Here is a 57,031-nt window from a genome sequence, read left to right on the forward strand (position 1 = left end):
GGCTGGAAGGATGCATCACTTTGTTCTGTCGTGGTTGCACAACTTTCTTCGGTTCCGCGACCGGAATTGGGGCGATTGGCGCAGCAGCCGGCTGGGGCGGCATCTCCGGTTCTGGCTCGATTTCGAACTCAGATAGGGCAGGGTCATCCAATTCTTCGGCCACCACATCAAGTGCCGGTTCTGGCTGCGGCGCAATAGGCTGACCGCTGGACAGTGGAGGCTCCGCACGCAAACCGGCAATTGCCACCGCCACTTCTGGCTCCGGTGGTGCAACAAAGGTCGGCTGTTCGACATCCAGAACCAAAGGATCAGGCCCGCAACCGCGTCCCTTGGTCAATGGCTTGTCTTTGTGCAATTCAGGCGGCGCAACAGGCGCACCGCGTCGCGCACGAGAGCGCATAACATCAGCGATTTTTGCACTAATCCGCGCCTCTTCCGGACGCTCATCGAAATCCTCAGCGAAAAGGTTCTCGACCAACTCCGGTTCTGGCATCTCTTCATGCGCTGGTTCCGCCCGCTTGATCAATGTCGGCAAACGCAGGCGAGGCTTTGGCTTTTCTGCCACAAGCTCTTCATTGAAGGCTTCAGTGTCATCGAGAACAGCGTCCTGCCAATCCGGTTCTGCGGCAAATGCGTCAGACTGTGCGGCCAGCTCGCGGCGTTCGTTCCGACGCTCTTGCGCAGCTTTGGCGGCCTGTACAGCACCCGTTGCGCTGCGCCCGAGCAAGCGCATGAACGCATCGTAGGCAAGCACCAGACCAACCACCAGAGCGCGCGCCAGCCGGTTGAGTTCTGATCGTGTGAAACCCAGCACAAACCCACCGACAAAAACAAATGCGAGCCCAGTCAAAAGTGACATGAATTTGACGCCAGCCTGCGCTCCGATCGGCAAAATTGTCAGAAGAGCACCCATGACCGTGTCGCCAAACAAACCACCAAGCCCGAAGGCATGGATCCAATTGCTCCCTGGCGTCAGAGTCGAAGCATAGATTGCGCCCAGCGCAAGCATGATGGGTGCAAAGATAGCGCGGCTTTGCACCCGTTCTTCGCCAATGTGCAATGCAAAACGCACACCCCATGCGCCAAAGATCAAAGACAGCCCCAGACTTCCCCAGCCCACAATGATGAACAACGGTGCCGCAACAGAAGCACCCATGCGGCCAAGCATGTTTTGAACAGGGGCGTCCGTAACAGACAACCAACTTGGATCTGAGGGAGAGTAAGACAGGATCATCGCAGCTGACATCACCGCCAGTCCCAACAAAACGATCCCAATCAGTTCCTTACCGCGCTTTTCAACCGCCGCCTGAGTGTTGCTATCCAACAAAGGTCCGCGTCCTCTTGCCTGATATGCCATACTCCACCTCTTTACGCTTGTCCGTAGATGCAGCTGCGCAGCTTCGTCAGCGCCTCTGCCACTTCAGACTTTGGAGCCACCAACGCAGCTCTGATATACCCTTTACCCGGATTTAGCCCGTCAACATCGCGACTGAGATATGCTCCCGGCAACACACGTACCCCGGTTTCTGTCCAGAGTTTTATTGCAGCCTCTTCCCCATCGTCGACGGGCAACCACAGAAAAAAGCCTGCATCTGGGCTTTGATAGCCTTCGATGTCTGCGAAAATTTTATCAGCAAGGTCGAACTTTTCGCTGTAAAGACGACGATTTTCGATCACATGCGCTTCATCCTGCCAGACTTTGATCGACGCCATTTGCAGAGGTAGCGGCAGCGGCGCTCCAGAGTAGGAACGCAACTGTTTGATCCTGCGAATGCTCTCAGCGCCTCCGGCAACAAACCCGGAGCGCAGCCCAGCAAGGTTGCTGCGCTTGCTCAACGAATGGAAAATCAAAGCCCGGTCAGGATCCGCACCCATTTCTGTGGCGACCTGAAGCGCACCAGTTGGCGCTGCGTTGCGGTAGATTTCGGAATAGCATTCATCTGCAAAGATCTTGAAATCGTACTTTTCGGCCAGGCCAATCAGGTGTTTCCAATAGGCGCGGTCAGCAACGGCGCCTTGCGGGTTCGCGGGGGAACAGATGTAGGCAATGGCCACGCGCTCAAGCTGAGCTTCCGACAACTTCGAGAAATCAGGCAGGTGCCCACTCTCTTCTGTCGCAGGCACAAACAAGGCTTCTGCACCAACAGCTTGTGCGGCGACGGCATACACTTGGTAAAACGGATTTGGCGTCAAGATTAGAGGCTGTGCACCGTTTTTGGTTTCCGGGCAAAGCGCCATTGCAGCGTTGTAAAGCCCTTCACGCGTCCCATTCAACGCCATCACCTGAGTTTCGGCATCCACTCTCACCTCGTAACGACGCTCAATCCACTCGGCGATCGCGGCAAGTAGCTCTGGTGCGCCTTCATTTGGCGGATAGCGATTGAACGTCGCAGAATGTGCAACAATTTCATCGGTGACCCAATCTGGGAACGCGTGTTTGGGTTCGCCAATCGTCATATGAACCACGGGGCCACCTGGCTCGAGATGGTCCAATAGCGCACGCAGACGCGGGAATGCATAAGCCGGAAGGTTCGAAAACCGCTCGGGGAAAATCATATTCAACTGCCTCAAGTTCGGGATCATTGCGCCCCGTTTGGGCCCAAACTAGCCAAAGCCTGACGGTGCGTCCACTAAAATGCCGGAGACATTCCCCCTTGTGACCTTCGCGCAACCCCGCGCTTAGACCCACGTGTCCGACAGGATGGACACTGCCACAAAGCCGCGCTATGCCACGCGTGTTATGGCCAAAAAGCAAAAGAACTCTGATCCGAACTACAAGGTGATCGCCGAGAATCGGCGGGCACGTTTTGACTACGCCATCGATGATGACATCGAGGTTGGCATTGTCTTGTCAGGATCTGAGGTGAAATCCCTGCGTAAAAAATCCGGCAACATCGCAGAAAGCTATGCTGCGGTGGAAGATGGCGAACTGTGGTTGGTGAACTCCTATATCGCACCGTATGAACGCGCTATGTTCCCACACCTAGAGCGGCGCAAGCGCAAGCTTCTGGTCAGCAAGAAACAGCTTTCTGACCTGTGGAGCGCGACCCAGCGCAAAGGTATGACCTTGGTTCCAATGGTGATGTACTTCAATCACAAAGGCTTTGTGAAAATGAAGATCGGCATCGCCAAAGGTAAGAAAAACCACGACAAACGGGCAACAGAAGCAAAACGTGACTGGGGCCGGCAGAAACAACGCCTGCTGCGTCACGGCGATTGAGTCCGCCTGAAGAGCTCCAGCCAACGCCTGTCTATTGCGGCAAGCTCTTTGGGATCGATCTGATCTAGAATTTCCCAATACCGCCCACTAGGCGCGCTGTACCCAAGGGCTGTTTCGGCATCTCGCAGCGCCTCGACATCGGATTGTGCCGCTGCAATGTTCACGCGTGTCTCTCCCAGATCCTTGACGTCTGCCCGTGGAAATACCAATCGGCTCTCCGCTGATGACAGGTTCACACAGGCACAGCCTACTTGCGCCGCCAGCAGGGCTAGGCGCGCGGATTTTCCTTCCAGATTTTGCAAAGACACATCATCGCGCAGAGGGTCCGCCGCCCCTGTTCCATAAAAATGGGTGTGCCCCTGTTTTGGATAGACCATGTCACAGCCAATGAACGCCAAAACGTCAGGCTGCAGTGCGCCAAGCGCCCAATACCCAGCCGTAAATGCCATTGTACCGCCAGCGAACAGAACGCCCCCAAAAGCATTGTTTTGCGGCACATACTCTGTATAGCGGATCACAGACTGCCCAGATGTCATTACCGGCGGATGCCGATCTTCGGGGAAATCCTCAGGGTAAATCACATGGCTCCAGTCGGGGCGAACCCGCCATGCATTGTTGATCACAACAATGTGGTCAAACAGCTTGGCGTCCCAATCCTTCGCCACTGGGGCGTTCGGACCACTACCGATCACCAGAACAGTACCCGCCATTTTGCAACGCTCCCAAGCTGACTTTTGTTTCAAGATAAACCGAGGACAGATACGACATTCAACCAAAAGTGGTTCACTCATCGAATTTAGATTTGCGACCGACTTTTAGACGCCGGTATGGCCCAACGTTGCCCCGCCACTTGCCTCTTGCGGATGCGAGATGTAGGCAGTGTTTCTAGTGTTACTGGAAAGGGATGAGATGAGCGACGATCCCAAGACATTGGTGTCCACGGAATGGCTGGCCGCCCACCTGAAAGACCCAGATCTCCGCATACTGGACGGATCCATGTCACCGATTGGCATGGAAAACACCGCAGGCGCTGAATATCTGGAGCGCCACATCCCGGGCGCGCGCTATTTTGATATCGACGATATCTCGGACGGGCGCAGCAACCTCCCTCACATGGTACCGCCTGTCGAAAAATTCATGTCACGTCTGCGCGCTATGGGGGTCGGAGACGGTCACCAAGTGGTGGTCTATGACAGCGCTGGCCTATTCTCGGCAGCACGCGTTTGGTGGCTTTTCAAACTAATGGGCCAAAACAACATCGCGGTGCTGGACGGCGGGCTTCCAAAATGGATCGCCGAGGGCCGCCCCACAGAAGACCTGCCACCGATCATTCGCGATCGACACATGACTGTGCGCCGTCAAAACCACATGGTGCGCGACGTAACCCAAGTGTCACATGCCGCAAAACTTGGCGACCACGAAATCATTGACGCACGCGCCGCGGCACGCTTCCGTGGAGAGGCACCCGAACCGCGCGAGGGTCTGCGATCAGGTCATATTCCCGGTTCAAAGAACGTGCCTTTCACGTCGCTCCTCAATGAAAATGGCACGCTCAAAACTCCTGAAACGCTGCAATCCGTCTTCGAAAACGCAGGCGTCGATCTGAGCAAACCAGCCATTACAACCTGCGGCTCTGGCGTCACTGCAGCTGTCCTGTGCCTTGCAATGGAACGGTTCGGGAAAACCGATCACTCCCTTTATGATGGATCATGGGCCGAATGGGGGGCGTTCCCCACAGTGCCCGTAGCAACCGGAGAAGCCTGATGCTCACCAATCTGAAAGAGCAGCCCAAAGACAAAATTCTCGGCCTCATGGCCATGTATCGCGAAGACCCAAGACCCACCAAAGTGGATCTGGGTGTTGGCGTGTACAAAAACGCCGAGGGGGTGACCCCCGTGATGCGCGCCGTGAAAGCAGCGGAGCGTAAGATTGTCGAAGAGCAGATCACCAAGGCGTATACCGGCTTGGCGGGGGATCCAGCTTATGCGGACGCGATGATTGACATGCTGCTGGCTGGCAGCGTGGAACGCGACCGACTGGCGGCTGTGGCAACCCCAGGCGGCACTGGCGCCATTCGCCAAGCGTTCGAATTGATCAAGGTCGCCAACCCCAAGGCCCGTGTCTTTGTCTCTGATCCTACATGGCCCAACCATGTGAGCATCCTGAACTACCTCGGCATCGAAATGGTGAAGTACCGCTATTTTGACGCGGAGACCCGTGGGGTGAATTTTGACGGCATGATGGAAGATCTGGCAGATGTGACCAGCAACGATGTCGTGTTGCTCCATGGCTGCTGTCACAACCCAACCGGCGCCAACCTCAATCTGACGCAATGGCAAACAGTGATCGACCTGATCACCGAAAAAGGCTGCACGCCGATGATCGACATTGCCTATCAAGGCTTTGGCGATGGTCTGGAAGAAGATGCCGCCGCCACCCGCCTTGTGGCGCAGTCGGTGCCAGAGCTGCTGATCGCAGCGTCGTGCTCCAAGAACTTCGGCATCTATCGCGAACGCACCGGTCTGCTGATCGCAATGAGCGAAAAAGCCGAACAAACTGCCGTCGCGCAGGGCAACCTGAACCACCTCAACCGCCAGAATTTCTCCTTCCCGCCCGACCATGGCGCACGGGTTGTGACCACGATTCTGACGGATCCGGAGCTCAAAGCAGACTGGATGGCAGAGCTGGAAGAAACCCGCCTCGGCATGCTCGCATTGCGCGAACAACTGGCAAGCGAACTGCAGCGCCTTTCAGGTTCCGATCGCTTCGGTTTCCTTGCGCAGCACCGCGGCATGTTCAGTCAGGTGGGTACAACGCCGGACATGGTTGAAAAACTACGCGTCGACAACGCCATCTATATGGTTGGCGACAGCCGCATGAATATCGCTGGCCTGAACACCAATTCTGTTCCGGTTCTGGCCAAAGCCATCATCGACGCCGGCATCTAAAATCACACCACAACCGCGCCTTGGCATATCGCACAGGCGCGGTTTCTTTTTGGAAAACACCCATGTCTATCGACCACACATCACTCGCAGCCACCATCGCTTCACTGACTGAGGGGGAAACCGACACCGTATCACTGATGGCCACAGTGACATGCGAAGTCCACCACGCAGACGATCGCTTTGACTGGACAGGTTTCTACCGCGTCGTCGCACCCGAACTTCTGAAAATCGGCCCCTATCAGGGCGGACACGGCTGTCTGGTGATCCCTTTCTCGCGTGGCGTCTGCGGCGCGGCGGCGCGTACCGGCGAAACCCAACTTGTCCCAGACGTGGATGCCTTCCCCGGCCACATCGCATGCGCAAGCAGCACGCGCTCTGAGTTGGTCTTGCCCGTTTGGAATGGCAAAGGCGATCTGCTCGGGGTGTTTGACATCGACAGCAATCAACCCGACGCCTTCACTCAGGAAGACGCGGATCAGCTGACGGCCATTCTCGCTGCCGCGTTTAAGAACGCAGCCTAAGTTTCAGAAGGGCGCTTTGGCGCGAAACGCCATGCCTTTCCCACTCTCAGGATGGCTGATCCGCAGCTCTTCTGAGTGCAGCATCAGTCGGGGGAACGCCAAGGCCTCCCCCTCCGCATAGAGCGGATCTCCCAGGATCACATGTCCAAGCGCCAGCATATGTACCCGCAACTGATGGCTGCGTCCGGTTTTGGGGCTCAGCCGCACGCGCGTCTCGCTCTCGCTCACCTTGAGGGCCCGCCAATCGGTGATCGCAGGTTTACCGTTCTCATGGTCCACCATCTGTCGCGGGCGATTGGGCCAGTCCACGATCAGCGGCAAGTCCACCGTGCCTGACTTCTCCGCCATCTTTCCCCAGACCCGCGCCACATAAGTCTTCTTGGTTTTGCGCTTTTCAAACTGCATAGACAGATTCCGCTGCGCGTGCGGCGTCAGCGCAAACACCATCACACCGGATGTATCTCGATCCAAACGATGCACAAGCAAGGCAGTCGGAAACGCCGCCTGCACCCGGCTGATCAGGCAATCAGAAAGATGATCCCCGCGCCCTGGCACCGACAGCAAGCCAGAGGGTTTATCGACCACAAGGATATCGCTGTCCTCATGTAAGATCACCAGAGGGTCTTGGGGCGGATCGTATGGCGTAATTTCTGTCATAGCGCCGGACATAGGGGTTTGACGCAACGTGGGCAACCCAACGTCAGCCTTGAGTTGCCCTGACAGATGCGCAGGCTACACGGGAAAGAGTAAGGGAGGACCACAAATGCACCCCACAATCACCCGCATGCAAGAGGTTGTCGCCAAGGGCCATGAAGAGGACATAAAGGCGCTTTTGGCTGAAGATGTCACATTTCAGCCCCCCACATATTGGGCCACTTGGACTGGGCGCGACGCCGTCGCCGCCGTGCTTGGGCACGTGGGGCAGGTGTTTGGCGCGTTTCGATATCGTCGCGTTATGGGAAATGAAAATGACTGGGCCTTGGAATTCCAGTGCAAAGTTGGCGACTTGGACTGTGTCGGCGTTGATCTGATCACACTTAATGAAGCAGGCGAAATTCAACATTTTGAAGTGGTGATGCGCCCATATAAGACCATCGGCGCCCTACGTGACGCTATGAACAAACGCGTGATGACCGATGCACGCTTTCTAAAATTCAAAGACGCGTTGAGCTGACCGCATGCGACCTGCCGCCGACCAGATCTTGCGGATCCCCTTAGCCCCGCTGCTTGCAGCGCAAGGATTGGGCGTGCGTCGACGCGCAAACACACTGCCCGAACCGCCCGGTGCTCGGCAGGGGCAAGCGGGCAAAGGCGCACCATTGCGTTTGTTGATTGTTGGCGACAGCTCCGCTGCTGGCGTTGGCGCGCGCTCCCAAGACACGGCCTTGTCTGGCCAAGTTGTAAAAAACCTCGCACAAGACTTTGATGTATCCTGGAAACTGATTGGCGAGAGCAGCATCACGACAACCGGCATGCTCAAACGCTTGGCGACTGTCCCACCAAGCGCGTTTGATGTGGCGATCACTGCGCTTGGTGTGAACGACGTGACCCGCGCGAGCAGCCGTGCCAAATGGGTGAAACGCCAGACCGAACTTGCAGAAGTGCTTTCTTCAAAATTCGCAGTGCAAACGATTGTCGCCTCTGGGCTGCCCCCAATGGGCGCTTACCCGGAACTCCCTCAACCGCTGCGGTGGGTCTTGGGCGCGCACGCCAAACGTCTTGACGATGCGTTGGCTGACCTTGCGGCGACGCATCGCCAGCTCACCCACCTCCCGCTGAACTTGCCATTCGAACCACGGTACCAGGCATCAGATGGCTATCACCCTTCAGAGGAAGCCTATACCATTTGGGCGGCAATGTTTGCAGATCACATCCGCGCACAACTGCCCCTTTCTTAGCCACGCTTACCTCTCAGATCACGCAGCATTGGAATAGAGTACACAATCAGCGCCAACCAGATCATCGGGAATGCGATCATCCGCGCCTGACCAAAAGGCTCTCCAAACAGGAACACCGCCACCAAGAAAATCATCGTTGGCGCGATGTACTGCATGATCCCAATTGTCGAAAGACGCATGAGTTTTGCACCATTGGCGTAAAACAGCAACGGCACCGCTGTCACAATCCCGCAACCCAGAAGAAGCCACGTGTCTTGTGCCGACATCGCAAAGTGCCCCTGCCCCGTCGCCGTAAGCCAGCCCAGAAACCCAATGGCTGGCACTGAGAGGATCAAAACCTCAAGCAAGAAACCTTGATTTGGTCCGACAGGAAGTGACTTTTTGAAAAAGGCGTAAAACCCCCAGGATACGGTCAGCGCCAACGCGGGCCATGGCAGCGTACCAGCATCCGCCCAAAGCACCACAACAGCCCCAGCAGCCAGAGCCACGGCAATCCATTGCAGCCGTGACAAACGTTCGCCAAGTAAAAGGGCCGCGAGACCAACGCTGAAGAGTGGATTGATGTAGTACCCAAGTGCCGCATCCAACGCGCGATCATTGGCAATCGACCAGACGTAAATGCCCCAATTGACGGTAATCAGCGCCGCCGTGAGACACCCCATCGCCAAGGTACGCGGGTTGCGCAGTGCCGCAACAAGATCACTGGTGCGCCTGAGAAGGATCAACACCAAGCCAGCAACGGGAACGGACCAAATGACCCGATGGGCCACAATCTCAAGCGCGGGCATATGCGCAAGCAGCTTCATGTAAAGCGGCAGGAATCCCCAGAGCAGATAGGCTCCCATAGCAAAGGCAAACCCTTTTGGGGTATCCACATTTTCAGGCGTATTGCTGACGACCGCCATGAGTGCCTCCTTTGACCGCGACGCATCTTGATAGCGCCGGGCCCAAGGGAAGGAAATGCGCGATTTTGTGACGGGGGCCATCACCATTCTTGATGGCGCTCCCGCCGTTTCTCAGACTTTGACTCGTTCCGATTTCGGATCGTACATAGGTTTCAGTGAGGCTTCAGCCCGTACTCTGCTACCCATCACATCGATTTCGTAAGTCGACGCCAAAACATCAGCCGCCTTTTCCCCCTCACATGGCACATACCCCAACCCAACTGCCGCCCCTAAGGTGTGGCCGTAGTTGCCAGAGCTCAGGTACCCGACATATTCGCCGTCCCGCAGAATCGGCTCATTGTGAAACAGCAAGGGCTCAGACTCTGCGAGCTTGAATTGCACAAGTCGGCTCTTGGGCCCGCTTTCCTTGCGTGCGAGCACCGCCTCTTTGCCGATAAAGTCTGCTTTGTCCGTCTTCACAGCGAAGCTGAGCCCCGCATCGACCACGTGATCTTCGCAGGTGATATCATGCCCAAAATGGCGAAAGCCTTTTTCGATCCGGCAGCTGTCCATCATATGCATACCGCAAAGTTTCAGCCCCATATCTTGGCCTGCATCCCAGAGCGTTTCAAAGGCATGCCCTGCCATGTCTGAGGACACATAAATTTCCCAGCCAAGCTCGCCCACATAGGTCACGCGATGGGCCCGCGCCAGCCCCATGCCCAACTCAATCTCTTGCGCTGTACCAAACGGGTTGGTCGCGTTGGAGAAATTCGCTGGGGACACTTTCTCAAGCAGCTTGCGCGCGTTTGGCCCCATGATCGCCAGAACACCCTCACCTGCTGTGACATCGGTGATCACCACGTTGAAGCTACCCTTGTGACGCTGCATCCATGTCTGATCCGCGAGCCGCGTCGCGGCTGGCGTGACCACAAGATAGGCGGTTTCCGTCAGCCGTGTCACGGTCACATCCGCCTCAATACCGCCACTGCGGTTGAGAAATTGTGTGTAGACGATCTTGCCATTTGGCACCGAATAATCGCCGCCGCCCACATAGTTCAAGAAGGCCTCCGCATCCGGCCCTTCCACACGGATTTTGCCGAATGATGACATGTCATACATGCCGACATTTTCGCGCACGGCGCGATGTTCGGCGGCGGAGTTCTCAAACCAATTCTGGCGTTTCCAGGTGTACTGGTATTCGCGCTCCTGGCCTTCATGCGCAAACCAATTGGCCCGCTCCCAGCCTGCGAGTTCGCCAAAAACCGCACCTTGTTCTTTGAGGTGACAATGGAACGGTGTGCGCCGCACGCCGCGCGCGGTGGCCTTTTGGCGATAGGGGAAGTGATCCGCATAAAGCAGCCCCAGCGTTTCTTTGGAGCGTTCAAACAGATAGGTTTTGTTGCCCTGAAATGGCTGCATGCGGCTGATATCCACATCCCCAAGATCAAAAGGCCTGTCGCCATCATTCATCCATTGCGCCAGCGCCATGCCGGCGCCGCCCGCAGACTGAATGCCAATCGAGTTGAAGCCAGCCGCCACCCAGACATTGTCCATTTCTGGTGCCAGCCCAAGGTGATAAGCATCATCCGGAGTGAAGCTTTCCGGCCCGTTGAAGAAGGTGTGAATACCCGCCTCAGCCAGCATGGGCAGACGGTTGCAAGCCGCTTCTAGGATCGGCTCAAAGTGGTCAAAATCTTCTGGCAGCTGGTCAAACTCAAAGCTGTCGGGAATGCCGTTCATGCCCCAAGGTTTGGCGTTGGGTTCAAAAGCGCCGAGCAGGATTTTTCCTGCGTCTTCCTTGTAGTAGGCGCATTCATCGGGAACGCGCAGTACCGGCATCTGGGTCAAACCCTGAATACCCTCTGTCACGATATAAAAGTGCTCACAGGCGTGCAGCGGCACATTCACGCCCGCCATACGCCCCACTTCATGGCCCCACATCCCTGCGCAATTCACGATCATATCGCAGGCTATATGGCCTTGTTCAGCACCGTCATCGGACTCCCAATCCACGCCGGTCACCTTACGGCCGGATTTCGCGATACTCGTGACTTTGATCCGCTCTTTGACGATGGCACCGCCCTGCCGCGCGCCTTTGGCCAAAGCCAACGCAATATTGGCCGGATCGCCCTGACCGTCCAGCGGCAACCAGACGCCAGCTTTCACATCCTCAATATTGAGATGCTCATACCGCGCTTTCACCTCGGTAGGCGAAATCTCTTCGACCTCAACCCCAAAGGCCCGCGCCATGGCCGCTTGGCGGTAGATTTCTTCCTTACGCTCTTCGGTCAAAGCCACAGTGATCGAGCCGCTCCGCTTAAAGCCTGTGGCCACGCCAGTTTCAGCTTCAAGATTGCCGTAAAGCTCTTGGGAGTATTTTGCGAGCTTCGTCATATTCGCCGTGGCGCGAAGCTGTGCAATCAGCCCTGCCGCATGCCATGTGGTGCCCGAAGTCAGCTGCTTGCGCTCCAAAAGCACAACTTCTTTCCAGCCCAATTTGGTCAGGTGGTACGCCACAGAACAGCCAACCACGCCGCCGCCAATGATCACCACACGTGCTTTATTTGGAAGATCAGCCATTATGATGTCCTTTCAGGTGCTTATCGGGCGTACGCCCGCAACCAATCGAGGCTCGCCCCCGATCCCTAGAGTGTATTCAGCAGAATCCGGTCAAGCCCCGACCAGCTCATAACCTGCCTCATTCAAGCGATTGGCCAGTGCCGCGATATGGTCTGGGCCAACTTCACAACAGCCACCAACAAAGCGCGCGCCCTCGGCGATCCATTGCATGGCAAAATCCACGTAGCGTTTTGGCGTCACATCATCGCGTGCGCGCAACTCATCTACAGTGCCGCCAATTTCCAAAGCATCAATGCCCGTGAACCCATTGGCATAGGCGCCTGTTGGTCGCCCTTCTGCGAGAACCGAGTGAAGGCTGTCAGACACAACTTCAGGCTTGGAACAGTTCAATCCGATACCTGCAACCTCAAAATCCGCAAGCGCTTCCAGCGCAGCGGAGAGAGCTTCTCCAGAACGCAGCTCTGCGCTGTTGTCATCCTTCAGCGTGACAAACACCCAAGTCGGCTTGCCTGTTTCAACACCTGCCTGTGCAGCCGCCGTCGCCTCGGCAACGCTTGAAAGCGTTTCACACAGCATCACGTCGCAAGCCGCAGCCTGAGCTTCCGCAATCTCCTGATACGCGGGTAGCAAATCTGCGTGAGTGCGTGACATGTCGGGCCGATAAGACCCGTGCAAAGGTGGCAGACAAGCGGCCAGCTTTACACCCTCAGCGCCTACTTCATCGCGGGCGGCACTTGCGAGATCGATCGCCCGCTGCTGGAGCGCCTCAAACATATCGCCGACACCTTCACGAGTCAGCCGCTCTGGCGTCGCAGAATAGGTGTTGAGCGTGATCAGACGCGCGCCAGCCCGGATGAAATCCGCATGTACCGCCTGCACGATCTCCGGCTCTTCCATCATCACTTTGGTGGACCAAAGCGGATGCGCTGGCATAGATGATCGCGCCAGCAATTCCTGCCCTGATCCACCATCTTTCAAGATGATCTTCGTCATGCGCGCAGACGTTCGTTGGCCGGATCCCAGAGCGGCTGATCCTCTTGCACCACGGCGCGGTATTTCTTGCCGTAAATCTCAACCTCAAGCTCTGTGCCGGGTTTCGCCAGATCTGCCTGCACCATGCCCAGCGCGATAGAGGCATTCACACGATGCCCCCAGCCGCCAGATGTGGTTTCGCCTACAATCTGATCGCCATGCCAGATACAAGACATATAAGGCGCATCTGCGTCACCGGCCTCTACAACCAAGGTCACAAAGGATTTTTTGACGCCCTGTTGCAGCTCGCTCTGGATCGCGGCTTTGCCCGGGAACGCCTGTGGCTTGTCCAGTTTGACAAAGCGGCCAAGGCCACCTTCGAGCAGAGAATAATCTGTGGAGAGATCGCCTTTCCAAGCGCGGTAGCCTTTCTCAAGGCGCAGCGAGTTCAGCGCATACATGCCAAATGGCGTTGCGCCCGCGGCAAGGATCGCATCGTAGATCGCAGGCATATCCGCGTTGAGCGCATGCACTTCCCAGCCCAGCTCCCCTGCGAAGGAGACCCGAATGAGATGCGCAGGCTGCCCCGCGACGGTGGCGCTCTGGTGGGTAAGCCAGCCGCTGTCCAGATCCGCATCTGTCAGGCCAGCCAGAATCTCACGCGATTTTGGCCCTGTAACAATCAGCGTGTCGCGGGTGGTGGTGACATCCTCAACGGTCACACCTGCAGGCACGGCTTTTGTTAGAATATCGCGGTCATGCCACTGCGCGGTGGCGGCCGTGATCATCACAAATTCGTCCTCACCCAAACGGATACAGGACATCTCTGTCAGGATGCGACCCCGGTCATCAGACACATAAACAAGGTTCATCCGGCCAACCTTTGGAAGGCCCCCTGTCACGAGACCGCGCAAAGCTTCGGCCGCACCCTCGCCTTTGACCATGAAGCGAGAGAAGCCTGGCAAATCAAGCACACCGCAGTGATCGCGGACCGCTTCGCACTCTTCTTTGATGCGCTGCTCCCATGGGCCAGAACGGCCCCAGGTGTGGGTGGCATCCAGCGAGGTGTCGTCGCCGTCTTTGGCGAACCAGTTGGCCCGCTCCCAGCCGTTGTAGGCCCCCATAACACCGCCTTGTGCAACCACCCGGTCATGGACGGGGGAGAGCTTCTTGTCGCGCGCGGCGGGCCATTCGTGATGCGGGAAATGCATGGCGTATTCGTTGCCGTACACCTCCATGCCTTTCTTCACGCAGTAATCATGATCGGTGTAATCGGTGTAGCGGCGCGGATCGACGGCCCACATATCCCATTCGGTGTGCCCATCCACGATCCACTCTGCGAGCACCTTGCCAGCGCCGCCGCCTTGAGCGATGCCAAAGGTGAACACACAGTTTTCAAAGGCATTTTCCACGCCAGGCATCGGGCCGATCAGAGGCAAACCATCCGGCGCATAGGGGATCGGGCCGTTGATCACACGGCTGATGCCGGAGGTGGCCATCAGCGGCACACGTTCCATGGCGTCGGTCACGATGTCCTCAATCCGGTCCAGATCATCAGACCAGAGCTGGAAGGAAAAATCATCGGGCATCGGGTCGGCGTCGGTGTCCCAATGGGCCTTACAGTTGGGCTCATAAGGGCCGAGGTTGTAGCCGTGTTTCTCCTGACGCAGGTAGTAAGAGATATCCACGTCACGCAGCAGTGGGAGCTTCACACCACCGTTGGCTTTGGACCAGTCTTCGACTTCTGGGATTTCTTCGGTCAGCAGATACTGGTGGCTCATCACCATCATCGGCACAGAGCGTCCGCCATAAGGCTTGAACCATTCTCCCACACGCTGGGCATAGTAACCCGCTGCATTCACGACATAATCACAGGCGATGTCGCCTCTTTCCGTGTGCACAATCCAGCTTTTGTCTGCCTGCTGGGTCACGCCGGTAGCGGGGCAGAAGCGGATGATCTTTTGGCCCATGTCCCGCGCACCTTTGGCCAAAGCCTGCGTCAGCTGAGCCGGGTCGATGTCGCCATCGGTGGGATCATAGAGCACACCCATGAGATCGTGGGTTTCAAGGAAAGGATAGCGCGCCTTGGCCTGTTCCGGGGTCCACATCTCCATTGGAATACCCTGATAGCGGGCCATGGACATGGCGCGTTCGAACTCCTGAACCCGCTCTTTGGTGTGCGCTAGTCGGATCGAGCCGGACTGGTGATAGTTCATCGGGTAGTCCACCTCTTCGCCCAATCGGGCGTAAAGCTCGGTGGAGTAGCGCTGCATATTCATAATCGCCCAAGAGTTTGAAAACGTGGGCACATTCCCGGCTGCGTGCCAGGTAGACCCGGCAGTCAGCTCATTCTTTTCCAGCAAGACACAGTCGGTCCAGCCCTTCTTGGCAAGGTGATACAGGCTGGAGGTGCCAACGACCCCGCCACCGATGATGACCACACGGGCCTTTGTTGGAAAATCAGACATTTACAGACTCCCTCAGTCGAAAACGAGCTTGGCAGCAAGGCTGCCGAAAATGATGGATGCGCATTTGTTGAGTACCCCGGTGGCCTTTTTGAGCTTCGCGCCGACCAGTCCAGCAGACAGGCCAATCATGGACACCACCACAAAGCCACCAGCGGCGAACATCAGGCCGAGAATGACAATTTGTTGCCAGATCGGGCCTGCTTCCGGGGTGGTGAATTGGGGTAAAAATGCGAGAATAAACAGAATGATTTTCGGGTTCATGATGTTGGTCAGGAACCCGCGGCGCAGTGCACGTGCCACATTTGCGCGGCCGTCCGCGGCATCTGAAGGCGGCAGGGCGCGCCAGGATTCCCACGCCAAAACAACAAGATAGGCTGCACCTGCGTAGCGGATCACCAGTAGCGCCGTAGGCGATGCGGCGATCACGACAGCCAGCCCAGCGGCTGCAAGCGTGATATGGACCAGCAAGCCCAGCGTGACGCCTAAAGTGGCGGCGAACCCGGCTTTGGGGCCGCCTGCGATGCCGCTTGCGATGGTGAACATCATATCCGCACCGGGGGTGAGATACATGACCAACGAGGCCGCCATGAAAGCCCAGAGCGTGACGCTTTCCATATTTGCGAATGTTTCCAGCATCTTCAGCCCCTCTGTGGGAGACCGTCGGCGATCTGATAATAGTCGCCCTTGTCCCCTACAAAAATGTGTTTCTCCAAACTCAGCCCGGTTGGCCCGTCAACGGCACCCAGCGCAAAACTGATCGTGTTTTCATCATGGGCTTTCCAAAAAAGGAAAGATCCACAGCGGGGACAACTGCCACGCTTAGCGGACGCACTTGCCTCATACCAGAGAACGTCACCTGTAATTTTCATTTCTTCCTCAAGCACATAGGCAGATGACCACACCCCGCCTGATTGCTTGCGGCATTGACTGCAGTGGCACATGGATGCGCCTTGGGGCGTTGCATGCGTTTCAAATTTGATGTCGCCACAGAGGCATGTTCCTTTGAGCATTGCGACCTCCTCAATAGACCGGCGGGGCGATCACCCAGATCGCGACGCAGGGTTCATCATGGGGGTTGGACCAGTGGTATTCCTCGCCGCGGATGCGGAAGCTGTCGCCTGGACCTACGGAAAATTCTTGTGTGCCGATCCGTAAATTCAGTTTACCTTCAACCACATAGCCTACTTCTTGCGTTGGCCGGGTGGCAGGCATTTGCATCTCAGAGCGCGGGGCGAAGGTGGAATGCACCATCTCAAAGTCGTCTGTCAGATCCGGCGACAGCAGCTCTTCGATCAGCCCTTCGTCGCTGCCGCCCATCGGACGGCGGGCGCCGGCGCGGACGATATAGCCCTGCTCATGCGCTGGTGCGGAGGACTGTCCGAACAACATTGACATAGGAACATCAAGCACTTGCGCGATTTGACGGAGATCGGAAATCGTCGGTTCGGACTTGTCGCGCTCCACCTGACTGAGCCAGCCCACAGACCGTTCCAGCGCCTCTGCCATGTCCGTCAATGTCAGCCCACGCGCCTTGCGCAGCGCACGCAGGTCGGCGCCAAGCGTTGGTGGATTTTGGGGCACCTCGTGCAGCATGAAGCGCGACTCCGGTCGTGAAAATTATACCTCGAATTTCACGCTGCCTCAGTTTGGTGAAATTTCAAAGCACTTTTTCACGCGATCTTCACATTTGTTGCGCGCCTCAGAGGCCGTGTTAACCCTGAAATCAACGTCGGTATCGCGTCTGTATTGCGGCAGTATCGCGTAGGTGCGAAATTTCGGTCCGAAAAAAGGTAAACCGAGCGCGCGTTGCCTGGATTTCGGGCCTATGCGCTGCTGCGTAAATTTTCGGCAAGCCTGCGGGCGCGCGTTGGCTCTCGGTGCCAACAACAGGCCACCTCCCAAGCGAGATGCGCGCGGCGCGATTCTTTGCCAAGGTCGGCCATGGCGATCTGGTCATAAAGCGGAAGATCGCGGCGGCATTCATCCCAGTCAATCAACCAGAGGTTCCCATCTGCGGCGCGCAGCACATTGCCTGCTGCGATGTCTCCGTGAATTGCTGTGGCGGGGCCGGCTTGAACCGCGGCCCAAGCGGACCGACAACAGATAACCAAATCTGCAGGCATGGCGCTGAGATCGACATCCCCGCCTGCATCTTGTTTCAAAAGGTCGGCGGTGGACAGGAAACTGGGACGCTGCGGGATGTCTTTGGCGCGGGCATGAAACCGCGTGAGCGGGTCAACAAGATCTTGGGCGTCACGTGGTGAGAGGCCCTGACCTGCAATGAAGTCTTCGCAGAGCCAGCCCGCAGCTGCCCAATGCCCGTTTTGTGCGCGGTGCATCTGAGGCGCATGCAGCCCGGCCTCGCGCGCAATGACCTGTACCGTATTGACCCAAGCGATTGCGGCCTCGCTGCGTTGTGTGGATTTGAACACCAGCTCGCGATCCAAACCCACCGTGCGCCAGACACTATTCCGATGCCCGCCCGCCAGCCGCTCCAGTGAGGCGCTGATGCCCCAAAGATGTGCAGGCGGATGCGCGGAAGCTTCCATCGGGACTAAGGCACCTTACAGGTGTAAAGCTGTACCTTCAGCCCGCCATGCGCCACCGTGGCAAAGGGTGTTTCCAGTGGCAGCCCCGTCGCGCGGGCGAGCCCGGTGTCGGTGGTGACAATGCCCACCGTCCAGCCGGAAAAGTGCTGCGTCAGCGCTTTGCCGAAGCTTGCGTAAAGCGCAAACAGCCCCTTTTTGTCGCCAATCCGCGCGCCATAGGGCGGGTTCACCACGACGAAGCCGGGCGGGCCGTCTGGCGCGGTGATCTCGCCTGCGCTTTTCTGGGCAAAACTGGCCCAGTCCGCCACCCCTGCGCGGCTGGCGTTTTCACCCGCCATACGGATCGCGCCCGCGTCTTTGTCAGAGCCCATAAAGCGCGCGGATGGCGCATGGGATTCTGACACACGCAGCGCTGCAAAGGCCTCTGCGTCAAATGTGGCGAGTTGCTCAAAGGCGAAGCTGCGAGAACGGCCCGGCAACAGCCCGGCGGCGATTTCTGCCGCCTCAATCACAAAGGTGCCGGAGCCACACATCGGGTCATACACCGCCTGGCTGCCATCAAAGCCAAGCTGGCGCAGGAACATGGCGGCCATGTTTTCACGCATTGGCGCTTTGGCGACGGCGGATTTGTGGCCGCGTTTGTGCAGGCTCTCCCCCGTGGTGTCGAGCGACAGCGTGACCATATTATTGTCGATCCGCGCCTTTACGACCACGTCTGCCTCCGCCGAAATCGGCGCGCCGACGGCGGTGGCGAGACCACGCTCGATCCGCTCTTTGGCGGCCCCGGCGTGGTAAATCTTGGATTTCTGAGTGGCGACATCGACCTTCAGCGGCACATCGGTGCGCAGGTACTGCCGCCAAGGCATGTCGGCGATCAGCCGCTCCAGCTGATTGAGATGCATGGCCTGAAAATTGTCGATCCGTGCAAGCACCCGCACAGCCCCGCGCAGGCACAGATTGGCGCGCCAGACATCCTGCCAGTTGCCACGAAAGCGCACGCCGCCGGGCATCATCTTGGGCTTTTTGAAGCCCGCATCCGCAATTTCAGCCGCGAGGGGCTTTTCCAGCCCCGGCGCGGTCACCACAAAGATTTCGAATTTTTTCATGCGCCGCTTGTAGCGGGGTTTGTCAGGTGACGCGAGGCGTAGTCCTCAGAAAACAGCGCCTCGACCCCGGCAGCAAGCCGCAGAAGGCGGGCTTCATCGCCGCCTTTGACCACCAGCATCACCCCACAGGAGGGCACGCCCGTGGGCAGGGTCATGGCGGCGCTGCCCATCAGATTGCCCATACGGGTGTTGCGCAAGGCCAGCAGGTTTTCGGTGACGTAATAGTCCTGATCATTCATCAGGCGTTCCACATTGGGGGGCAGAATAGGCGTGGTGGGCATGAGCACTGCATCATAGTGCGCGATCCGGGCCTCCCAAAGCTCGCGCAACTCCAGCAGGCGATACCAGGCAGAGATATACTCCGGCCCGCTAAAGGTGGCACCTGCGCGGAACCGCTCCAGAATCTGGTCAAACATTTTGTCAGGCGCAGCTTCGATCACGTCTTTCCATTCGCCGTAGGCTTCGACCGTGTAGAGCGGCGCGCTGAGCGACAGCGCCTCGGTGATTTCAGGGGCCTGAATAAATTCAATGGTGGCGCCTGCCGTCCCGATGCGTTGCAGCGCGCGCTCAAAGCCCGCCATGGGTGCCTCGCGCACGTCTTCCAGCGCGCTTTCAAGAACCGCAAAGCGTTTGCCCTTCAGATCGGCGCCGCGCAGATCCACGGGCGCGCTTCCATCAAGCACCGCAAACAGCAGGGCGGCGTCCTCAACCGTGCGGGTGAGCGGGCCAACGGTGTCAAAGCTGCGACAGAGCGACACCACGCCTTTGCAGGAGATGCGGCCTGCGGTGGTTTTCAGCCCGACCAAATCGTTCCAGGCCGCAGGAATGCGCACGGAGCCGCCGGTGTCAGAGCCGATGCCCGCAGCCGCAAGCCCAAAGGCAACGCTTGCGCCTGCGCCAGACGATGAGCCGCCCGGCACCGCTTCTGGGTCATTCACACAAGGCGGTGTGGCGGTAACGGGGTTGAGGCCAATGCCAGAAAAGGCAAGCTCGCTCATATGGGTTTTGCCAAGGCAGACAAGCCCCAGCGCGGTGGCGTTGGCGAGCACCTCGGCATCGCGTGAGGGCACGCGGCCTTTCAGCAGGTCCGAGCCTGCCTCGGTGGCAACACCGGCGCTGTCAAACAGGTCTTTCCAGCTGATCGGCACCCCATCCAGCAGCGACAGGCGCTGGCCTGCGCGCGCGCGATCCGCAGCCGCGGCGGCCTCTGACAGGGCACGCTCCCGGGTGATGGCCGAATAGATCCGCCCACTTTCGGCATGGCTGTCCATCGCAGCGAGATAGGTCTCGGTCAGGGCCACCGGGTCAATCGCCCCGGCCTCAATCCCGCGTCCCAGATCCGCTGCGCTCATTTTCAGCCATTCCAACATCGTGTTCTCCAAAACTTCTGATCGGCGCGACGGTAGCGGCGCAATCGCGCATGGACAATCCCGAACCGACACCCATATTGGCGATATGAGTTTTGACACCGATATTCTGATCGCGGGTGGCGGGCTGAACGGCCCGGCCCTTGCGCTGGCGCTCGCACAGGCGGGCTTTGATGTGACCGTTGTGGACGCACGCGCCGCACCAGCGCGCGCGGCGGGCAACTTTGACGGGCGTGGCTATGCGCTGGCGTTGGCCTCCAAACGTCTGCTGACCGCGATTGGCGTCTGGGATCAGGTGGCGGATCAGGCCGAACCGATGCGCGACATCAAGGTTTCTGACGGGCGGGCGGGCGAAGGGCCTGCACCGTTCTTCATGCATTTTGACCATCGTGAAATCGAAGAAGGCCCGATGGGCTTCATGCTGGAGGACCGCTTTCTCTACCGCGCGTTTCTGAATGCGATGGAGGCCGAGGCTAAGATCACGCTGATCTCTGGCACTGAAGTGACAGATCAGGCGGTTGATGTCAGCGGCGTCACAGTCACTTTGAGTGATGGCAGCAGCAAGCGTGCGCGGCTTTTGGTGGGCTGTGACGGGCGGCAGACCGGTGTTGGCACACGTGCCAAGATCAAGCGCACCGGCTGGGGCTATGGCCAGACCGCGCTGGTCTGCGCAATCAAACATGAAAAGCTCCACAACGGGGTGGCGCATCAGTTTTTCATGCCCCCCGGGCCGCTGGCGATTCTGCCACTGCCGAACAACATGTGCTCGATCGTCTGGTCAGAAAGCGATGAGGCTGCCAAAGCCATCAATGCGCTGTCAGATGAAGACTATATGGCGGTGCTGCGCCCGCGGTTTGGCGATTTTCTGGGCGAGATCGAACTGGCGGGCAGCCGCTTCACCTATCCGCTCAGCCTGTCGGTGGCCAATGAGTTCGTCGCCCAACGCGTGGCGCTGGTGGGCGATGCGGCCCATGGCATGCACCCGATTGCCGGGCAAGGGCTGAACGCTGGTCTGCGCGATGTGGCGGCGCTGGCGCAAATCCTGTCTGAGGCACAGCAACGCGGCGAAGATTTTGCCTCTGCGTTGGTTCTGGCGCGGTATCAGGAGTGGCGCCGCTTTGACACGGCAACATTGGTGGCGACAACGGATCTCACCAACAAGCTGTTTTCCAACGACAACCCGCTGCTGCGTGCCGCGCGGGATCTGGGCATGGGCGTTGTGGGCGCGATGCCGGGGCTGCGCCGTACATTCATGCGTGAGGCGGCGGGACTTAATGGCGAACTGCCCAAGCTGATGCAGTAGGCGCACCCGCTCTTATTATTTGTCACATATCCTGAGGGGGCTGGCCCCCTCAGCCGTTCACTCTATCACGCGCGCTTCATCGATCAGCATCACGGGGATGCCCGCGCGGATCGGGAACGCCAAATTGGCAGCGGGGGAGATCAGCTCCTGTGCCTCAGCGTCATAGTCCAGCGTGCGCCCGGTCTTTGGACAAACCAGCGCCTCCAGCATGCGGCGGTCAAATTCAGGTATGCGGGGCTGCGCCGTTTCAGCATCGGTCATTGTATCAAGTCCTCTCCATCACCGCTGCGCAGTGAAAATTCCATAAGTGTCACAAGGGTTTCGCGGCGGGTGGTGAGCGACGGTGCCTCCAGTAGCGCCTGCTTGTCCTCTGCCCCAAACTCCAGAAGCATCGACAGCGAATTGATCAGCAACTCATCATCTGCATCTTTCAGCGTGTCCCAATCGGTGGACAGATCCCGCTGCTCAAAATAGCGCTGCAATAGATCCATAAACGCGGGCCGTTGAAAGCCCGGATCGGTCTCCGTGCCGCCGAGATCACGCTCAAAGCCGTCCCATTGCACCTGACAGCGGCGGTAGGGCGCAAAGCCTTCGACCTCCTGCAGTACGCGGAAACGAGAGATGCCTGACAGGGTGATCAGATAGCGATTGTCATCGGTTTCGGTGAATTGCGTGATCCGCCCGGCACAGCCAATGGTGTGCAGACCCGATCCCTCGCGCCCCGGCACCTCGTTGGGCTGGATCATCCCGATCAGACGCTCCGGTGTCTTGAGCGCATCATCCAGCATGGCCAGATAGCGCGGCTCAAAAATATGCAGGGGCAGTCGCGCGCGGGGCAACATCAGCGCCCCGGGCAAGGGAAACACCGCCAGTGTTTCCGGAAGGTCAGCGGCTTTGAACATGGCAGAAGCCTACTCTGGAACGCCTGATCCGCAAAGCGAGATCATGCAAAGATCAGCGAGCTCAGTTTGCGGCGGCCATTGAGCACCACCGGATCATTGGCGGGCATCGCCTCAAAAATGGTGAACAGCTGCGCCTTGGCCGCGCCGTCATTCCATTCGCGATCCCGGCGGAACAGCTCCAGCAGCTCGGTCACAGCCTCTTCGACCTGATCGGCAGCATGGAGCGCCTGCGCCAGATCCAGACGCGCCTGATGGTTGTCGGGATCCGCCTCCACAGCGGCGCGCAGCTCTGCCACAGGGCCCGCGTTTTCTGCCTGCCGCGCCAGTTCGATCTGGGCGCGCACTGCTTCGATTTCTGCAGCGTCGGCGATGGCCTCTGGCGCGCCGTTGATCACCGCTTCGGCCTGATCGGTCTGCCCAAGCGCCAGATAGGCACGCGCCATGCCAGCAAAAGCGGCTGCGTTTTCAGGATCTTGCTCAGCAATGGCGGCAAAGGTTTCTGCCGCAGAGGCCGCATCGCCCTCGCCCAGCATCTCTTCTGCTGCGGCCAGCGCATCGGCCAAACCGCCATCCGGCATCGCGCCGCCACCGGCCTCAACCACACGGGCGACAAAGGCGTCGATCTCGCTGAGCGGCAGCGCGCCTTGGAAACCGTCAACCGGCTGACCCTGCCAGAAAGCATAGACGGTTGGGATGGATTGCACGCGCATCTGGCCTGCGATCATCTGGTTTTCATCCACATTGACCTTGGCCATTTTGACCGCGCCACCGGCTGCGGTCACAGCCGCCTCAAGCGCCGGGCCGAGGGTTTTGCAGGGGCCGCACCATGGCGCCCAGAAGTCCACGATCACCGGCACGGTCATGGAGGCATCCACAACATCGGCCATAAAAGTGGCTTCAGATACGTCTTTGATAAGATCGCCATTTGCGGGCGCGGTCTGTGCGCCACCGCCAAGAATATCCATCATCTTTTGTCTCCGTCTGGACCTTGCCCCCTATATGGCGAGATGCGGCGCAGAAACCAAGGGAGGAGTTGCTCCACCTGCGCCACTTTCACCGAACTTTCCGCGACAAAATTCCTAGTGAGTTACAGATCGAATGTCGCAAAGATCGGCGCGTGGTCTGATGGCTTTTCCCAGCCACGTGCGGCGCGCAACACACGGCTTGAGTGCGCGGCGTTGGAAATATCCGGCGTTGCCCAGACGTGATCGAGCCTGCGGCCCTTGTCTGCCGCATCCCAATCGCGCGCGCGGTAAGACCACCAGCTGTAAAGCTTGCCCTCCGGGATGTCCTGCCGGGTGACATCGACCCAACCGCCCGCCTCCTGCGTTTCGGCGAGTTTTTCGACCTCAATCGGGGTGTGGCTCACCACTTTCAAAAGCTTTTTGTGATCCCAAACGTCATCTTCGCGCGGGGCAATGTTGAGATCGCCGACCATGATGGATTTGCGCATGTCTTCGCGTTTGAAGTAGTCCCGCATATCCGCAAGATAGTCGAGCTTCTGGCCAAATTTCTCATTCTGCTCGCGATCGGGCACATCGCCGCCTGCGGGCACATAGAAATTGTGGACGGTCACACCGTTTTCGAGCCGCCCTGCGATATGACGGGCATGGCCAAGTTCTGCGAAATCCTCGCTGCCCGCTTCCTCCATCGGGATTTTGGAGAAGATCGCCACGCCATTGTAGCCCTTCTGGCCGCGCGCCACCATGTGGGTGTAGCCCAGTGCGGCAAAGCTTTCCGTAGGGATTTTATCGACCGGGCTTTTGCATTCCTGAAGGCAGAGCACATCGGGGGCCTCTTCCTGCATCAGCTTTTGCACAATTGGCTCGCGCAGGCGCACGGAGTTGATGTTCCAGGTGGCAAGCGTGAATGACATGGAGCTCTCCCTCAGATGTTTGCCGCGACCCTACGCGGGCGGGCGGGCGCTGCCAATCCGAAAGCTGCGCCAAGGGAGAGACGCCCAGACCCTAGGCACAAAAAAGGCCCGAGCCGGAGCCCGGGCCAGTCCAACAGGGAGGTTCATGTCATAACCCGGACATGGGCGGGAACTCTTTGGTCGTTGCAAATGGTGCGCGTTTCAAATGTTCACCCGACCACTGTATCATATTTAGGAGCTGCCGGGGCCCAGCAAAATACCCCGGCATCTCATCGGCGGTTTTATGCCACCAGACGATAGCCACCGCTTTCTGTGATCAGAAGCCGCGCATTGGAGGGATCGGGCTCGATCTTCTGACGCAGACGGTAAATGTGGGTCTCCAGCGTGTGGGTGGTGACGCCAGCGTTGTACCCCCACACCTCGTGGAGCAGAACATCGCGTGCCACAACACCTTCGGTGGCCCGATAGAGGAACTTCAGGATGTTGGTTTCTTTCTCCGTCAGGCGAATCTTGCGATCATCCTCGGTGGTGAGCAGTTTCATCGACGGCTTGAACGTATATGGCCCAAGCTGGAAAACCGCGTCTTCAGATTGCTCATGCTGACGCAGCTGCGCACGAATCCGCGCAAGCAGCACCGGGAACTTAAACGGCTTGGTGACATAGTCATTGGCGCCCGAATCAAGGCCCAGAATGGTGTCAGCATCGCTGTCGTGACCGGTGAGCATGAGGATCGGGCTTTTCACACCCTGCTTGCGCATCAGGCGGCAGAGCTCACGCCCATCTGTGTCAGGCAGGCCCACATCGAGGATGATGATGTCATACAGCCCTTCTTTCACACGGCTCATCGCGTCCGCGCCATTGGCGGCCTCAAAGACATCAAAATCTTCTGTCATCACCAGTTGTTCAGACAGCGCCTCGCGCAGATCGTCATCATCGTCTACCAGCAGGATCTTTTTCAATTGCGCCATGTGCCGCCTCCTCGTTTGCGTTGGTGATAGTGAAACTGTGCTAGCATTTCATTGACGACAAGATTTGCTGCAAAACTCTCACGCCCTCGTGTTTCAGCAGTGGCAAATGTTTCATATTGCTGCAAGGAAGGCTACATGTGTGGCGCAACTAGCTGAGGTTCACATGAGTTTTGCACCTGACATAATCGAGCGACTGGCCCGCGCCCGCGCAGATCTGCGCATGGGGGTGCCGATTGTTCTGACTGGAGACGGTGTGCCTCTGTTGGTGCTGGCGGCGGAGACGTTGACCGAGGGACGTCTGTCAAATGTGCGTGCAATGCAGGGAACACCTCATCTGGTGATCACGGCGCGGCGTGCCGAGACTCTGAAAGCGCGGGTCTATGATGGCGATGTGGCCCGCATTGCCCTGCCGCAGGACGCGAATCTTGCGTGGCTGCAAAGCATCGCAGCGCCAGAAGATGACCTGAGAAACCCGATGAAGGGCCCCCTGGCCACAGCGCGCGATGGTAACGCGGATCTGCATCGCGCCGCCGTAAAGCTGGTGAAATCCGCGCAGCTTTTGCCAGCGGCGCTGACCATGGCCCTACCCGATGCGGGCCAGTTTGCGCTGGAACACGGGCTGACGGTGATTTCACACGATCTGGCTGCACCGCATCTGTCTGCCACAAGCCCGCTGCACCCGGTGGTGCATGCCCGCCTGCCGATGGCGGCGGCAGAGGCCGGGCGGTTGCACATCTTCCGCCCAGAGGATGGCGGATCGGAACATTACGCGATTGAAATCGGGCGTCCCGCACGCAACAAACCTGTGCTGGCACGGCTGCATTCTGCCTGTTTCACGGGCGACGTGATGGGCAGCCTGAAATGCGACTGCGGCCCACAGCTTCATGCTGCGCTGGACCAGATGGGCACGGAGGGCGAAGGCGTTCTGTTGTACCTCAACCAAGAGGGACGCGGGATTGGCCTGGCCAACAAAATGCGCGCATATTCTCTGCAAGATCAAGGATTTGACACCGTGGAAGCCAACCACCGTCTTGGCTTTGAAGATGATGAGCGAGACTTCCGCATTGGGGCTAAGATCCTGCAGGAAATGGGATTTGAGCAGGTGCGCCTGCTGACCAACAATCCGCGCAAGATCGCCATGATGGAGAATGCCGGGGTATCTGTGGCCGAGCGGGTGGCGCTCAAGGTTGGCGAGAATGTTCACAACGAGGCCTATCTTGCGACCAAGGCCCACAAATCCGGGCACATGTTATGACCCCTGATGATCTGGTGCTGACCCCACGTGGCGTGCGTTTTCAGGGAAGGTATTTTCCCTGCAGTATCGGCAAAGGCGGGATCAGCGGCCGCAAGCGCGAGGGGGACGGGGCCACGCCGCGCGGCGTGCATAAGATCGTCGGCATGCTGTATCGCGCCGATCGCATGGCCGAACCGCGCACCTGGGCGCTGGCGATTGGCAAAGACGACCTGTGGTGTGATGCGCCGGGCCATCAGGATTACAACCAGCAGGTGCGCGCACCGTTCCCAGACAGCCATGAAGCCCTGCGCCGGGCAGACCCGCTGTATGATCTGATCCTGCTCACCGACTGGAATTGGCGTGATGTTGTTGCCGGGCGCGGCTCCGCGATTTTTCTACATCAATGGCGGCGTCCCGGATATCCGACAGAGGGCTGTATCGCCTTCAGTCGCGCGGATCTCCATTGGATCGCGCGCCGGGTTGTCCCCGGCACACGGGTGATTGTGCCCTAACCCCGCGCATTCTCATTCCTGAAATATCCCCGCCGGAGGCATCCCACCTCAGCGAAACGCTGTGCCTTATGTGGTCCGCGCACCAAAAATTGCGGATCCCACACGCACATGCGTGGCCCCAAGCGCCACCGCACGCTCATAGTCGCCACTCATACCCATGGACAGACCTGCCAGATCGTTGCGTTTGGCAAGTTTGGCCAACAGTGCAAAATGCAGGGCTGGCTCTTCGTCCACAGGTGGAATGCACATCAAGCCAACCACCGGCAAATCCAGCGCGCGGCAGTCTGCGACAAATGCATCTGTGTCAGCGGGCAGTATCCCGGATTTCTGCGCTTCTTCTCCGGTATTTACTTGAATGAAGAGATCAGGGCAGTGTCCCTCTTCCTGTGCGAGTCGGGCCAAAGTGTTGGCGAGCTTTGGGCGATCCAGCGAATGAATGGCGTCAAAAAGACCGAGCGCCTGACGTGCCTTGTTGGTTTGCAACGGACCCAACAGATGCACTTTGGCATCCGGATAGGTTTCGCGGAACGCAGGCCACTTGCCTGCGGCTTCCTGTACCTGATTTTCCCCAAACAGCCGATGCCCCTGCGCCAGCACATCTGCCACACGGTCGTCTGGCTGTCGCTTGCTGACGGCGATCAATTGGGTTGCCCCAGCAGCACGGCCTGCGGAGGCTTCAGTTTTGGCGATGCGATCGGAAATTTCGGTCAGCGACATGGGCGGCCTCTCTTGATGGTGTTGGGACGCGACAAATCATGCTTTGGCACAAAAAGAAAGGGGCAGGCTCTTGCGAGCCCGCCCCAAAGACTTGGTGTCGATCAACTATTAGAAGTTGAAGACCACACCCAGGTCGCCGATGGTGTTGCCGGAAGCGTTGGAGCCAACACCTGCGCCCAGGGAAACACCGCCGCCCAGGGAGTGGGAAACGCCGATACCGTATGCGGTGTCGTTTGCGTCGTCACCACCGGTGGAAACGTGTGCGTTCACGGAAGTTGCAGCGGAGATGCTGTAGGAACCGGAAGCACCGAATGCTACGTCGTCCATTGCGTCGTTGTCAGCAACCAGTACGGAGTAACCGAAGTCACCGAAGGAGCCGTCAACACCGAGTGCCCACTGGGAGTTGTCTGCGTCGCTGTCGCCGAACATCACACCAACGTTGTGTGCGCCGAAGGAGTAGCCGCCACCGATCTGCCAGTAAGCGTTGCCTTGGCCAAGACCGTTCTCGCCGTCTTCCATGGAGTAGGAAGCAGATGCGGTGAAGTCACCAGCTGTGTAACGCAGTTTGATGGTCTGGTTGCCATCGTCAGCGGAGCCGGAGAAACCGTTACGATCGAAGCCAGAGAAGTTAGAAGTCTGACCGGAGATCGCGGTGTAACCGATTTCGTAGCCGGACCAGTTCAGAACGTCACCGGAGTCGAACACGTCGGATACGGAACCAACGTCAACACGGATGCCGCCGGTGGATACTGCGAAGCCAACGCCGCCAGGGCCGGTGCCGTTGGAGCCGAAGCCTGCAGTGTCTTCAGCTTGAAGACGGATACGGCCTTCGAACTTCACGCCGCCGTCAGTTTCGGTCAGGCCAGTGATGTTCACACGGATACGGTGATCCAGGATGGTTTCGTCAGCCAGGCTCTCGTCGTACTGAAGACCAAAGCGGCCTGCACCGCCGAAAGTTACGTCTGCTGCTGCAACGGATGCGGTTGCAACCAGAGCAGTCGAAGCGAAGAGAATCTTTTTCATGATTTTTCCCTCGGATTTCCAATTCATGCGCCCAACCCGGAGAATCCGTAATTGGGTATGGGGTAGTCTCTCGCTCTTTTGGGGGCCTGTTTGCAAGCGTGGCGCAAAGCTTTCAGAGATTGTAGGCCCACGTGGTGCAGACATGCCACAGTCTACTTCCCGGTCTTGGTGACGCCCCAGAGGCCCCTACATTCCCCTAGGGCAGATATGCCGGCTGCCTACATGGCGATTACAGGCAGTTTACCCCCAAGAGTCTTGCCCAACAGGCGCAGCTTGGCTAGGACGGTTACAAATCACGTCTTGAGGCAGTTTCATGGAACTTCTACGTCGTCCCTTTATGATGGTTGCTATTGTCGCCATCGCCACTTTGAGCGCCTGCGGCAACGGTGCCGGCGGCAACACACTTGGTGAGGTACGCCCGGCAGACACATCCGCGGAAGAAGATACGATCTGGGACGCCTTTGGCCCAGACAACGCGGATCAAACCGTTCGGGTGAACAAATATATCTGGGCTGCGTCGCAGGAAGTTTTGGATTTCCTGCCAATCCAGACAGTGGATCCGTTCAGTGGCGTCATCTCAACCGGTTACGGCACGCCTCCGGGTGGTGGCCGCTCTTACAGAGCGACGATTTTTGTGCGCGACGCAGCTTTGGATGCGCGGTCGTTGAACGTGGCGCTGCAGTCTAACGGAGGACGCGCAGTGCCGGAAAGCACAGCACGTGCGGTAGAGGACGCCATTCTGACCCGCGCCCGTCAGTTGCGCATTGAAGACAAAAAGATCTGATATCTGGCACATACACCAGACAAGAAAAGCCGCAGACAGCTCTGCGGCTTTTCTTGTGTCAGCTGCGCAAGGTGCCGGGCTGCATCTCATAGAGCTGGTCTATCCAGGCGAGCTGCTGGGGCAAGCATCGGGTTTGCAGATCATAATGTTTGACCGCAAAGGCTCGAGAGGCCGCCGCCATGCTGGCCCGCAGGTCCGGATCCTCAAGCACGGTGCAAATTTCCTCAACCATCTGTGCGCCTTCAAAGAAGGAGAACAAACGCCCGGTCTCGCCGTGCTTGATCACCTCGGCCACCGGCGACGTGTCACTGGCCACAATGGGTGCGCCAATCGCCATGGCCTCAAGCAGCGACCAGCTGAGCACAAATGGGTAGGTCAGATAGACATGCGCCCGGCTGAGTTGCAGCATCGCAAGAAACTGATCGTACGGCACTTTTCCTAAAAAATGCACACGTTCCCAGTTGGGTGTCGGAATCTGGCCGCGCACCTCATCAATAAAGATCTGCTTCCATGTCTGACCTTTGGGCGCTGCGGATCCATAGCTGACGCTGTCACCGCCCACGATCAACACCTGCGCATTGGGGCGCCGCTTCAGCAACTCCGGCAAGGCCCGCATGAAGACGTGATAGCCGCGATAAGGCTCCAGATTGCGGTTCACGAAGGTGATGACCTCATCCTCACAGGTCAACACACTGCCATCCGGCAAGGACAATTGCGCCTCAGGGTTGGGGCGCACAACATCAGTGTCGATGCCGTCGTGAATCACGCTGATGATGTCCTGATATTCCGGTGGGAAGGTCGACGCCTGATAGCGGGTGGGACTGATACAGAGATCAACCGCCTGCCGGTGCATCATGTTGTTGAGATTTTTCAAACGCAGGCGAATGGAATCTGTCTCCATATTGGCCTTAGGGAATTCCGGGTCGAAATCCGTGTCTGTTTCGCTGAGCGCATAGTAAAGTTCGCTGTAAAGCCCGATGCGCGCGGTCGGCCACAAATCACGCAGGAACATCGGCTCTCCCCAGCCGGGGTGGGCGACGATCACGTCGGGGGTGTACCCCTCTTGATCGCGCAATCGACGCGCCGCGGCAAAACAGGCCTCTGCGCGCAGAACTTTGGTTTCAAAATCCACAAGCCACGGGTGCAGCCCTTGCGCCGGTTTGCGCCCGATCTTGTAGGGGTAGAGCTTGACACCTTTCCAGCCGCCCTCTTCGTTCACGCGCAGGGTGATGCAGCGTACATCGTGCCCGCGCGCGGCCAGTTCGGGAGCAAGGTGTTTAAACTGTCCGGGGAAATTCTGATGAATAAATAGGATTTTCAAACGCGTGTACCTGTCAAAATGCTCTGTTTTGATCTGTATAGCGCAGAAATTGGCGCTGGTAAGCGGGTGCATAGGTCAAATTGCACCGCTTCTTGCTGGACCAAGGGCGCAGAGCGGCCTATCACCATCCAAAACCCGCGCCCCCTTTTGGTGGCAGAGACCAGAAACAAAAAGGTGACACCCTATGTCGCGCTACAGCCCCGCCGAGATTGAAGCCCGCTGGCAGGAAGCCTGGGCCAAGACCGAGACTTTCAAAGCCGTTCGGGATGAAAGCAAGCCCAAGTATTACGTGCTTGAGATGTTCCCCTACCCGTCAGGCAAGCTGCATATGGGGCATGTGCGCAACTACACCATGGGGGATGTGATCGCGCGCTATAAAATCTCCACCGGGCACAATGTGTTGCACCCGATGGGCTTTGACGCCTTTGGCATGCCTGCGGAAAACGCCGCAATGGCAAGCGGCGGCCACCCCAAAGACTGGACCTATTCCAACATCGACACGATGGTCGAGCAGATGAAGCCGCTGGGCCTGTCGTTGGACTGGTCGCGCATGTTTGCCACCTGTGATGAAGATTACTACGGCCAGCAGCAGGCGCTGTTCCTTGATTTCCTTGAGAAAGGTCTCGTCTACCGCAAGAACGCTGTGGTGAACTGGGATCCGGTTGATATGACCGTTCTGGCCAATGAGCAGGTGGAAAACGGCCGTGGCTGGCGCTCTGGTGCGCTGGTGGAGCGGCGTGAGCTGACCCAGTGGTTCTTCAAGATTTCCGACTATTCCGATGAGCTGCTGACCGCGCTCGACGGGTTGGAGAACTGGCCTGCCAAGGTGCGCCTGATGCAGGAAAACTGGATCGGCAAGTCGCGTGGTCTGGAATTCGGCTTTGAGCGTGTGGATGGCGGCGAGGCGATCACCGTTTACACCACCCGCCCTGACACGCTGATGGGCGCGTCTTTTGTCGGTATTTCACCAGATCACCCGATTGCCAAAGAGCTGGAAGCCAGCAATCCAGACGTTGCAGCCTTTGTCGCGGAGTGCCGCAAAGGCGGCACCACCGAGGAAGCGATTGAAACCGGCGAGAAGCTTGGTTTTGACACCGGGATCAAAGTGAAGCACCCGCTGAACCCGGATTGGGAGCTGCCGGTCTGGATCGCGAACTTCATTCTGATGGATTACGGCACCGGCGCGATCTTTGCCTGCCCCGCGCATGACCAGCGCGACCTTGATTTCTGCCGCAAGTACGACCTGCCGGTCACCGACACATTCTTTGCGCTTGGCGATGAAACCCCAGTGGAAAACACCGCCTTTGTGCCGCCCAAAGAAGAAAAGGTGAAGTGGATCAATCACTTCGCCGGATTGGATGAGGCCACCGGTCAGGAAGCCATCGACGCAACCATCGACTTTGTCGAAAACGCGGGTTGGGGCAAAGGCGTGACCAACTTCCGTCTGCGCGACTGGGGCCTGTCCCGTCAGCGCTATTGGGGCTGCCCGATCCCGGTTGTGCATTGCGAAAGCTGTGGCGTGGTGCCGGAGAAGAAAGAGAACCTGCCGATTGCGCTGCCGTATGACGAAGACGGCAAGGCAATTGATTTCTCGGTGCCGGGTAATCCGTTGGACCGTCACCCAAGCTGGCGCGATTGTAAGTGCCCGAACTGTGGTGCGCCTGCGCAGCGTGAAACCGACACGATGGACACCTTTGTGGACAGCTCCTGGTATTTCGCGCGCTTTACAGCGCCGAAGGCGGACACGCCGACCTCCATGGCGGATGCCGAGTACTGGATGAACGTCGATCAGTATATCGGCGGCATTGAGCACGCGATCTTGCACCTGCTCTATTCGCGCTTCTTTGCGCGGGCGATGCACATCTGTGGCCACCTGCCCGAAAGCGCCAAAGAGCCGTTTGATGCGCTGTTCACCCAAGGCATGGTGACCCACGCGATCTACAAGAACGCCGTGCGCACCGATGACAATGGCCGTGCGATCTACCACTACCCCGCGGAAGTGGAAGAGCGCGACGGCGGCACATTTGTAAAAGAGACCGGCGAGGCGGTGGAGGTGATCCCCTCTGCCAAAATGTCCAAGTCCAAAAACAACGTGGTGGATCCGGTGGACATCATCACCTCGTTCGGCGCGGACACAGCGCGCTGGTTCGTGCTGTCAGACAGCCCGCCCGAACGCGATGTGGAATGGACCGCCTCTGGCGCGGAGGCGGCCTATAAACACCTGAGCCGTGTGCACCGTATTGCGAGCGAGGTGGCAGAGATGCCTGCCGGCGCGGGCAAGGATGATGAGACCCTGCTGCGCGAGATGCACAAGGCAATCCGTGATGTGACATTGGGTGTGGAAAGCTTTGGCTTTAACGCCTCGATTGCGAAACTCTATGCCTTCACCAACACGCTGGCGAAATCCAAAGCCGGTGGGGACGCAAAACGGGAAGCCACCAAAGCGCTGGCACAGCTGATGTCACCGATGACACCGCACCTGTCTGAGGACATCTGGCAGATGCTGGGCGGTGAAGGCATGGTTGTGGATGCGGCCTGGCCTGTGGCGGATGAAGCGATGCTGGTTGAGGCAAACGTAACGCTGCCGATCCAGATCAACGGCAAACGTCGTGGCGAAATCACCGTGGCCAAAGACTTGGCAAAAGAAGAGGTTGAAAAACTGGTGCTGGCCCACGAAGCTGTGGAGCGTGCGCTGGATGGGGCCCAGCCCAAGAAACTCATCGTTGTCCCCGGTCGGATTGTGAATGTCGTCGTTTAATCGCCGCTCTTTTCTTCTGTCAGCTGCCGCCCTTGGTGTTCCCTTGGGCGGCTGTGGCTTCACCCCTGTCTACGGGCCGGGGGGCGGCGGGCGGAACCTGCTCAACAATGTGTTGGTGGATGAACCCAAAGCCAGCGAAAGCTTTCTGTTGGTGCGCGAGCTGGAAGACCGGCTGGGCCAACCGGGCGTGAACGCCGAATACGGGCTGTCACTGGCGCTGGACTTGTCTGAGCGCGCGGTGGGACGCACCGTGGCGCAGGAAACCGACCGCTTTGATGTGATCGGATCCGCCACCTATGCGTTGCGCGGGATCGACAGCAAAGAGGTGCGGACCTCTGGCAAGGTGTCCTCTTTTGTGAGCTATTCCGCGAGCGGCACCACCGTTTCGGAACTTGCTGCGCGCAATGATGCCTATGAGCGCCTGAGCGTGATTCTTGCAGATCGTATTGTGGCAGAGCTGCAGGCGTTTGAGGCGGCCGCAGCCACATGAAACTGAGCGCGCGCGAGGCCAATCGGTATTTTGGCAACCCGGAGCAGGATCGCACCGGGATGCTGATTTTTGGACCCGATGCCATGCGCGTGGCCTTGAAACGTCAGGAATTGATCGCCGCCCTCATTGGCCCGCAGGGCGAAGAGGAAATGCGCCTGACCCGCATTCCCGGCGCAGAGCTGCGCAAGGACAAGGCGCGGCTGAATGATGCCATCAAGGAAGTGAGCTTCTTTCCCGGCCCACGCGTGGCCTTTGTGGAAGAGGCCACCGATGCCACAGCGCCGGCGATTCTGTCTGCATTGGAAGACTGGGCGCCGGGCGATGCACAGATTGTGGTGACCGCCGGACAGCTCAAGGCGAGCTCCAAAATCCGCAAAGCGTTTGAAGGGCACAACAATGCCTATGCGGTGGGAATCTATAATGATCCGCCGAGCCGCGAGGAGATTGAAGCCGATCTGAAGGCCGCCGGGCTGCGCGACATTCAGGGCGCGGCGATGACCGATCTGGCCAACCTCGCCAAAGAGCTGGATCCGGGCGATTTTCGCCAGACCTGTGAAAAGCTCGCGCTTTATAAATTCAAAGATGACACCCCGGTCACCTCAGAAGACGTGATGGCCTGCGCGCCTGTTTCGACTGAGGCGGCGCTCGATGATGTGCTCAACATCGTGGCAGAGGGGCGCGCACAAGAGCTGGGCCCAGTGTTGCGTAAGCTAGAGGCGCAGGGGGTGAACCCTGTTTTTCTAATCATCTCCGCAACCCGGCATTTTCGCGCGCTTTACAGCGCGGCGGCGGACCCCGGCGGCGCCTCTGCCGGAATCGCCCGCATGCGCCCACCGATCTTTGGCCCCCGCCGCGACCGCATGGTGCGTCAGGCCTCTGGCTGGGGGGCGGCAAAACTCGAGCAGGCTTTGACAGGGTTGACGGACACCGACCTGCAACTGCGCTCTGCCGGGCAGCGAGCGCCGGAGATGGCGCTGGTGGAGCGGCTGTTTTTGCGCCTCGCGATGTTGGCGCGGCGCTGACGGGCGCGACGGCGCGTCAATTTGGCCAAGCGGCGCTTGATTGCCTGCGCTCAGGCGTGCAGCCTTCTGTTATGGAGAGGGAGTGCAGCCATGTATGACGTGATCGGAAGCCCCACAAGCCGCGCGATTCGCGTGCTTTGGATGCTGGAAGAACTGGGCCAGCCCTACAGATTGCAGCCAGAGCAGCCGCAAAGTGAGATCGTGCGTCAGCACAATCCGACAGGCAAAGTGCCGATCCTGATTGAGGGCGATCACAAGATCACCGACAGCACAGCGATTCTGACTTATCTGGCCGACAAACACGGGGCGTTGACCGCTCCGACAGGCACCATTGCGCGGGCGCAGCAAGACAGCGTGACGCAACAAATTCTGGATGAAGTGGAGGCCGCTCTTTGGACGGCGAGCCGACACAGTTTTATCCTGCCCAAAGAACGCCGAGTGCCGGGAATCAAAGACACGCTGAACTGGGAATACAACCGCGGCATTCACAATGTGATGGCGCGGCGCAAAGGCCCTTACCTGATGGGCGACGACTTCACGATTCCCGATATTGTGCTGACCCATTGCGCGACATGGGCCAAGTTTGCAGGGTTTGACACCGAAAACACAGATTTGGTGCCCTACATCAAACACACACGGGCGAGAGAGGCGTTTCGGCGGCTGGTGCCAAAGAAAGGCTGAGGGGCCAAACTCAGTGCGCAGAAAGCCAGCGCGCGGCGCCCTGCCCGGCCCAACGGCCTGTGGCCAGACAGGCGGTGAGCAGATAGCCCCCTGTGGGGGCCTCCCAATCCAGCATTTCACCAGCGGCGAACACACCGGGCTGGGATTTTAACATCAGCTCAGGCAAGAGACCGGCAAATGTCAGCCCGCCTGCGGTGCTGATCGCCTCATCCATGGGGCGTGGGCCGGAATGAGTTACTGGCAAGGCCTTGAGCAGCGGTGCGAGATCATCGGGCAAAGGCTGGCCAAACTCCATCAACAGCGCCTGTTTTTCCGGGCTGAGTTTCAGGGACTTGCGCAGATGATTGGCGCGGCTTGCCTTGCCGCGTGGTTTGGCAAGGCGGCTGCGGATCTCCTCCACGGAAAGATCCGGCAATAGATCTAGCGTCAGAGCTGCACCCTCACGCAGGGCGCGGGAGATGGCGTAGATGCCGCCGCCTTCAAGGCCGCGTGCAGAAATCACAAACTCCGCGCGAATCCTCTGATCACCGGCGCAGAGGGTCACATTTTTGACGGGCGTGCCGAAATGGCGGGCCATATGGGCGGACCACGCCACCACAAATCCCATATTGGCTGGCTGAAACGGCGCTTTGGGGGCATCGAGCCAGTTGGCCCATGCGCCATCCGCCCCAAGCCGCGCCCAGCTTGCGCCGCCACAGGCCAGCACACAGACGCGTGGTTTCAAAATCTGGCGGCCCTCAGGCGTATCAAACTCATAAGCCCCGCCTGTCCAACGCCAGCGCGTGCGAATCTCCACGTCTTGCGCGGCAAGGCGGCTGAGCCAATTGCGCAGGAGCGGCGAGGCTTTCATGATTTTGGGAAACACACGACCAGAGGAGCCGGTGAACATTTCCTGCCCCAAGGACTCAGCCCAAGCGATCGCTTCCTGTGGACCAAATTCCGCAAGCATTGGGCGCAGATGCGGGGCGGCTTCCGCAAAGTGCGCCAGAAAAGGCGCGAAGGCTTCGTTCTTGGTGAGGTTGAGGCCGGATTTCCCCGCCATCAGAAACTTGCGCGCCACAGAGGGTTTGGCCTCACAGACAACAACCTTATGCCCTTCTGCTGAGAGCACATCGGCGGCCATCAGCCCGGCCGGGCCCGCGCCTATGACCAAGGCATCCATCATAGGGCCAAACAGTGGTTGAAGAAGAAAGCGCGCGACATCATCTTTGCTCGAAGCAGGGAAACTTGGGATATGCTCTTGCCTGCCTTCACCTTGCAACTCAATCAAAAAGCGCGTGTTTGTGACCGTGGCCATCTCAGAAAGCCAGCCTGACCCGATCTGCCCCCTATGTGGCCGCCCGATCCCCAAGGAGGCGCGGCAAAGCAAACACCACCTGATTCCCCGGCTGCGCGGCGGCAAAGGTGGGGCGACTGTGCTGCTGCATCAGATCTGTCACAATGAGATTCACGCCACGCTTACGGAAACAGAGCTGGCGCAGGCGTTTCACACAATTGAGGCGCTGCAAGGCCACCCCCGACTGGCAAAGTTCATCCGTTGGGTGGCCAAACGCCCGCCGGGATTTCATTCCAAAACACCGGGCGGGCGCAGAAAGCGTTAGCTGCCCTCGTTGAGCGCATCAAGGCGCGCGCGCACGCTAAGGCCGTGAGCCTCAAGGCTTTCGGATATCGCCAGCGTTTCGGCGGCCGGGCCAATCGCCTTCAGCGCCGCCGGAGTCATTTTAGACAGCGTCGTGCGCTTGATGAAATCCATCACCGACAGGCCAGAGCTGAACCGGGCGGAGCGCGCCGTGGGCAGCACGTGGTTGGGGCCGCCGACATAGTCGCCAATCGCCTCTGGCGTATACTGACCCAGGAAAATCGCCCCCGCGTGGGTGATATCCTCTGCGAGCGCATCCGGGTCGGCGACACAAAGCTCCAGGTGCTCTGGCGCGATGCGGTTGGAGAGTGCGGCGGCGGTTGCGAGATCCGGCACGGTCACCACGGCGCCAAAATCGCGCCAGCTCGCCCCGGCGATTTCACGCCGCTCAAGGGTTTCGAGCCGTTTGTCCACCGCTGCGGCCACGGCGGCGCCAAAATCGGCATCATCGGTGATCAGGATGGACTGCGCGCTTTCGTCGTGTTCGGCCTGGCTCAGCAGATCAAGCGCGATCCAGTCAGGGTTGTTGTCTTTGTCCGCAATCACGAGGATTTCGCTGGGCCCGGCGATCATGTCGATGCCGACCTTGCCAAACACCCGACGTTTGGCAGCCGCCACAAAAGCGTTGCCCGGCCCGGTGATTTTATCGACCGGCGCGATGGTATCGGTGCCATAGGCCAGCGCAGCCACGGCCTGCGCCCCGCCGATGCGGTATATTTCATCCACGCCTGCGAGTTTCGCCGCCAAAAGCACCAGCGGATTGGCCACACCGTCCGGGGTGGGCACCACAATGGCGAGGCGTTCCACGCCTGCGACCTTGGCCGGGATCGCGTTCATCAGCACAGAAGACGGGTAGCTCGCGAGACCACCGGGCACATAGAGCCCTGCGGCAGAGACGGGCGTCCAGCGCCAGCCAAGCGTTGCGCCGCTTTCGTCAGTCCAGCTGGCATCCTCTGGCATCTGGCGGGCGTGGTAGGCGCGGATGCGCTCGGCTGCGAGTTCCAGCGCGGCGCGGTCTGTGTCATTCACCTGCGCACAATAGTCTTCGATTTCGGCCTCAGAGAAACGCAGGGTTTCTGGGGTCAACTCCAGACGGTCAAACTTCGCCGTCAGCTCGATCACTGCCGCATCGCCACGATGGCGCACGTCTGCGATGATGTCGGCCACCGCCGCATCCACATCCGGGCTGTCTTCGCGTTTGGCGCTCAGTAGCGCCGCAAAGCGGGTTTCGAAATCTGCATCAGAGCTGTTTAGAAACTGCGGCATGGGTCTCTCCTTTGCGCGAAGTCTTAACGGGGGGCGCAGGGGGTCTCAAGCCGTGAGCGACGTTGCGCGACGTTCAGTCCAGCGGTTTGAGCATCAACACATCATCGCGCGGCACGCCGTTTACGATGACAGAGCGCGGACGCAGGCCAAATTGCGCAAAGCCCAGCGCCTCATAAAGCGCGCGCGCGCCGGTGTTGGTGGCATCGACACAAAGCTCTAGCTGCAAAAAGCCGCGTGTTTTGGCGGCGTCAATGACTGCTCTCATGAGGTCGCGACCCAACCCGCGTCGCCGGGCTGATGGGTGAATATAGAGCGGGCCAACATCTGCCATATGGCGCAACCGTTGTGGGCCACCCTGATGCATGGCGACAAAGCCGACCAGCGCCGTGCCTTCGAAGGCCCCAATCACCGCACCAGAGGCGAGTTTCGCAATCAAGCTGCTGTCAAGCGCGCCTGCGGCTTCTTCTGCGGTCAGCAGAAAGGCTTCTGGTTCGGTGGTCAGCCCGTGGATCCAGAGCGCTTTATAGGCTTCCAGATCCTCCGGCGTGAGGGGGCGGATCATTCCGGGTGGCTCGGCGTGGTTTTGGACACCGCCAGATAGGGGCGGGTCACATCCTTGAGCGTTGCCTCAAGGGCCTCGACCTTCAGACGAATCGCACCGTCCCCGGCAAGCGTAAGCGTCACCAGACCGTCGGCATCTTCGCCTGCCTCAAAACCGACGGAGAGCAACGAGAGAATCGTCTCCTCATCGCTGCGTGTCACGCCTTGAGAGGCCACAGAGAGCACGTTTTCAAACAGCAACACAGATTGCACCCGCTCAACCGTGCGGCCGCGCGCCTCGGCAGAGGTCTGATCTTCCCAGCGGAAACGGTTCAGAAGAATGGCAAACCGGCGCTCTTTGGGCAGCCACTGCATTTCCGTGGCCGGAAACACCGCATCCTGCGCCAATGTGGAGAGGACCTGAAGGTCTTCCCCATCCAGCGCCCCAAGGTTCAGCGGGCGATCGCCGCCATCTTCAAACCGCGCGTCCTGTGTCACTCACTTACCCTTTCGATATGGGCCCCAACATTGCCGAGCTTTTCCTCGACCCGTTCATAGCCGCGATCCAGATGGTACACACGGCTGACCACGGTTTCCCCTTCGGCCGCGAGACCTGCGAGAATCAGCGAAACAGAGGCGCGCAGATCGGTGGCCATCACTGGCGCGCCTTTCAGACGCTCAACACCGTGCACTGTCGCAGTGCCGCCGTGTACCTCGATATTGGCGCCCATGCGGATCAGCTCCGGGGCGTGCATGAAGCGATTCTCAAAAATCTTTTCTTCGAGCACCGATGTGCCCTCGGCGGTACACATCATTGCCATAAACTGCGCCTGAAGGTCGGTTGGGAAACCGGGGAACGGCTCTGTTGTCACATCCACGGCTTTCACACGGCCGTTTTTACGCGCCACTTTCAGGCCCTTTTCGGTCTCTTCCACATCGATGCCCGCCTCATGGAGTTTCGCCACAAAGCTTTCCACCAGATCCAGACGTCCGCCCAGCAGCTCAACCTCGCCACCACAGAAAGCCGGGGCCAGCATGAAGGTGCCAAGTTCAATACGGTCTGTCACCACAGGGTGAGTCGCGCCATGCAGACGGTCGACACCCTGAACGGTGATCTCGGAGGTGCCATCACCGTCAATCTGCGCGCCCATGGCGCGCAGGCAGGTGGCCAGATCCACAATCTCGGGCTCGCGTGCGGCGTTTTTGATCACTGTGGTGCCTTTGGCCAATGTTGCGGCCATCAGGATGTTTTCGGTTGCGCCCACAGAGGCGAAAGACAGCTCAATCACCGCGCCTTTCAGACCTTTTGGTGCGCTGGCATGCAGATAACCGTCTTTCAGCTCAATCTCGGCGCCCAGTTTTTCAAGGCCGAAGATATGCAGATCCATCGGACGCGCGCCAATTGCGCAGCCCCCCGGCAGCGACACAACCGCATGTCCAAGACGTGCGAGCATGGGCCCCAACACGAGGTTGGAGGCGCGCATTTTACGCACGATGTCATAGTCGGCCACATGGTTGTTGATGTCATGGCTGGACATGGCCAGCACTTTGCCATCCTGCAGGCTGGTCACTTCAGCCCCCAGAGAGCCCAGCAGCTGGCTCATGGTTTTGATGTCACTCAGGCGGGGCGCATTCGTCAACGTGAGCGGCTCTTCGCTCAACAGCGTGGCCGGCATCAGAGTCAGGCAGGCATTTTTGGCCCCGGCAATCGGGATCTGCCCATTCAGCGGCCCGTTACCGCGCACAATTATCGAATCCATTTTGTTTAATCCTGCTCTTTGCTCTGTGTGGCCTCAATATCCTCGGACGCCTCCGTAGAAGCAGCGCGCGCACGCGCCTGCGCCTTACGGCGCCCCATGTTGGCTTTCAATGCGGCCTTCAAACGGTCATCCCGGTTTGAGGCTTTTTTGGCTTTATTTATAGGGGTCGATTTGCGTTCCATGAACTTTCTTTACATGAGGTGCAAAAAAGCGTCCAGATAGGCCTTGCGCCCGTCAGAGTTTGGGCCTAAAAGCCGCGCCACGGTAACGCTGCTGTAGCTCAGTGGTAGAGCGCACCCTTGGTAAGGGTGAGGTCGGGAGTTCAATCCTCCCCAGCAGCACCACCGCCCTCCCGACATCTGATGATGCAAAGTCGCGCGCTGCGGAGGCAGCGCTCGCTGAAGCAGTGATTACTTATCCGGTTGTCATGTCAGAACGCGAGCTACCCCCACGAGAGAATCATCCGACTCATCAACGATGATTCGCCTCGATCGTCATCGATTGCGGCAAAATCCGCGCGCGCGCCCATCTTTGGTTCAATTCAAGAAACAGAGATCATGACAGCAGAAACCCTGATCCGGCAATCGCCACGGCCACGACCTTCAAAACTGAATTGGTTCCAACTCGGAAACACCAGAGCGCACCCAACGCGACACGCAATGCGCCGCCTTACAAAAAAGGCAGCAATAAGGCACTTTTGCGCACACACCTCCCCTTTCGCGCGCCACAATTGCGCCCAAATTGCGAAACAATCAGTCGCAAGCCTCTGTTTTCAAACCGCCCTCTCCCGCCTTCGGGCACGCCACAATTCCGTCGCTTTTCGTCAAATTTGCGAAGTTTTTGTTTCTTAAGCGGCATGATTTACGCATATTTAACCTACGTCCGACTGGGGGATGAGTTCGGCTAGGGGCAGCCAACGCACTAGGAAATGCATCTGATCGATGCCATTTGCGACCGCATTTGCTGCGGCGCAGAGCCGCTTTTTGCGGCCTGTGTCTCAGATGTGTCGCGCGGCAAAGCGATTGGCGGAAAGAGGGTACTATGGCTGATCCAAACGGACCGGGGATTGTAGACGGCACTGAAGACGCAGACACCATCGCTGTTGGAACCACTGACACTGGGGGCGATACGGTCGATAACAGCGGCAACGTGATCAGCACGCAGGACGGGGACGACCTGATTCTTGCTGGGTCTGGAGACGATACGATCTTTGCTGGCAACGGCAGCGACACGGTCTTCGCTGGCGCAGGCGATGACCTGGTTCTGGCTGATGAAACAGGCACAGACCCCAGCAGCACGGACCCTGCGGGCGATGATCAAATTGTCGGCGGCGTCGGCAATGACACGGTGTTTGGTGGTGCGGGCGACGATGTCATCTTTGGCGACTACAAACCCGGCAACGCCCCCACAGCGGGCATGGAAACCGTCCGCGAGAGCTTCAATTGGAACGCTTTGAACGCCGCTACTGATGGCGAAGCGATTTCTGGATCTCAGGTGCAGGACACAGGCTCCGTCAGCGTAACGCTTCAGGCCACCAGCGGCACCACTTTTGAAACGGACGCCCAACTGGTGAGTGGCATCGACACCGGGGCCGAAACTGCCAATGCCAACAGCGGCGCTCAGTCGACCACGGGCGCATTTGTAAACGCCACAACAAAGCAGACCCTGGAGTTTTCGACCCCGGTCGAAAATGTCCAATTCCGCATCAATGACATTGATGAGGGGTCGGTGGTCAAGGTGAGCGCCTGGGACGCTGACGGCAATCCAATCGAAGTCACCGCCACGCCAAGCGCCACAACCAATCTGCATCTGGTGGACATTGACGGGGACGGCACAACCGAAGCCGCGATTGCCAGTGGCAGCATGCAAGGCGACGCGCTGGACGCTGACAACTCTGTCATTGTGGACATTCCGGGCCCTGTTGCGCGGTTGTTGATCCGCACGGTCAGCTTGGACGATGCCCCAGCCGATGCAACGATCAGCGATGTGTTTTTTGATACGGTCACTGTTTCGAACGGCTTTGAGGCAGACGATCTGCTGATCGGGGGCGCGGGCGACGACAGCCTGTTTGGTCAGTTTGGCGATGACACACTGGTGGGCATGGATGGCGCAGACACCATGCTGGGCGGTGCGGATCAAGACACCTTTGTTCTGATTGGTCCCGGTGATGTGATCGACGGCAGTGAAACCGGTGTCGACTTTGACACGATCAATCTGTTCCGCGCGGCGGAAGACGCCAATCCCGGTGGCTCACTGCGCATCACCTTTGACCCGGATAACGGAGAAAACGGCACCATCCATTTTCTGGATGCTGATGGCGTTGAAACCGGCACCGCAATCTTCCGTAACATTGAGAACATCTCTGATGTTCCGGTGATTGTCTGCTTTACGCCCGGCACGAAAATTCTGACCCCAAGGGGGGAGGTGGCCGTGGAGTGCCTGACAGCGGGCGACAAAGTTGTGACCCGAGACAACGGGCTGCAAGAAATCCGCTGGACCGGGCGCAAACATGTGTCTGGTCTGGATCTCATGCTGGCACCGAAGCTGCGCCCCATCCTGATCAAGCAGGGGGCATTGGGGCCAAATCAGCCTGAGCGTGACATGATGGTGTCGCCCAACCACCGGATGCTTCTGGTGTCTGAGCAGGCCGAACTGCTGTTTGAAGAGCGTGAAGTGCTGGTGGCGGCAAAACACCTGCTCCATCTCGACGGCGTGGACCAAGTGGACACGGCAGGTGTCGACTACATCCACTTCATGTGTGACCACCACGAGGTGGTGTTGGCAGATGGCGCCTGGTGCGAGAGTTTCCAACCCGGTGAATATTCGTTGGATGGCATCGGCAAAGAGCAACGGGACGAAATTTACGCGCTGTTTCCTGAGCTGCAAAATCTGGAAGCGTCAAACAGCTACCCGGCGGCGCGTATGGCGCTGAAAGGCAACGAAGCGCTTCTGCTGGGCTAAGGTTTCCCCAAAGACACTGGGCGGGGCTAAGGGTTGGGCTGACTTTCGGGTCAGCCTTTCTCGTTTTGGCAGGGCGATTTAGGGCACGGTGCTGGACAGAGCGCGCCTTGCCTGTTCAACTCGCGCCCAATCAAACAACTGAGACGGAGCCTCCATGCCAGCGCCCAAAAATACCTTCAAAGCAGCGCTTGCCGCAAACCAGCCTCAGATCGGATGCTGGATGAGCTTTGGCAGCCCACTTGCTGCGGAACTGATGTCCACCACTGGCTTTGACTGGTTGGTTGTGGACGGCGAGCACGCCCCCAATGATCTGCTCTCCATCACCGACCAGCTGCGTGCGATGAACGGCAGTGACAGCCATCCGGTGGTGCGGGTGCCCATTTATGAGGACTGGATCTTAAAACAGGTGCTGGATGCGGGCGCGCAAACCGTGCTGGTGCCGATGATTGACACCGCCGAAGAGGCGGCCGCTGTGGTGCGGGCCTGCCGCTATGCGCCGGAAGGCGTGCGCGGCATGGGCGGCGCGGGTGCGCGGGTGACCCGGTTTGGTGAAATTGCCGACTATGTGAGCAACGCCAACGAAGAAATCTGTGTGCTGGTGCAGGCCGAGAGCCGCGCAGCACTCAATAAACTGGATGAGATTCTGGCTGTCGACGGTGTTGATGGGGTCTTCATTGGTCCCGCAGATCTGTCGGCGGACATGGGCTTTCCGGGCAATTCGGATGCGCCGGAGGTGCAGACCGCCATCGCCGCAGCCATCCAAAAAATCACCGCAGCGGGTAAAGCGGCAGGCATCCTCACCTTCTCTCAACAAGCGGCAAAAACCTATCTGGATCTCGGCGCGACTTTTGTGGCGGTGGGCATGGACACGTTCATCCTCGCCCAAACCGCGCGCAAGCTATCCGCCGATGTCAAAGCGCTGATTTGACCTGATCTAACCGGCAAACCAGCCCTGTGATCGCGCCTGAAACAGGCGCAAATCATGTGCCAAGCGCTGCGCAAATGCCCGCTTGGCATGCCACTACTCGCCACTGAACGCCCCCCTTTTGTGCAGATCAACGCAAAGCGCGCCCGAAAAGCGTTCAAATTTTAGGCGCTCTCTGCCCGCCATATGCTACAACTCTTTCGTCGTTTCGTTGAAAATCTTCTGGCATCGTCCTTAAAAACCAAGGATATGGGGGGCGTCGCGCCAGGACTCTCCTTTGAGGCGTGGCCCTGACGCTGAAGCGCACGGAACTTTCTGTTGCAGAGGCGGGGGCCCGGTTTCTAGGGTGGGTTCGCATCAAAAAGCGGTCTGTCCGCGATCCAATAGGCAAAGAAAACTCAGGGGATCACATATGAGCACACCGCTCCTATCCATCAAAGGTCTGACCAAGGCCTACCCCGGCGTGGTGGCCAATGATGATGTCTCCTTTGACATCGGGCACAACGAAGTGCACGCCCTGCTGGGCGAGAATGGCGCGGGCAAATCCACCCTTGTGAAAATGATCTATGGTCTGGTGAAGCCCGACAGCGGCACCATGACCTGGGACGGCCAGCCGTTTTCCCCGTCCGAACCCAAAGCCGCCCGTGCCTCGGGTGTGGCCATGGTGTTTCAGCACTTCTCGCTGTTTGACGCGCTAAGCGTGGCGGAGAATGTGGCGCTTGGGATGGAAAACCCACCGTCGATGCGTGACCTTGCCCGCCGCATCCGCCGCGTGTCTGAAACTTACGGCCTGCCGCTGGATCCCAACCGCACCGTGGGGGATCTCTCTGCCGGAGAACGTCAGCGCGTGGAAATCATCCGCTGCCTGCTGCAAGACCCCAAGCTGCTGATCATGGATGAGCCGACCTCTGTTCTGACGCCGCAAGAGGTGGAGATCCTGTTTCAGACCTTGAACAAGCTGAAAGCCGAAGGCACCTCGATCCTTTATATCTCCCACAAGCTCGAAGAAATCCGCACGCTGTGTGACCACGCCACCATTCTGCGTCTTGGTAAAAACGTGGGCGAATGTGTGCCTGCGCAGACCTCTGCGCGGGATATGGCAGAGATGATGGTGGGAGACACGTTGCAAACCCCGACCCGCACCACCGACAAGGCGGGTGATGTGGTGCTGGATGTCTCTGGCCTCTCGATTGAGCCGAGCAATCCCTTTGGCACCACGCTCAAGAACATCCACTTCACCGTGCGCGCGGGCGAAATCCTCGGCATCGGCGGGGTGGCCGGCAATGGGCAGGACGAACTGCTGGCTGCGCTGTCGGGTGAGGCGCTGACATGGCCCGATGCGATCAAGGTGAATGGCGAAGACATCGCCAACCTTGGCCCCAATGCGCGTCGGGAACGGGGCATTCTGGCCGCGCCTGAAGAACGTCTGGGCCATGCCGCGGCACCTGATCTGAGCTTGACCGAAAACGCCCTGCTCACCGGGGCGATCCGCGAAGGGCTGACAAACAAAGGTTTTGTGAACTGGGCCAGCGCCAGTGATTTTGCCAACCGCATCATCAAGAACTTTGACGTGCGCACGCCGGGCAACCATGTGGCTGCCCGCGCGCTGTCTGGCGGCAACTTGCAGAAGTTTGTGATCGGGCGCGAAGTTCTTCAGAAGCCCAAAGTTCTGGTGGTGAACCAGCCCACATGGGGCGTGGACGCCGCAGCTGCCGCCGCCATCCGTCAATCCCTGCTGGATCTGGCTGCCGAAGGGGCCGCCATTGTTGTGATTTCCCAAGACCTCGACGAACTCATGGAAATCTCTGACCGCTTCGGCGCGCTGAACGAAGGCCGCCTGTCAGACATCCGTTCGGCTGCGGGGCTAACGATTGATGAAATCGGCCTGATGATGGGCGGCGCCCACGGCATGGAAGTCGCCCATATGGGCGAGAAAGACCAAGAAGGAGCAAGCGCATGATCGCGCTTCAGAAACGCCCCACCCCGTCCCGCGCCCTGTCGCTGGCCACACCGCTGATTGCGGTGATCATCACCATGATCATGGGTGGCATCCTGTTCACAATTCTGGGCAAAAACCCGGTGGAAGCGATCCGCACGATTTTCTGGGATCCGGTGTTTGGCGAGTTTGCCTTTTACTACCGCCCACAGCTTTTGGTGAAAGCCGCGCCGCTGGTGTTGATCGCCATTGGTCTGTCGCTGGGCTTTAAGGCAGGCATCTGGAACATCGGTGCTGAGGGCCAATACATCATCGGCGCCATTGTAGGCGCGGGTGTGGGCCTTGCGTTTTATCCCACCGAGAGCCGCTTGATCTTCCCTCTGATGATCCTGGCTGGAGCGCTTGGCGGCTGGGCTTGGGGCATGATCCCTGCTCTGTTGAAAGTGCGCTTTGGCACAAATGAGATCCTTGTATCACTGATGCTGGTTTATGTGGCTGAACAGCTTCTGGCCTCCATGTCGCTGGGACTGTTGCGCAACCCCGAAGGCATGGGTTTCCCCGGCTCGCGCAACTTTGGCGACTATCCGGCGGCCAACAGCTGGATCAACGAAGCGGCCGGACTGCACTGGGGCATGGCCTTTGCCTTTATTGCGGTGATCTTTGCCTATGTGCTGCTGAACCGACATATCCTCGGCTTCAACATCCGCCTCACAGGCGAGGCCCCACGCGCGGCGCGTTTTGCCGGTGTGAACCCCTCCCGCCTGATCCTGTTCTGCCTCGGCACTTCCGGTGCGCTGGCGGGTATGGCGGGGATGTTTGAGGTGACCGGCCCCTCTGGTCAGGTCAATATCGACTTTGCTTCGGGCTATGGCTTCACCGCGATCATCGTGGCCTTCCTCGGCCGTCTGCATCCGGTCGGCATCCTGCTGGCCGCGCTTTTGATGGCGCTGACCTATGTGGGAGGCGATCTGGCGCAGGGCAATCTGGGCCTGCCCTCTGCCGCCATTCAGGTGTTTCAGGGGATGCTGCTGTTCTTCCTCTTGGCGCTTGATCTGCTCACCAACTATCGCGTGGTTCTGAAAACGAAGGGTGTCGCATAATGGATCTCTCAGCCATCAACCCCGTCCTTCTGATCGCTTCCTTGATGGTGGCGGCGACCCCGCTGTTGCTTGCCGCGATTGGCGAACTTGTTGTCGAAAAGGCCGGTGTGCTGAACCTCGGCGTCGAAGGCATGATGATCGTGGGCGCGATCTGCGGCTTTGCAATTTCAGTGGAGACCACCTCCCCCATGCTGGGCCTCTTGGCCGCTATGGTTGGCGGCGCGGTGCTGTCGCTGCTCTTTGCCTTCCTCACACAGTTTGCATTGGCCAATCAGGTGGCCTCCGGTCTGGCGCTGACGCTGTTTGGCCTCGGCCTCTCGGCCCTCATGGGGCAATCCTATGTGGGCATCAAACCGCCCGCGATGGAGAAGCTGAACATTCCGGTGATCTCTGACATTCCGGTGATTGGCCCGATCTTCTTCTCCCATGACCCGGTGCTGTATCTGGGCCTCGCGCTCACAGCAGCGGTCTGGTGGTTCCTCAAAAAATCGCGCGGTGGGCTGATCCTGCGTGCGGTGGGCGAAAGCCATGATGCGGCCCATGCGCTGGGATACAATGTGATCCGCGTGCGCATTCTGGCGATCATGTTCGGCGGGGCCTGCGCGGGTCTCGGTGGGGCCTATATTTCGCTGATCCGCGTGCCGCAATGGACCGAAGGCATGACCGCAGGTGTCGGCTGGATTGCCCTCGCATTGGTGGTGTTTGCCAGCTGGAAACCCTGGCGCGTTCTGCTGGGTGCCTATCTTTTTGGCGGTATCAACGTATTACAGCTTAATTTGCAAGCGGCAGGCATTGCCATACCGGTCGAATACTTGGCAATGTCTCCCTATCTGATAACCATCCTCGTTCTGGTTATCATGTCGGCTGACAAGAGCGGTGCACCCGCCTCGCTTGGCCGCACTTTCCACGCCTCCCAGTGAGGCACCTGACAAAAGACTGCTACCAACAGGGGGATCACCCAAAATGAAATTCACCAAACTTCTGACAGGCGCCGCAGTGGCGCTGGGTCTGGCGACCACCGCCATGGCCGACACCACCAAAGTGGGCTTTGTGTACGTTGGCCCCGTGGGCGATGGCGGCTGGACCTATGAGCACAACAAAGGCCGTCTGGCGGTTGAAGAGAAGTTCGGCGACAAAGTGGAAACCACTTTCGTTGAGAGCGTGCCAGAAGGTGCAGATGCTGAGCGTGTGATCACCCAGATGGCACTGCAGGGCGCGGACCTGATCTTCACCACCTCTTTTGGCTACATGGATCCAACCATCAACGTTGCCAAGAAATTCCCAAAGGTGAAGTTTGAGCACGCCACCGGCTACAAGCAGGCCGACAACGTGTCTGTTTACTCCGCACGCTTCTATGAAGGCCGCGCGGTTCAGGGCCACATCGCGGGCAAGATGACCAAGACCAACAAAATCGGTTACATCGCCTCCTTCCCGATCCCGGAAGTGATCCGCGGCATCAACTCTGCCTATATCCACGCCAAGAAGGTGAACCCGGACGTCGAATTCTCCATCATCTGGGCCTACACTTGGTTTGATCCAGCCAAAGAAGCCGACGCCGCCAAAGCGCTGATCGAACAGGGCGCAGACGTGATCCTGCAGCACACCGACTCCACCGCACCTCAGGCCGCAGCACAGGCAGCGGGCAACGTTGTGACCTTTGGCCAGGCGTCTGACATGGGCGAATACGCACCATTCCCACGTGTGTCCTCCATCATCGATGACTGGGCGCCTTACTACATCGCGCGCACACAGGCTGTCATGGACGGCACTTGGGAATCTGTCTCCACATGGGACGGCATCGGCGCTGGCATGGTTGGCATCGGTGAAATCTCTGACGCAGTTCCAGCGGACGTGAAAGCCGAAGCACTGGCTCTGGTTGATGCGCTGGCAGATGGCTCCTACCACGCCTTCACCGGCCCGCTGAACAAGCAGGACGGCACCCCATGGCTGGCAGAAGGCGAAACCGCCGCTGACTATGGTGACGACGGTCTGGCAGGCATGAACTTCTACGTTGAAGGCATCACCGCCGAGATCCCGAACTAAGCTGTTTCGCACAGAAACACAGAAGGCCCGCCAGTTTGGCGGGCCTTTTTTTGTGGGCGTCTGGCAAAGGTGTGGAGAGAGGCTAAGCGCGCTGAGGAAACGCTCAGGAAGAGACTACGTCGCAGCCCCTCTTCTCGCGTCCCCTCAACACCTCTTGGATAATCAGCGCTGCGCCCCAGCGTCGAAAGCGGCCATCATGCCCTCTCTCAGTCGCGACACATCCTCATCCACAGTCGCCGTCAGATCGCATACGAAAGACGGCAAGACTTCGACCCGGATCGTGCCACTTTTGGGAAGGTGCTTGCCGCGCGGCAACAGGCGTCCGGTGTCGTGAATGACAATGGGTCGGATGGAGCGGCCCGTCGCTCGCGCGACCAAAACGGCCCCCGCCTTGAACGCGCCAAGGCTTTCAGATCCGGTGCGCGTGCCCTCAGGAAACAGCACCACAGAACTGCGCGCGGGCATGTCCTGAACCGCCTTGGTCAATGTTTCCAAGGCGACACTGCCACTTTTGCGATCCACCTCGACAAGCCCGGCCCCTTTGAAGCCACGGCGTAGAAGCGCCGCATTACAGAGTTCCCGCTTTGCCGCAAAGGTGATCCATTTGGCGTCTGGCAAAGCGTCCATCAGCGCAAATCCATCGAGATGGCTGCGGTGGTTGATGACGATGATGCTGTCAGTGTCAGCGGCCAAGGTGGCCACGTCGGCCTGTGTCATCTCTGTGCGAATGCTGAGCAGCCACAAGAGCCGCGAACAGGCGCGTTTGACCAACCGCCAATACCAGCCGCGAAAGCCCCGTCGATTGCTGCAAAGCAAAGGCACGAACGCAACAAACAGAAAATATAGCGGCCCCAGCAGGAACAGCGCTGTGCGCTTGATCAGGCGCAGGCCAATTGCGTCTATCGCCGCTGGTGCGGTGCGGTCATCCGAGGGTGTACGTGACATAGGATCCGTTGCAAATGCCGCTTGGTGGAAAGGGTCACAAGGGTACTTCGTTCAGCGCTCACCGCCAACCCTCTGGGCGCGAGGCCCGACAAACACCCAACGCACGGCCTCTATGGGGCAAGGGAGACAACACATCAACAAAAACTCGCGTTGTGTTGCTGGCGCCTGTGGGGCGAGAGCGCCCACAGAGCAGAGGCTGGTCAGCGCGTATGTACATGCTGCGGCTGCAAAGTGAACGCGCAAATGTCGGCAAGGAGCCCACTTTGACCAATGCTGCAGAAGGCACACAGGTCGGCTTTCATCTTGGGTTAGAAACTTTCGCTCCCGAATTCGAGAATGTTCAGAATAGCCTCCGCACCTTGAGCAAAAAGCGAAACAGTTTCGGCTTTCTCGAGCGGGCTTAGGTCAGACCACGTTCGCCCAGCGTGTTCGCCTTTGAGAATTAGTGCGTCAGCCTCGCCAGTCTCGGCGTCCAGCGTCAGGCTTAGTTCTTCCGTTTCCATCTGAACAGAAGGCGCACCGTTTGTGAGTTGAAGTAGCGCTGCTTTCCTTTCTGCTTGCAGTTCAGCAATACGTTGCTCTCGCTGTTGTTCATTTAGACAGTGCGCCTTTTGCATTTCTTTTTTCCAAGAACGCAACGCGACAAGTACACCGGCACCTGCACTGACTGGCACCAAGGGCGGAAACAAAACCGCAGCCATTACGCCGAGCCCGACTCCAGTTCCTGCGCCATGGGTGAGCGCCGTGCCGCTCGCCTGCAGTCGCATTCCAATCGGCTTAGTCACAGTGTCGGATAGCTTTCTGGCCAAGGTACGCTGCAAATTGGAGGCAAGCACTGAAACAGCATTGGCGCGTTCGAATGAACTGGTTACCCCGTCTTTCAGCGAGCCAGCCATGTTTGGTATGGCCTCAACAGTGTTCTTGGCACCATCAAACGTCGTTTTGGATGCTGAAAAAAGACTATCCCGAGTCCGCTCGAATATCGATGCTTTCTTGAAAACTTCCGGGCTGGCTGGCGCATAGTCGGCAAGCACATTAAGCTCGACCTGAGCCTCAGTAAGCGCCGATTGTTCGATACGTTCTCGCGCAGACGATGCGAGTTGTGCGGCACGATGAAGCGAGCTGTAGATTTGGTGCCGATCATCTTCGTTGACCGACTTCATATCATCTATGCTATCCAACATTGATACTACCGCCAAAAAACTCGGCACGTGAACAGCATGAAACGCCCTATTCATTCGCCAAATGTTGGGGTCGCGGCGTAGTGCTTTAGAAATAAACTCCACATCATGGACGAGTGACCCAGTTGCCCGCTTAAAATCATAATCGCTCAAAGACCTATCTTCGACCAGCGAAGCAAGTTGCTCTAAGCTGTTCAGCCGTTCGTCATTGGATGCAGGGTCAGGCAAATCAGGGTTTCCTCAACTTCATGCTTGGTTAAAATATGTAGCCACACGAAGAAGTTGAAGTCTAATGTTGCGAATTAGTGGCTCTGCCAAACATCAACCAAACCGGACTCTGGCGCAACCGCAGCGAAATGGCGGTTTGTCCCGCACAGAGGTCATTGGCCTAGCGCCAACGCAAACCCGCCCGCTACAGAAGATCACGACAGCCCTATCCACCTATTTTTCCTACTCTCCCTCATACGCCCGTGATTGATGCAGGGTCAGCAAGTATCGTTTCGGCACCCTCCCCTTTAGCGCAAAAAAACCGGGCGCTTTCGCGCCCGGCTTCTGTCTTGCGATAAGGCTGTGGATCACTCTGCGATTTTGCGGTCGTAGTCGAGCCGTTCCGCTGCCTGCAATGTCAGGATCTGGAAAAGGCGAGACGCCTCATCATCTGAGCCAACCGGCGTGCCGCTGTCGCCGCCACCGGAACCAAAGACATAGGTCGGCACGTTGCGTTTGGCGAAGGCGTCAGCCCAGAGCTTCTGAATCTCCACTTCGGCATCGAGCTTCTGTGCCAGCGCGTTGTCGGCCTCCAGAATCTTGCTCTTGGCGTAGGCTTCTGCATCTGCCGCCACCTGCACCGCTTCCGCGTCAATGCGCGCCTTTTCCAGCAGGATCTCTGACTGTTCTTTGGCAATGCGCGCGGCCTCACGTTCCCGCTCTGCTGCGGTGATCGCCAGCTGCTTTTCGGTTTCCGCATCGGTGGTCCGTTCGATCTGGACCACCTTAGCGGATGCCTGACGTTCGGCCACTTCGCGCTCCCCGCGCGCCACAGCGAGAAGTTTTTGTTCTTCTTCCTGAATGCGCTGTTCACGGGCAATGGCGCGGTCGGCGGCCGCCTGCTGACGCAGGGCCATGCGATCCTTAAACTTCTGGTTTGGGTTCACATCGGTCACACGCGCCGAGGTGACAGAGATTCCAAACTGGGTGAAAGACTGCTGCTTGCGGCGTGGTTGCCCGGTTTCGTCCAACAGCTTCTGCACGACAAAAACCGTTTTGGTGTCATCCCCAAACTCTTCCTGATCTTCGCCGAGCGCCGCATTTGCGGATCCGGCGCGGTTCTGACCGGAGGACACCTGCGTCTCAATCCGACGCACAAGATAGATTCCGCTCTCCATCTGGCGTTGGAACTCGTTGTTGAATTCGGTCTTTCCGCCCTGAAAGTAGTCTTCTGCGGACATCAGCGCCGCTGTCGCGCCCAGCGTCTCTTCAAAGGCGGGCACCAGTTCTGTGCGCAGAAGGTTTTCCGGCGTGCGGTACTGGCGCGCAAGACGCAGGAAGGCATCCTCGTCAGTAGGCAATTCAAAGCGCGAGGTTGCAGACACAAACGCATCCACCTGATCGAGGAACACCAGCGACTTTGGCGCAAGGTTTGCACTCATCTGCGCGCTTTCTGCTTCGGCCACCACTTCGCCCTGCCCAGTGGACGAGGCCTGTACTGACATCGCGTTTTTCCACGCGTTGTAGCGGCCAAATAGGTAAAGGTTGTAGCCGGTGTCAGACACCATCTTCTCTTCACCCAGAATGGTGCGCACGTGGTATTTGAACCCCGGCTCCGCGTAAAAGAACATGCCGTTGAACAGGCTGCCTATCAGCATCAGCAAACCGGTGGCTTTCACAAACCACCCGACAATGTTCACTGTGCCATCGACATTGGGCTTGTCTGGAAATTCAATCGAACGCCGCAGCACATAGCCTGCCGCAATCACAAAGATCGAAATAATTGGTAGAAATAGCAAATTCGCTCTCCCTTTTGTTGTTATACCTGCCTTGAATGTATGTATGTGTTGGCGAATTTGCCGGGACAGGTGCGGCAGAGCTGCTAAACTCAGAGCCTCTTAAACAGATACAGAGATCGCTTTTGAGTAGTGTATGTTGATCACACCGTGACATAGATGCAAAAAAGCAACACCCGCCAGATTTGGCAAACGACGGTCGCCCAAGCGGGCCTGATAGAGCCGCCTCACTCAGCCAAATGGCGTGACAGATTTGACAGCTATCATCAGTTGCAGGCACAGTCTTTGCATCATCCGAAAGGTATTTGGTATGCGTCATTTGTTTCACCCGATGTCTCAGGCTTTGGCCCTGTCACTTTCCACATTTTTTGCCTCTCCCACACAGGCGCAGGTCATTGCCGACACAATCTATTCCGACGGGACCATCCTCACGATAGATGACGCCAGCCCCCGCGCAGAGGCGCTGGCCACCAAAGATGGGCGTATTCTGGCGGTTGGTCCGCTCGCGGATCTGCTGGCGCATCAAGGCGAGAGTACGCGCGCCTATGATCTGGACGGGCGCACCATGCTGCCCGGTTTTGTGGACAGCCACGGCCATGTGGTGATGGGCGGGCTTCAGGCGCTCTCGGCCAATCTGCTGGCCCCACCGGACGGAGAAGTGACCGATATTGCCAGCCTGCAAGAGGCGCTGCGGAGCTGGATGGCCGACAACCAAGACGCCATTGATGCTGCCAATTTGATCGTGGGATTTGGCTATGATCAGTCCCAACTCGCTGAATTGCGCCACCCCACAAAAGAGGATCTGGATGCGGTTTCCGCAGATGTGCCGATCATTATTGTGCACCAGTCCGGCCATTTTGGCGCGGCCAACTCTGCCGCCTTGGCCAAAGCAGACATCACCAAACGCACGCCAGTGCCACCGGGTGGCGTCATCCGCTATGGCGACGACGGGGAGCCCGACGGCGTGCTGGAGGAAAACGCCTTTTTCCTCGCGCTTGGCACCCTTCTGGGTGGCATTGGCGAAGAAGGGTTCAAGGATTTTGCCCGCGCGGGTGCCAAACTCTGGGCCAGCTTTGGCTACACCACCGCACAGGAAGGCCGCGCCACACCGCAAGTTGCGGCCATCGCCCGCGAGGTGGCAGCAGAGGGCGGCATCGACGTGGATGTGGTGGTCTATCCTGACGTGCTGGTGGACCGGGATTTCATACTCGCAAACAGATCGGATACCTATGAGAATGGCGTGCGCATTGGTGGGGCCAAGCTGACCATCGACGGCTCCCCACAGGGTTTCACCGCCCTTAGGGACCGGCCCTATTTCGATCCGGTTGGGAGCTACCCTCCGGGATATGCGGGCTATGCCTCTGCCAGTCCGGAACAGGTGGTGGATGCGATCGACTGGGCCTTTGAAAACGATGTTCAGATCCTCACCCATGCCAATGGCGAAGGTGCCTCTGACATGTTGCTCGCTGCGATTGACGCGGCTGAGAAGGCCCATGGCCCGGCGGATCGCCGGCCCGTTTTGATCCATGGCCAGTTTCTGCGCGAAGATCAGGTGGACGCATTGCAGCGGCTGGACGTGTTCCCGTCGCTCTTTCCAATGCACACGTTCTACTGGGGCGACTGGCACCGGGATCGCACGGTTGGCCCGGTGAATGCGGAAAACATCTCTCCCACGGGCTGGGTGCGTCAGCGTGGTATGATGTTTGGCACCCATCATGACGCGCCTGTGGCGTTTCCCGACAGCATGCGCGTGCTCAGTGCGACGGTCACGCGGCGCACGCGGTCTGGCGATATTCTTGGCCCGCACCAACGTGTGGATGTGATGACAGCCCTCAAGGCAATGACCCTCTGGTCGGCCTATCAGCACTTTGAAGAAGATGAAAAAGGCTCGCTTGAGGTGGGGAAACTCGCCGATTTTGTGATCCTGTCAGGAGATCCCACAGCGGTTGACCCTGAAACGCTCGACGCTCTGAAAGTGGTGGCCACCATCAAGACAGACAGAGAGATCTACCGCGCCAAAGACGGGCCGCAAAAGGCGCGACTGGTGCCGCCGGTGGGGCATCATGTGCTGGATGTGGCGCATGCGGCATCACGCGAGAATTGACGGGGTTTTTGTATTAAACCGGGGGCAGTGCGCTTGATCACGCGCTCATCACAAAAACGTTTAATAAAATAATATCAATACCTTAACACGATCTCTGAACAAAAAATTGAATTTTCGTTGATCCATTTCCCGACACCTCTGCGTAACTTTCGTGTCAACATTGGAGAGGATTAAACATGTTCAGACGTACATTTATGGCCACAGTCATCGGCGCATCTATGGCCATTGCAGGGGCAACATCCGTGCTGGCGGATGGCCACGGCAAAAAAATGGATATTGTCGACACCGCCGTTGACGCGGGCTCTTTCACCACGCTTGTCGCCGCCGTACAGGCCGCTGGTCTGGTTGACACACTCAAGGGCGAAGGTCCGTTTACCGTGTTTGCCCCAACCGATGCTGCATTTGCAGCACTGCCTGAAGGCACCGTGGAAAACCTGCTCAAGCCAGAAAACAAGGACCAGCTTGTTTCGATCCTGACCTATCACGTGGTGCCCGCCAAAGTGATGGCTGGCGACATCGAT

54 protein-coding genes and 1 tRNA gene (2 of these 55 cut by a window edge) are annotated in these 57,031 nt (G+C 58.5%); 24 read left to right on the top strand and 31 right to left on the bottom strand.

All coding sequences use genetic code 11. The features are described from left to right. Both J7413_RS04705 and J7413_RS04710 read right to left on the bottom strand, forming a co-directional pair. Positions 1 to 1,357, bottom strand: partial view of a DNA translocase FtsK gene (locus tag J7413_RS04705; protein WP_209096812.1) — the 5' portion only. 1,565 nt of this gene lie to the left of the window's left edge; only the first 1,357 of its 2,922 coding nucleotides appear in the window; its start codon is at positions 1,355 to 1,357; the stop codon falls past the left edge of the window. 11 nt (positions 1,358 to 1,368) lie between these two features. Continuing rightward, entirely contained in the window at positions 1,369 to 2,556 is a 1,188-nt protein-coding gene (locus J7413_RS04710) for an aminotransferase class I/II-fold pyridoxal phosphate-dependent enzyme (protein WP_209096813.1), read from the bottom strand. Positions 2,557 to 2,740: 184 nt separating this feature from the next. Between J7413_RS04710 and smpB the strand changes: the two genes are divergently transcribed. Then, positions 2,741 to 3,220 (top strand): SsrA-binding protein SmpB, encoded by a 480-nt coding sequence (gene smpB / locus J7413_RS04715; RefSeq protein WP_209097322.1) that lies wholly within the window; start codon positions 2,741 to 2,743, stop codon positions 3,218 to 3,220. Here smpB and J7413_RS04720 read toward each other — a convergent pair. After that, positions 3,208 to 3,930, bottom strand: coding sequence for a hypothetical protein (locus J7413_RS04720; RefSeq protein ID WP_209096814.1), 723 nt, complete (start codon positions 3,928 to 3,930; stop codon positions 3,208 to 3,210). The two genes, smpB and J7413_RS04720, sit on opposite strands and share 13 nt — an antisense overlap. A 199-nt stretch (positions 3,931 to 4,129) precedes the next feature. On the opposite strand from J7413_RS04720, the gene sseA reads away from it, so the two are divergent. The 3 genes from sseA to J7413_RS04735 all read left to right on the top strand — a co-directional run bounded on the left by sseA (position 4,130) and on the right by J7413_RS04735 (position 6,689). Next, positions 4,130 to 4,984, top strand: a complete 855-nt coding sequence (gene sseA / locus J7413_RS04725; protein ID WP_209096815.1) for a 3-mercaptopyruvate sulfurtransferase — start codon at positions 4,130 to 4,132, stop codon at positions 4,982 to 4,984. Then, positions 4,984 to 6,168, top strand: a complete 1,185-nt coding sequence (locus J7413_RS04730; protein WP_209096816.1) for an amino acid aminotransferase — start codon at positions 4,984 to 4,986, stop codon at positions 6,166 to 6,168. Before sseA ends, J7413_RS04730 begins: the two co-directional genes overlap by 1 nt. Positions 6,169 to 6,230: 62 nt before the next feature. Next, the gene (locus J7413_RS04735) at positions 6,231 to 6,689 is read left to right on the top strand and encodes a GAF domain-containing protein (RefSeq protein WP_209096817.1); all 459 of its coding nucleotides are present in this window, start codon (positions 6,231 to 6,233) and stop codon (positions 6,687 to 6,689) included. 3 nt (positions 6,690 to 6,692) lie between these two features. Here the strand turns inward: J7413_RS04735 and J7413_RS04740 are convergent, their stop codons facing one another. Continuing rightward, entirely contained in the window at positions 6,693 to 7,346 is a 654-nt protein-coding gene (locus J7413_RS04740; RefSeq protein WP_209096818.1) for an RluA family pseudouridine synthase, read from the bottom strand. Between the two features lie 106 nt (positions 7,347 to 7,452). Between J7413_RS04740 and J7413_RS04745 the strand changes: the two genes are divergently transcribed. Continuing rightward, entirely contained in the window at positions 7,453 to 7,863 is a 411-nt protein-coding gene (locus J7413_RS04745; RefSeq protein WP_209096819.1) for a nuclear transport factor 2 family protein, read from the top strand. Between the two features lie 4 nt (positions 7,864 to 7,867). After that, the gene (locus tag J7413_RS04750) at positions 7,868 to 8,587 is read left to right on the top strand and encodes an SGNH/GDSL hydrolase family protein (protein WP_209096820.1); all 720 of its coding nucleotides are present in this window, start codon (positions 7,868 to 7,870) and stop codon (positions 8,585 to 8,587) included. Here J7413_RS04750 and rarD read toward each other — a convergent pair. The 10 genes from rarD to J7413_RS04800 form a co-directional block, all read right to left on the bottom strand. Further along, positions 8,584 to 9,492: an EamA family transporter RarD gene (gene rarD, locus J7413_RS04755; RefSeq protein ID WP_209096821.1), complete on the bottom strand. Its 909-nt coding sequence runs from the start codon at positions 9,490 to 9,492 to the stop codon at positions 8,584 to 8,586. The genes J7413_RS04750 and rarD overlap by 4 nt on opposite strands. A gap of 111 nt (positions 9,493 to 9,603) precedes the next feature. Continuing rightward, on the bottom strand, positions 9,604 to 12,054 hold the full coding sequence (locus J7413_RS04760; RefSeq protein ID WP_209096822.1) for an FAD-dependent oxidoreductase: 2,451 nt from the start codon (positions 12,052 to 12,054) through the stop codon (positions 9,604 to 9,606). Positions 12,055 to 12,144: 90 nt separating this feature from the next. Beyond that, on the bottom strand, positions 12,145 to 13,047 hold the full coding sequence (locus J7413_RS04765) for a homocysteine S-methyltransferase family protein (RefSeq protein ID WP_209096823.1): 903 nt from the start codon (positions 13,045 to 13,047) through the stop codon (positions 12,145 to 12,147). After that, on the bottom strand, positions 13,044 to 15,494 hold the full coding sequence (locus J7413_RS04770; RefSeq protein WP_209096824.1) for an FAD-dependent oxidoreductase: 2,451 nt from the start codon (positions 15,492 to 15,494) through the stop codon (positions 13,044 to 13,046). The genes J7413_RS04765 and J7413_RS04770 overlap by 4 nt, the downstream gene beginning before the upstream one ends. A gap of 12 nt (positions 15,495 to 15,506) precedes the next feature. After that, positions 15,507 to 16,130 carry a LysE family translocator gene (locus J7413_RS04775; RefSeq protein WP_209096825.1) on the bottom strand — a complete coding sequence of 208 codons (624 nt, stop codon included), beginning with the start codon at positions 16,128 to 16,130 and terminating at the stop codon, positions 15,507 to 15,509. A gap of 2 nt (positions 16,131 to 16,132) precedes the next feature. After that, complete coding sequence (locus tag J7413_RS04780; protein WP_209096826.1) at positions 16,133 to 16,504, bottom strand: GFA family protein; 372 nt, start codon at positions 16,502 to 16,504, stop codon at positions 16,133 to 16,135. Between the two features lie 10 nt (positions 16,505 to 16,514). Further along, entirely contained in the window at positions 16,515 to 17,087 is a 573-nt protein-coding gene (locus tag J7413_RS04785) for an XRE family transcriptional regulator (protein ID WP_209096827.1), read from the bottom strand. Positions 17,088 to 17,317: 230 nt separating this feature from the next. Further along, entirely contained in the window at positions 17,318 to 18,043 is a 726-nt protein-coding gene (locus tag J7413_RS04790; RefSeq protein WP_209096828.1) for a phosphotransferase, read from the bottom strand. A 5-nt stretch (positions 18,044 to 18,048) separates the two neighbouring features. Further along, positions 18,049 to 19,149, bottom strand: a complete 1,101-nt coding sequence (locus J7413_RS04795; RefSeq protein ID WP_209096829.1) for a class I SAM-dependent RNA methyltransferase — start codon at positions 19,147 to 19,149, stop codon at positions 18,049 to 18,051. Then, entirely contained in the window at positions 19,146 to 20,519 is a 1,374-nt protein-coding gene (locus tag J7413_RS04800; protein ID WP_209096831.1) for an amidase, read from the bottom strand. Before J7413_RS04800 ends, J7413_RS04795 begins: the two co-directional genes overlap by 4 nt. Before the next feature lie 85 nt (positions 20,520 to 20,604). On the opposite strand from J7413_RS04800, the gene J7413_RS04805 reads away from it, so the two are divergent. Continuing rightward, positions 20,605 to 21,819: an FAD-dependent monooxygenase gene (locus tag J7413_RS04805; protein ID WP_209096833.1), complete on the top strand. Its 1,215-nt coding sequence runs from the start codon at positions 20,605 to 20,607 to the stop codon at positions 21,817 to 21,819. A gap of 57 nt (positions 21,820 to 21,876) precedes the next feature. Here the strand turns inward: J7413_RS04805 and J7413_RS04810 are convergent, their stop codons facing one another. The 5 genes from J7413_RS04810 to J7413_RS04830 form a co-directional block, all read right to left on the bottom strand. Continuing rightward, on the bottom strand, positions 21,877 to 22,080 hold the full coding sequence (locus tag J7413_RS04810; RefSeq protein WP_209096835.1) for a Trm112 family protein: 204 nt from the start codon (positions 22,078 to 22,080) through the stop codon (positions 21,877 to 21,879). After that, the gene (locus tag J7413_RS04815; protein ID WP_209096837.1) at positions 22,077 to 22,721 is read right to left on the bottom strand and encodes an LON peptidase substrate-binding domain-containing protein; all 645 of its coding nucleotides are present in this window, start codon (positions 22,719 to 22,721) and stop codon (positions 22,077 to 22,079) included. The genes J7413_RS04810 and J7413_RS04815 overlap by 4 nt, the downstream gene beginning before the upstream one ends. A 41-nt stretch (positions 22,722 to 22,762) precedes the next feature. Continuing rightward, positions 22,763 to 23,689 (bottom strand): tetratricopeptide repeat protein, encoded by a 927-nt coding sequence (locus tag J7413_RS04820; RefSeq protein ID WP_209096839.1) that lies wholly within the window; start codon positions 23,687 to 23,689, stop codon positions 22,763 to 22,765. A gap of 119 nt (positions 23,690 to 23,808) precedes the next feature. Continuing rightward, complete coding sequence (xth, locus tag J7413_RS04825) at positions 23,809 to 24,597, bottom strand: exodeoxyribonuclease III (protein WP_209096841.1); 789 nt, start codon at positions 24,595 to 24,597, stop codon at positions 23,809 to 23,811. Between the two features lie 281 nt (positions 24,598 to 24,878). Continuing rightward, entirely contained in the window at positions 24,879 to 25,565 is a 687-nt protein-coding gene (locus tag J7413_RS04830; protein WP_209064738.1) for a response regulator transcription factor, read from the bottom strand. A 163-nt stretch (positions 25,566 to 25,728) separates the two neighbouring features. Here J7413_RS04830 and ribA point away from each other — a divergent pair, with 163 nt between their 5' ends. Next, entirely contained in the window at positions 25,729 to 26,820 is a 1,092-nt protein-coding gene (gene ribA, locus J7413_RS04835) for a GTP cyclohydrolase II (RefSeq protein WP_209096843.1), read from the top strand. Next, the gene (locus J7413_RS04840; RefSeq protein ID WP_209096845.1) at positions 26,817 to 27,311 is read left to right on the top strand and encodes a L,D-transpeptidase family protein; all 495 of its coding nucleotides are present in this window, start codon (positions 26,817 to 26,819) and stop codon (positions 27,309 to 27,311) included. The genes ribA and J7413_RS04840 overlap by 4 nt, the downstream gene beginning before the upstream one ends. A gap of 66 nt (positions 27,312 to 27,377) precedes the next feature. Here J7413_RS04840 and J7413_RS04845 read toward each other — a convergent pair whose 3' ends face one another. Next, positions 27,378 to 28,028: a YggS family pyridoxal phosphate-dependent enzyme gene (locus J7413_RS04845; protein ID WP_209096847.1), complete on the bottom strand. Its 651-nt coding sequence runs from the start codon at positions 28,026 to 28,028 to the stop codon at positions 27,378 to 27,380. A gap of 108 nt (positions 28,029 to 28,136) precedes the next feature. After that, positions 28,137 to 29,051: a porin gene (locus J7413_RS04850; RefSeq protein WP_209096849.1), complete on the bottom strand. Its 915-nt coding sequence runs from the start codon at positions 29,049 to 29,051 to the stop codon at positions 28,137 to 28,139. A gap of 313 nt (positions 29,052 to 29,364) precedes the next feature. Here J7413_RS04850 and J7413_RS04855 point away from each other — a divergent pair, with 313 nt between their 5' ends. Next, positions 29,365 to 29,835 carry a DUF3576 domain-containing protein gene (locus J7413_RS04855; protein ID WP_209096851.1) on the top strand — a complete coding sequence of 157 codons (471 nt, stop codon included), beginning with the start codon at positions 29,365 to 29,367 and terminating at the stop codon, positions 29,833 to 29,835. Between the two features lie 58 nt (positions 29,836 to 29,893). On the opposite strand, the gene J7413_RS04860 is transcribed toward J7413_RS04855, so the two are convergent. Further along, positions 29,894 to 31,156: a glycosyltransferase family 4 protein gene (locus J7413_RS04860; protein ID WP_209096852.1), complete on the bottom strand. Its 1,263-nt coding sequence runs from the start codon at positions 31,154 to 31,156 to the stop codon at positions 29,894 to 29,896. 184 nt (positions 31,157 to 31,340) lie between these two features. Here J7413_RS04860 and leuS point away from each other — a divergent pair, with 184 nt between their 5' ends. The 4 genes from leuS to J7413_RS04880 all read left to right on the top strand — a co-directional run bounded on the left by leuS (position 31,341) and on the right by J7413_RS04880 (position 36,107). Beyond that, positions 31,341 to 33,914: a leucine--tRNA ligase gene (gene leuS, locus J7413_RS04865; RefSeq protein WP_209096854.1), complete on the top strand. Its 2,574-nt coding sequence runs from the start codon at positions 31,341 to 31,343 to the stop codon at positions 33,912 to 33,914. Next, positions 33,901 to 34,404, top strand: a complete 504-nt coding sequence (gene lptE, locus J7413_RS04870; protein WP_247743340.1) for an LPS assembly lipoprotein LptE — start codon at positions 33,901 to 33,903, stop codon at positions 34,402 to 34,404. The genes leuS and lptE overlap by 14 nt, the downstream gene beginning before the upstream one ends. Next, entirely contained in the window at positions 34,401 to 35,426 is a 1,026-nt protein-coding gene (gene holA, locus J7413_RS04875; protein WP_209096856.1) for a DNA polymerase III subunit delta, read from the top strand. The genes lptE and holA overlap by 4 nt, the downstream gene beginning before the upstream one ends. A gap of 90 nt (positions 35,427 to 35,516) precedes the next feature. Then, a complete protein-coding gene (locus J7413_RS04880; protein ID WP_209096857.1) occupies positions 35,517 to 36,107 on the top strand; it encodes a glutathione S-transferase family protein in 591 nt (196 codons plus the stop codon). Positions 36,108 to 36,117: 10 nt separating this feature from the next. Here the strand turns inward: J7413_RS04880 and J7413_RS04885 are convergent, their stop codons facing one another. Then, positions 36,118 to 37,269: a TIGR03862 family flavoprotein gene (locus J7413_RS04885; protein ID WP_209097324.1), complete on the bottom strand. Its 1,152-nt coding sequence runs from the start codon at positions 37,267 to 37,269 to the stop codon at positions 36,118 to 36,120. Positions 37,270 to 37,390: 121 nt separating this feature from the next. Here J7413_RS04885 and J7413_RS04890 point away from each other — a divergent pair, with 121 nt between their 5' ends. Further along, positions 37,391 to 37,708, top strand: a complete 318-nt coding sequence (locus J7413_RS04890; RefSeq protein WP_348538724.1) for an HNH endonuclease — start codon at positions 37,391 to 37,393, stop codon at positions 37,706 to 37,708. Here J7413_RS04890 and hisD read toward each other — a convergent pair. From hisD to J7413_RS04915, 5 genes are all read right to left on the bottom strand, one after another. Beyond that, on the bottom strand, positions 37,705 to 39,012 hold the full coding sequence (hisD, locus tag J7413_RS04895) for a histidinol dehydrogenase (RefSeq protein ID WP_209096859.1): 1,308 nt from the start codon (positions 39,010 to 39,012) through the stop codon (positions 37,705 to 37,707). The two genes, J7413_RS04890 and hisD, sit on opposite strands and share 4 nt — an antisense overlap. Before the next feature lie 73 nt (positions 39,013 to 39,085). Next, positions 39,086 to 39,574 (bottom strand): GNAT family N-acetyltransferase, encoded by a 489-nt coding sequence (locus J7413_RS04900; protein ID WP_209096860.1) that lies wholly within the window; start codon positions 39,572 to 39,574, stop codon positions 39,086 to 39,088. Beyond that, positions 39,571 to 40,050, bottom strand: coding sequence for a DUF2948 family protein (locus tag J7413_RS04905; protein WP_209096862.1), 480 nt, complete (start codon positions 40,048 to 40,050; stop codon positions 39,571 to 39,573). The genes J7413_RS04900 and J7413_RS04905 overlap by 4 nt, the downstream gene beginning before the upstream one ends. Then, a complete protein-coding gene (murA, locus tag J7413_RS04910; RefSeq protein WP_209096864.1) occupies positions 40,047 to 41,312 on the bottom strand; it encodes a UDP-N-acetylglucosamine 1-carboxyvinyltransferase in 1,266 nt (421 codons plus the stop codon). The genes J7413_RS04905 and murA overlap by 4 nt, the downstream gene beginning before the upstream one ends. Before the next feature lie 5 nt (positions 41,313 to 41,317). Continuing rightward, positions 41,318 to 41,494 (bottom strand): hypothetical protein, encoded by a 177-nt coding sequence (locus J7413_RS04915; RefSeq protein WP_209096866.1) that lies wholly within the window; start codon positions 41,492 to 41,494, stop codon positions 41,318 to 41,320. 87 nt (positions 41,495 to 41,581) lie between these two features. Here J7413_RS04915 and J7413_RS04920 point away from each other — a divergent pair. The 7 genes from J7413_RS04920 (at position 41,582) to J7413_RS04950 (ending at position 50,277) form a co-directional block, all read left to right on the top strand. Then, positions 41,582 to 41,656: transfer RNA gene (locus J7413_RS04920), tRNA-Thr, on the top strand. Between the two features lie 697 nt (positions 41,657 to 42,353). After that, positions 42,354 to 44,273 (top strand): Hint domain-containing protein, encoded by a 1,920-nt coding sequence (locus tag J7413_RS04925; protein WP_209096868.1) that lies wholly within the window; start codon positions 42,354 to 42,356, stop codon positions 44,271 to 44,273. Positions 44,274 to 44,427: 154 nt separating this feature from the next. After that, entirely contained in the window at positions 44,428 to 45,201 is a 774-nt protein-coding gene (locus J7413_RS04930; RefSeq protein WP_209096870.1) for an HpcH/HpaI aldolase/citrate lyase family protein, read from the top strand. A gap of 409 nt (positions 45,202 to 45,610) precedes the next feature. Continuing rightward, positions 45,611 to 47,158, top strand: a complete 1,548-nt coding sequence (locus tag J7413_RS04935; RefSeq protein WP_209096872.1) for an ABC transporter ATP-binding protein — start codon at positions 45,611 to 45,613, stop codon at positions 47,156 to 47,158. Next, positions 47,155 to 48,234 (top strand): ABC transporter permease, encoded by a 1,080-nt coding sequence (locus tag J7413_RS04940; RefSeq protein ID WP_209096874.1) that lies wholly within the window; start codon positions 47,155 to 47,157, stop codon positions 48,232 to 48,234. The genes J7413_RS04935 and J7413_RS04940 overlap by 4 nt, the downstream gene beginning before the upstream one ends. Continuing rightward, the gene (locus tag J7413_RS04945; protein WP_209096876.1) at positions 48,234 to 49,154 is read left to right on the top strand and encodes an ABC transporter permease; all 921 of its coding nucleotides are present in this window, start codon (positions 48,234 to 48,236) and stop codon (positions 49,152 to 49,154) included. Before J7413_RS04940 ends, J7413_RS04945 begins: the two co-directional genes overlap by 1 nt. 43 nt (positions 49,155 to 49,197) lie before the next feature. After that, positions 49,198 to 50,277: a BMP family ABC transporter substrate-binding protein gene (locus J7413_RS04950; RefSeq protein WP_209096878.1), complete on the top strand. Its 1,080-nt coding sequence runs from the start codon at positions 49,198 to 49,200 to the stop codon at positions 50,275 to 50,277. 162 nt (positions 50,278 to 50,439) lie between these two features. On the opposite strand, the gene J7413_RS04955 is transcribed toward J7413_RS04950, so the two are convergent. The 3 genes from J7413_RS04955 to J7413_RS04965 all read right to left on the bottom strand — a co-directional run bounded on the left by J7413_RS04955 (position 50,440) and on the right by J7413_RS04965 (position 54,409). Further along, positions 50,440 to 51,222 carry a lysophospholipid acyltransferase family protein gene (locus tag J7413_RS04955; RefSeq protein ID WP_209096880.1) on the bottom strand — a complete coding sequence of 261 codons (783 nt, stop codon included), beginning with the start codon at positions 51,220 to 51,222 and terminating at the stop codon, positions 50,440 to 50,442. A gap of 308 nt (positions 51,223 to 51,530) precedes the next feature. Further along, positions 51,531 to 52,631, bottom strand: coding sequence for a hypothetical protein (locus tag J7413_RS04960; RefSeq protein ID WP_209096882.1), 1,101 nt, complete (start codon positions 52,629 to 52,631; stop codon positions 51,531 to 51,533). Positions 52,632 to 52,978: 347 nt separating this feature from the next. Further along, on the bottom strand, positions 52,979 to 54,409 hold the full coding sequence (locus tag J7413_RS04965) for an SPFH domain-containing protein (RefSeq protein ID WP_209096883.1): 1,431 nt from the start codon (positions 54,407 to 54,409) through the stop codon (positions 52,979 to 52,981). Positions 54,410 to 54,716: 307 nt separating this feature from the next. On the opposite strand from J7413_RS04965, the gene J7413_RS04970 reads away from it, so the two are divergent. Then, a complete protein-coding gene (locus J7413_RS04970; RefSeq protein WP_247743341.1) occupies positions 54,717 to 56,510 on the top strand; it encodes an amidohydrolase in 1,794 nt (597 codons plus the stop codon). Positions 56,511 to 56,686: 176 nt separating this feature from the next. Then, on the top strand, positions 56,687 to 57,031 hold the 5' portion of the coding sequence (locus tag J7413_RS04975) for a fasciclin domain-containing protein (RefSeq protein ID WP_209096886.1). Its footprint extends 159 nt past the window's final position; 345 of the gene's 504 nt are visible here — the first part of the coding sequence; its start codon is at positions 56,687 to 56,689; the stop codon falls past the right edge of the window.

This window comes from Shimia sp. R10_1 (genome assembly GCF_017744095.1).
GTDB lineage: Bacteria > Pseudomonadota > Alphaproteobacteria > Rhodobacterales > Rhodobacteraceae > Shimia.

Excerpts from the sequence above, each read along its gene's own strand:
- J7413_RS04710 (WP_209096813.1), bottom strand. The coding sequence starts at position 2,556 with ATGATTTTCCCCGAGCGGTTTTCGAACCTTCCGGCTTATGCATTCCCG.
- smpB (WP_209097322.1), top strand. The coding sequence starts at position 2,741 with ATGGCCAAAAAGCAAAAGAACTCTGATCCGAACTACAAGGTGATCGCC.
- J7413_RS04720 (WP_209096814.1), bottom strand. The coding sequence starts at position 3,930 with ATGGCGGGTACTGTTCTGGTGATCGGTAGTGGTCCGAACGCCCCAGTG.
- sseA (WP_209096815.1), top strand. The coding sequence starts at position 4,130 with ATGAGCGACGATCCCAAGACATTGGTGTCCACGGAATGGCTGGCCGCC.
- J7413_RS04730 (WP_209096816.1), top strand. The coding sequence starts at position 4,984 with ATGCTCACCAATCTGAAAGAGCAGCCCAAAGACAAAATTCTCGGCCTC.
- J7413_RS04735 (WP_209096817.1), top strand. The coding sequence starts at position 6,231 with ATGTCTATCGACCACACATCACTCGCAGCCACCATCGCTTCACTGACT.
- J7413_RS04740 (WP_209096818.1), bottom strand. The coding sequence starts at position 7,346 with ATGACAGAAATTACGCCATACGATCCGCCCCAAGACCCTCTGGTGATC.
- J7413_RS04745 (WP_209096819.1), top strand. The coding sequence starts at position 7,453 with ATGCACCCCACAATCACCCGCATGCAAGAGGTTGTCGCCAAGGGCCAT.
- J7413_RS04750 (WP_209096820.1), top strand. The coding sequence starts at position 7,868 with ATGCGACCTGCCGCCGACCAGATCTTGCGGATCCCCTTAGCCCCGCTG.
- rarD (WP_209096821.1), bottom strand. The coding sequence starts at position 9,492 with ATGGCGGTCGTCAGCAATACGCCTGAAAATGTGGATACCCCAAAAGGG.
- J7413_RS04760 (WP_209096822.1), bottom strand. The coding sequence starts at position 12,054 with ATGGCTGATCTTCCAAATAAAGCACGTGTGGTGATCATTGGCGGCGGC.
- J7413_RS04765 (WP_209096823.1), bottom strand. The coding sequence starts at position 13,047 with ATGACGAAGATCATCTTGAAAGATGGTGGATCAGGGCAGGAATTGCTG.
- J7413_RS04770 (WP_209096824.1), bottom strand. The coding sequence starts at position 15,494 with ATGTCTGATTTTCCAACAAAGGCCCGTGTGGTCATCATCGGTGGCGGG.
- J7413_RS04775 (WP_209096825.1), bottom strand. The coding sequence starts at position 16,130 with ATGCTGGAAACATTCGCAAATATGGAAAGCGTCACGCTCTGGGCTTTC.
- J7413_RS04780 (WP_209096826.1), bottom strand. The coding sequence starts at position 16,504 with ATGCTCAAAGGAACATGCCTCTGTGGCGACATCAAATTTGAAACGCAT.
- J7413_RS04785 (WP_209096827.1), bottom strand. The coding sequence starts at position 17,087 with ATGCTGCACGAGGTGCCCCAAAATCCACCAACGCTTGGCGCCGACCTG.
- J7413_RS04790 (WP_209096828.1), bottom strand. The coding sequence starts at position 18,043 with ATGGAAGCTTCCGCGCATCCGCCTGCACATCTTTGGGGCATCAGCGCC.
- J7413_RS04795 (WP_209096829.1), bottom strand. The coding sequence starts at position 19,149 with ATGAAAAAATTCGAAATCTTTGTGGTGACCGCGCCGGGGCTGGAAAAG.
- J7413_RS04800 (WP_209096831.1), bottom strand. The coding sequence starts at position 20,519 with ATGTTGGAATGGCTGAAAATGAGCGCAGCGGATCTGGGACGCGGGATT.
- J7413_RS04805 (WP_209096833.1), top strand. The coding sequence starts at position 20,605 with ATGAGTTTTGACACCGATATTCTGATCGCGGGTGGCGGGCTGAACGGC.
- J7413_RS04810 (WP_209096835.1), bottom strand. The coding sequence starts at position 22,080 with ATGACCGATGCTGAAACGGCGCAGCCCCGCATACCTGAATTTGACCGC.
- J7413_RS04815 (WP_209096837.1), bottom strand. The coding sequence starts at position 22,721 with ATGTTCAAAGCCGCTGACCTTCCGGAAACACTGGCGGTGTTTCCCTTG.
- J7413_RS04820 (WP_209096839.1), bottom strand. The coding sequence starts at position 23,689 with ATGATGGATATTCTTGGCGGTGGCGCACAGACCGCGCCCGCAAATGGC.
- xth (WP_209096841.1), bottom strand. The coding sequence starts at position 24,597 with ATGTCATTCACGCTTGCCACCTGGAACATCAACTCCGTGCGCCTGCGC.
- J7413_RS04830 (WP_209064738.1), bottom strand. The coding sequence starts at position 25,565 with ATGGCGCAATTGAAAAAGATCCTGCTGGTAGACGATGATGACGATCTG.
- ribA (WP_209096843.1), top strand. The coding sequence starts at position 25,729 with ATGAGTTTTGCACCTGACATAATCGAGCGACTGGCCCGCGCCCGCGCA.
- J7413_RS04840 (WP_209096845.1), top strand. The coding sequence starts at position 26,817 with ATGACCCCTGATGATCTGGTGCTGACCCCACGTGGCGTGCGTTTTCAG.
- J7413_RS04845 (WP_209096847.1), bottom strand. The coding sequence starts at position 28,028 with ATGTCGCTGACCGAAATTTCCGATCGCATCGCCAAAACTGAAGCCTCC.
- J7413_RS04850 (WP_209096849.1), bottom strand. The coding sequence starts at position 29,051 with ATGAAAAAGATTCTCTTCGCTTCGACTGCTCTGGTTGCAACCGCATCC.
- J7413_RS04855 (WP_209096851.1), top strand. The coding sequence starts at position 29,365 with ATGGAACTTCTACGTCGTCCCTTTATGATGGTTGCTATTGTCGCCATC.
- leuS (WP_209096854.1), top strand. The coding sequence starts at position 31,341 with ATGTCGCGCTACAGCCCCGCCGAGATTGAAGCCCGCTGGCAGGAAGCC.
- lptE (WP_247743340.1), top strand. The coding sequence starts at position 33,901 with ATGTCGTCGTTTAATCGCCGCTCTTTTCTTCTGTCAGCTGCCGCCCTT.
- holA (WP_209096856.1), top strand. The coding sequence starts at position 34,401 with ATGAAACTGAGCGCGCGCGAGGCCAATCGGTATTTTGGCAACCCGGAG.
- J7413_RS04880 (WP_209096857.1), top strand. The coding sequence starts at position 35,517 with ATGTATGACGTGATCGGAAGCCCCACAAGCCGCGCGATTCGCGTGCTT.
- J7413_RS04885 (WP_209097324.1), bottom strand. The coding sequence starts at position 37,269 with ATGGATGCCTTGGTCATAGGCGCGGGCCCGGCCGGGCTGATGGCCGCC.
- hisD (WP_209096859.1), bottom strand. The coding sequence starts at position 39,012 with ATGCCGCAGTTTCTAAACAGCTCTGATGCAGATTTCGAAACCCGCTTT.
- J7413_RS04900 (WP_209096860.1), bottom strand. The coding sequence starts at position 39,574 with ATGATCCGCCCCCTCACGCCGGAGGATCTGGAAGCCTATAAAGCGCTC.
- murA (WP_209096864.1), bottom strand. The coding sequence starts at position 41,312 with ATGGATTCGATAATTGTGCGCGGTAACGGGCCGCTGAATGGGCAGATC.
- J7413_RS04915 (WP_209096866.1), bottom strand. The coding sequence starts at position 41,494 with ATGGAACGCAAATCGACCCCTATAAATAAAGCCAAAAAAGCCTCAAAC.
- J7413_RS04925 (WP_209096868.1), top strand. The coding sequence starts at position 42,354 with ATGGCTGATCCAAACGGACCGGGGATTGTAGACGGCACTGAAGACGCA.
- J7413_RS04930 (WP_209096870.1), top strand. The coding sequence starts at position 44,428 with ATGCCAGCGCCCAAAAATACCTTCAAAGCAGCGCTTGCCGCAAACCAG.
- J7413_RS04935 (WP_209096872.1), top strand. The coding sequence starts at position 45,611 with ATGAGCACACCGCTCCTATCCATCAAAGGTCTGACCAAGGCCTACCCC.
- J7413_RS04940 (WP_209096874.1), top strand. The coding sequence starts at position 47,155 with ATGATCGCGCTTCAGAAACGCCCCACCCCGTCCCGCGCCCTGTCGCTG.
- J7413_RS04945 (WP_209096876.1), top strand. The coding sequence starts at position 48,234 with ATGGATCTCTCAGCCATCAACCCCGTCCTTCTGATCGCTTCCTTGATG.
- J7413_RS04950 (WP_209096878.1), top strand. The coding sequence starts at position 49,198 with ATGAAATTCACCAAACTTCTGACAGGCGCCGCAGTGGCGCTGGGTCTG.
- J7413_RS04955 (WP_209096880.1), bottom strand. The coding sequence starts at position 51,222 with ATGTCACGTACACCCTCGGATGACCGCACCGCACCAGCGGCGATAGAC.
- J7413_RS04970 (WP_247743341.1), top strand. The coding sequence starts at position 54,717 with ATGCGTCATTTGTTTCACCCGATGTCTCAGGCTTTGGCCCTGTCACTT.